56 protein-coding genes (2 of these 56 cut by a window edge) are annotated in these 54612 nt (G+C 73.6%); 26 read left to right on the forward strand and 30 right to left on the reverse strand.

From position 1 onward, the window contains the following. Window positions 1-633, reverse strand: partial view of a gamma-glutamyl-gamma-aminobutyrate hydrolase family protein gene (locus tag ACFV4P_RS27445; protein WP_380475472.1) — the 5' portion only. It extends 90 nt beyond the left edge of the window; 633 of the gene's 723 nt are visible here — the first part of the coding sequence; its start codon is at window positions 631-633; its stop codon lies beyond the left edge, outside the window. Window positions 634-851: 218 nt separating this feature from the next. On the opposite strand from ACFV4P_RS27445, the gene ACFV4P_RS27450 reads away from it, so the two are divergent. Further along, on the forward strand, window positions 852-1985 hold the full coding sequence (locus ACFV4P_RS27450; RefSeq protein WP_380475474.1) for a DUF2510 domain-containing protein: 1134 nt from the start codon (window positions 852-854) through the stop codon (window positions 1983-1985). A gap of 19 nt (window positions 1986-2004) precedes the next feature. Here the strand turns inward: ACFV4P_RS27450 and ACFV4P_RS27455 are convergent, their stop codons facing one another. The 3 genes from ACFV4P_RS27455 to ACFV4P_RS27465 all read right to left on the reverse strand — a co-directional run bounded on the left by ACFV4P_RS27455 (window position 2005) and on the right by ACFV4P_RS27465 (window position 4970). Further along, window positions 2005-3156: an RNA polymerase sigma factor gene (locus ACFV4P_RS27455; RefSeq protein WP_380475676.1), complete on the reverse strand. Its 1152-nt coding sequence runs from the start codon at window positions 3154-3156 to the stop codon at window positions 2005-2007. Window positions 3157-3221: 65 nt separating this feature from the next. Then, on the reverse strand, window positions 3222-3632 hold the full coding sequence (locus tag ACFV4P_RS27460) for a YciI family protein (RefSeq protein ID WP_073808548.1): 411 nt from the start codon (window positions 3630-3632) through the stop codon (window positions 3222-3224). Window positions 3633-3749: 117 nt separating this feature from the next. After that, window positions 3750-4970, reverse strand: a complete 1221-nt coding sequence (locus tag ACFV4P_RS27465; protein WP_380475476.1) for an alanine racemase — start codon at window positions 4968-4970, stop codon at window positions 3750-3752. Between the two features lie 268 nt (window positions 4971-5238). Here ACFV4P_RS27465 and ACFV4P_RS27470 point away from each other — a divergent pair, with 268 nt between their 5' ends. Continuing rightward, a complete protein-coding gene (locus tag ACFV4P_RS27470) occupies window positions 5239-5673 on the forward strand; it encodes a hypothetical protein (protein ID WP_380475478.1) in 435 nt (144 codons plus the stop codon). An 86-nt stretch (window positions 5674-5759) separates the two neighbouring features. Here the strand turns inward: ACFV4P_RS27470 and ACFV4P_RS27475 are convergent, their stop codons facing one another. Further along, the gene (locus ACFV4P_RS27475; RefSeq protein WP_380475480.1) at window positions 5760-6794 is read right to left on the reverse strand and encodes an ABC transporter substrate-binding protein; all 1035 of its coding nucleotides are present in this window, start codon (window positions 6792-6794) and stop codon (window positions 5760-5762) included. Window positions 6795-6843: 49 nt separating this feature from the next. Further along, window positions 6844-7155 carry a hypothetical protein gene (locus tag ACFV4P_RS27480; RefSeq protein WP_143200061.1) on the reverse strand — a complete coding sequence of 104 codons (312 nt, stop codon included), beginning with the start codon at window positions 7153-7155 and terminating at the stop codon, window positions 6844-6846. 202 nt (window positions 7156-7357) lie between these two features. On the opposite strand from ACFV4P_RS27480, the gene ACFV4P_RS27485 reads away from it, so the two are divergent. Together ACFV4P_RS27485 and ACFV4P_RS27490 are read left to right on the forward strand one after the other, a co-directional pair. Further along, entirely contained in the window at window positions 7358-8092 is a 735-nt protein-coding gene (locus ACFV4P_RS27485; RefSeq protein ID WP_380475482.1) for an SseB family protein, read from the forward strand. 172 nt (window positions 8093-8264) lie between these two features. Continuing rightward, complete coding sequence (locus ACFV4P_RS27490; RefSeq protein ID WP_380475484.1) at window positions 8265-8618, forward strand: beta/gamma crystallin domain-containing protein; 354 nt, start codon at window positions 8265-8267, stop codon at window positions 8616-8618. A 174-nt stretch (window positions 8619-8792) separates the two neighbouring features. Here ACFV4P_RS27490 and ACFV4P_RS27495 read toward each other — a convergent pair whose 3' ends face one another. Further along, window positions 8793-11822 (reverse strand): phosphocholine-specific phospholipase C, encoded by a 3030-nt coding sequence (locus tag ACFV4P_RS27495; RefSeq protein WP_380475486.1) that lies wholly within the window; start codon window positions 11820-11822, stop codon window positions 8793-8795. A 233-nt stretch (window positions 11823-12055) separates the two neighbouring features. On the opposite strand from ACFV4P_RS27495, the gene ACFV4P_RS27500 reads away from it, so the two are divergent. Continuing rightward, entirely contained in the window at window positions 12056-12763 is a 708-nt protein-coding gene (locus ACFV4P_RS27500) for a GNAT family N-acetyltransferase (RefSeq protein WP_380475488.1), read from the forward strand. Between the two features lie 142 nt (window positions 12764-12905). Here the strand turns inward: ACFV4P_RS27500 and ACFV4P_RS27505 are convergent, their stop codons facing one another. Beyond that, on the reverse strand, window positions 12906-13097 hold the full coding sequence (locus tag ACFV4P_RS27505; protein WP_380475490.1) for a DUF5999 family protein: 192 nt from the start codon (window positions 13095-13097) through the stop codon (window positions 12906-12908). A 347-nt stretch (window positions 13098-13444) separates the two neighbouring features. Continuing rightward, window positions 13445-14128 carry a hypothetical protein gene (locus tag ACFV4P_RS27510; protein WP_380475492.1) on the reverse strand — a complete coding sequence of 228 codons (684 nt, stop codon included), beginning with the start codon at window positions 14126-14128 and terminating at the stop codon, window positions 13445-13447. Between the two features lie 362 nt (window positions 14129-14490). Here ACFV4P_RS27510 and ACFV4P_RS27515 point away from each other — a divergent pair, with 362 nt between their 5' ends. The 3 genes from ACFV4P_RS27515 to ACFV4P_RS27525 all read left to right on the forward strand — a co-directional run bounded on the left by ACFV4P_RS27515 (window position 14491) and on the right by ACFV4P_RS27525 (window position 17337). Beyond that, on the forward strand, window positions 14491-15990 hold the full coding sequence (locus tag ACFV4P_RS27515; RefSeq protein ID WP_073808534.1) for a glutamate-cysteine ligase family protein: 1500 nt from the start codon (window positions 14491-14493) through the stop codon (window positions 15988-15990). A gap of 105 nt (window positions 15991-16095) precedes the next feature. Then, window positions 16096-16884, forward strand: a complete 789-nt coding sequence (locus ACFV4P_RS27520; RefSeq protein WP_380475494.1) for a CPBP family intramembrane glutamic endopeptidase — start codon at window positions 16096-16098, stop codon at window positions 16882-16884. A 162-nt stretch (window positions 16885-17046) separates the two neighbouring features. Then, window positions 17047-17337, forward strand: a complete 291-nt coding sequence (locus ACFV4P_RS27525; RefSeq protein WP_073808531.1) for a hypothetical protein — start codon at window positions 17047-17049, stop codon at window positions 17335-17337. Here the strand turns inward: ACFV4P_RS27525 and ACFV4P_RS27530 are convergent. From ACFV4P_RS27530 to ACFV4P_RS27555, 6 genes are all read right to left on the reverse strand, one after another. Then, entirely contained in the window at window positions 17318-17836 is a 519-nt protein-coding gene (locus ACFV4P_RS27530) for an HAD domain-containing protein (protein WP_073808529.1), read from the reverse strand. The genes ACFV4P_RS27525 and ACFV4P_RS27530 overlap by 20 nt on opposite strands. 79 nt (window positions 17837-17915) lie before the next feature. After that, a complete protein-coding gene (locus tag ACFV4P_RS27535) occupies window positions 17916-19196 on the reverse strand; it encodes an MFS transporter (RefSeq protein ID WP_380475496.1) in 1281 nt (426 codons plus the stop codon). Window positions 19197-19261: 65 nt separating this feature from the next. Further along, window positions 19262-19957, reverse strand: coding sequence for a dienelactone hydrolase family protein (locus ACFV4P_RS27540; protein WP_380475498.1), 696 nt, complete (start codon window positions 19955-19957; stop codon window positions 19262-19264). Window positions 19958-20068: 111 nt separating this feature from the next. Beyond that, entirely contained in the window at window positions 20069-21430 is a 1362-nt protein-coding gene (locus tag ACFV4P_RS27545) for a sugar porter family MFS transporter (RefSeq protein WP_274536954.1), read from the reverse strand. Window positions 21431-21587: 157 nt separating this feature from the next. Next, entirely contained in the window at window positions 21588-22235 is a 648-nt protein-coding gene (locus tag ACFV4P_RS27550) for an FMN-binding negative transcriptional regulator (RefSeq protein ID WP_380475500.1), read from the reverse strand. Then, window positions 22229-22894 (reverse strand): pyridoxamine 5'-phosphate oxidase family protein, encoded by a 666-nt coding sequence (locus ACFV4P_RS27555; protein ID WP_380475502.1) that lies wholly within the window; start codon window positions 22892-22894, stop codon window positions 22229-22231. Before ACFV4P_RS27555 ends, ACFV4P_RS27550 begins: the two co-directional genes overlap by 7 nt. 35 nt (window positions 22895-22929) lie before the next feature. Here ACFV4P_RS27555 and ACFV4P_RS27560 point away from each other — a divergent pair, with 35 nt between their 5' ends. Then, complete coding sequence (locus tag ACFV4P_RS27560) at window positions 22930-24273, forward strand: aminotransferase class I/II-fold pyridoxal phosphate-dependent enzyme (RefSeq protein WP_380475504.1); 1344 nt, start codon at window positions 22930-22932, stop codon at window positions 24271-24273. A 120-nt stretch (window positions 24274-24393) separates the two neighbouring features. Here ACFV4P_RS27560 and ACFV4P_RS27565 read toward each other — a convergent pair whose 3' ends face one another. After that, entirely contained in the window at window positions 24394-25752 is a 1359-nt protein-coding gene (locus ACFV4P_RS27565) for an NAD(P)/FAD-dependent oxidoreductase (RefSeq protein WP_380475506.1), read from the reverse strand. Between the two features lie 156 nt (window positions 25753-25908). Here ACFV4P_RS27565 and ACFV4P_RS27570 point away from each other — a divergent pair, with 156 nt between their 5' ends. The 4 genes from ACFV4P_RS27570 (at window position 25909) to ACFV4P_RS27585 (ending at window position 28535) form a co-directional block, all read left to right on the forward strand. Continuing rightward, window positions 25909-26664, forward strand: coding sequence for a HipA family kinase (locus ACFV4P_RS27570; RefSeq protein ID WP_380475508.1), 756 nt, complete (start codon window positions 25909-25911; stop codon window positions 26662-26664). After that, a complete protein-coding gene (locus ACFV4P_RS27575) occupies window positions 26664-27050 on the forward strand; it encodes a DUF3037 domain-containing protein (protein WP_380475510.1) in 387 nt (128 codons plus the stop codon). Before ACFV4P_RS27570 ends, ACFV4P_RS27575 begins: the two co-directional genes overlap by 1 nt. 83 nt (window positions 27051-27133) lie before the next feature. Then, complete coding sequence (locus ACFV4P_RS27580) at window positions 27134-27574, forward strand: MarR family winged helix-turn-helix transcriptional regulator (RefSeq protein ID WP_380475512.1); 441 nt, start codon at window positions 27134-27136, stop codon at window positions 27572-27574. A 46-nt stretch (window positions 27575-27620) separates the two neighbouring features. Then, window positions 27621-28535: a DUF2797 domain-containing protein gene (locus ACFV4P_RS27585; protein WP_380475514.1), complete on the forward strand. Its 915-nt coding sequence runs from the start codon at window positions 27621-27623 to the stop codon at window positions 28533-28535. A 16-nt stretch (window positions 28536-28551) separates the two neighbouring features. Here ACFV4P_RS27585 and ACFV4P_RS27590 read toward each other — a convergent pair whose 3' ends face one another. Both ACFV4P_RS27590 and ACFV4P_RS27595 read right to left on the reverse strand, forming a co-directional pair. Then, window positions 28552-28908 carry a DUF6204 family protein gene (locus ACFV4P_RS27590; protein ID WP_380475516.1) on the reverse strand — a complete coding sequence of 119 codons (357 nt, stop codon included), beginning with the start codon at window positions 28906-28908 and terminating at the stop codon, window positions 28552-28554. 32 nt (window positions 28909-28940) lie between these two features. Continuing rightward, window positions 28941-31133 carry a HelD family protein gene (locus ACFV4P_RS27595; RefSeq protein WP_380475518.1) on the reverse strand — a complete coding sequence of 731 codons (2193 nt, stop codon included), beginning with the start codon at window positions 31131-31133 and terminating at the stop codon, window positions 28941-28943. Window positions 31134-31251: 118 nt separating this feature from the next. On the opposite strand from ACFV4P_RS27595, the gene purB reads away from it, so the two are divergent. Both purB and ACFV4P_RS27605 read left to right on the forward strand, forming a co-directional pair. Continuing rightward, a complete protein-coding gene (gene purB, locus ACFV4P_RS27600) occupies window positions 31252-32691 on the forward strand; it encodes an adenylosuccinate lyase (RefSeq protein ID WP_380475520.1) in 1440 nt (479 codons plus the stop codon). A 545-nt stretch (window positions 32692-33236) separates the two neighbouring features. Beyond that, the gene (locus tag ACFV4P_RS27605) at window positions 33237-33494 is read left to right on the forward strand and encodes a hypothetical protein (RefSeq protein WP_380475522.1); all 258 of its coding nucleotides are present in this window, start codon (window positions 33237-33239) and stop codon (window positions 33492-33494) included. A gap of 14 nt (window positions 33495-33508) precedes the next feature. On the opposite strand, the gene ACFV4P_RS27610 is transcribed toward ACFV4P_RS27605, so the two are convergent. From ACFV4P_RS27610 to ACFV4P_RS27620, 3 genes are all read right to left on the reverse strand, one after another. Next, window positions 33509-34153, reverse strand: a complete 645-nt coding sequence (locus ACFV4P_RS27610; protein ID WP_380475524.1) for a hypothetical protein — start codon at window positions 34151-34153, stop codon at window positions 33509-33511. Between the two features lie 591 nt (window positions 34154-34744). Beyond that, on the reverse strand, window positions 34745-36268 hold the full coding sequence (locus tag ACFV4P_RS27615; RefSeq protein WP_380475526.1) for an MFS transporter: 1524 nt from the start codon (window positions 36266-36268) through the stop codon (window positions 34745-34747). 206 nt (window positions 36269-36474) lie between these two features. After that, window positions 36475-37401 carry a diiron oxygenase gene (locus tag ACFV4P_RS27620; protein WP_380475528.1) on the reverse strand — a complete coding sequence of 309 codons (927 nt, stop codon included), beginning with the start codon at window positions 37399-37401 and terminating at the stop codon, window positions 36475-36477. A gap of 153 nt (window positions 37402-37554) precedes the next feature. Between ACFV4P_RS27620 and ACFV4P_RS27625 the strand changes: the two genes are divergently transcribed. After that, complete coding sequence (locus ACFV4P_RS27625) at window positions 37555-38559, forward strand: PHP domain-containing protein (protein WP_380475530.1); 1005 nt, start codon at window positions 37555-37557, stop codon at window positions 38557-38559. Window positions 38560-38593: 34 nt separating this feature from the next. Next, entirely contained in the window at window positions 38594-39274 is a 681-nt protein-coding gene (locus tag ACFV4P_RS27630) for a VOC family protein (RefSeq protein WP_380475532.1), read from the forward strand. A gap of 7 nt (window positions 39275-39281) precedes the next feature. On the opposite strand, the gene ACFV4P_RS27635 is transcribed toward ACFV4P_RS27630, so the two are convergent. Then, the gene (locus ACFV4P_RS27635) at window positions 39282-40082 is read right to left on the reverse strand and encodes a tyrosine-protein phosphatase (protein WP_380475534.1); all 801 of its coding nucleotides are present in this window, start codon (window positions 40080-40082) and stop codon (window positions 39282-39284) included. A 304-nt stretch (window positions 40083-40386) separates the two neighbouring features. Here ACFV4P_RS27635 and ACFV4P_RS27640 point away from each other — a divergent pair, with 304 nt between their 5' ends. Both ACFV4P_RS27640 and ACFV4P_RS27645 read left to right on the forward strand, forming a co-directional pair. Further along, window positions 40387-40953: a DJ-1/PfpI family protein gene (locus tag ACFV4P_RS27640; protein ID WP_380475536.1), complete on the forward strand. Its 567-nt coding sequence runs from the start codon at window positions 40387-40389 to the stop codon at window positions 40951-40953. Between the two features lie 103 nt (window positions 40954-41056). Continuing rightward, the gene (locus ACFV4P_RS27645; RefSeq protein WP_380475538.1) at window positions 41057-41656 is read left to right on the forward strand and encodes a TIGR03086 family metal-binding protein; all 600 of its coding nucleotides are present in this window, start codon (window positions 41057-41059) and stop codon (window positions 41654-41656) included. A 33-nt stretch (window positions 41657-41689) separates the two neighbouring features. Here the strand turns inward: ACFV4P_RS27645 and ACFV4P_RS27650 are convergent, their stop codons facing one another. Further along, window positions 41690-42268, reverse strand: coding sequence for a TetR/AcrR family transcriptional regulator (locus ACFV4P_RS27650; protein WP_380475540.1), 579 nt, complete (start codon window positions 42266-42268; stop codon window positions 41690-41692). 473 nt (window positions 42269-42741) lie between these two features. On the opposite strand from ACFV4P_RS27650, the gene ACFV4P_RS27655 reads away from it, so the two are divergent. Next, window positions 42742-44175 carry an MFS transporter gene (locus ACFV4P_RS27655; protein ID WP_380475542.1) on the forward strand — a complete coding sequence of 478 codons (1434 nt, stop codon included), beginning with the start codon at window positions 42742-42744 and terminating at the stop codon, window positions 44173-44175. A gap of 100 nt (window positions 44176-44275) precedes the next feature. Here the strand turns inward: ACFV4P_RS27655 and ACFV4P_RS27660 are convergent, their stop codons facing one another. Then, a complete protein-coding gene (locus tag ACFV4P_RS27660; RefSeq protein WP_380475544.1) occupies window positions 44276-44665 on the reverse strand; it encodes an SCO5389 family protein in 390 nt (129 codons plus the stop codon). Between the two features lie 202 nt (window positions 44666-44867). Here ACFV4P_RS27660 and ACFV4P_RS27665 point away from each other — a divergent pair, with 202 nt between their 5' ends. Continuing rightward, window positions 44868-45137 carry a DUF2630 family protein gene (locus ACFV4P_RS27665; RefSeq protein WP_380475546.1) on the forward strand — a complete coding sequence of 90 codons (270 nt, stop codon included), beginning with the start codon at window positions 44868-44870 and terminating at the stop codon, window positions 45135-45137. 102 nt (window positions 45138-45239) lie between these two features. On the opposite strand, the gene ACFV4P_RS27670 is transcribed toward ACFV4P_RS27665, so the two are convergent. The 3 genes from ACFV4P_RS27670 to ACFV4P_RS27680 form a co-directional block, all read right to left on the reverse strand. Beyond that, window positions 45240-45482: a hypothetical protein gene (locus ACFV4P_RS27670; RefSeq protein ID WP_380475548.1), complete on the reverse strand. Its 243-nt coding sequence runs from the start codon at window positions 45480-45482 to the stop codon at window positions 45240-45242. A gap of 73 nt (window positions 45483-45555) precedes the next feature. After that, on the reverse strand, window positions 45556-46149 hold the full coding sequence (locus ACFV4P_RS27675; protein ID WP_380475550.1) for a carbohydrate ABC transporter permease: 594 nt from the start codon (window positions 46147-46149) through the stop codon (window positions 45556-45558). Then, the gene (locus tag ACFV4P_RS27680; RefSeq protein ID WP_380475552.1) at window positions 46095-46826 is read right to left on the reverse strand and encodes a Gfo/Idh/MocA family protein; all 732 of its coding nucleotides are present in this window, start codon (window positions 46824-46826) and stop codon (window positions 46095-46097) included. Before ACFV4P_RS27680 ends, ACFV4P_RS27675 begins: the two co-directional genes overlap by 55 nt. Window positions 46827-47274: 448 nt before the next feature. Here ACFV4P_RS27680 and ACFV4P_RS27685 point away from each other — a divergent pair, with 448 nt between their 5' ends. Next, window positions 47275-48435, forward strand: coding sequence for an ROK family protein (locus ACFV4P_RS27685; RefSeq protein ID WP_380475554.1), 1161 nt, complete (start codon window positions 47275-47277; stop codon window positions 48433-48435). Between the two features lie 417 nt (window positions 48436-48852). Here the strand turns inward: ACFV4P_RS27685 and ACFV4P_RS27690 are convergent, their stop codons facing one another. Next, on the reverse strand, window positions 48853-49299 hold the full coding sequence (locus ACFV4P_RS27690; protein ID WP_380475556.1) for a MarR family winged helix-turn-helix transcriptional regulator: 447 nt from the start codon (window positions 49297-49299) through the stop codon (window positions 48853-48855). A 78-nt stretch (window positions 49300-49377) separates the two neighbouring features. Here ACFV4P_RS27690 and ACFV4P_RS27695 point away from each other — a divergent pair, with 78 nt between their 5' ends. From ACFV4P_RS27695 to ACFV4P_RS27705, 3 genes are all read left to right on the forward strand, one after another. After that, on the forward strand, window positions 49378-50454 hold the full coding sequence (locus ACFV4P_RS27695; protein ID WP_380475558.1) for an ABC transporter substrate-binding protein: 1077 nt from the start codon (window positions 49378-49380) through the stop codon (window positions 50452-50454). A gap of 140 nt (window positions 50455-50594) precedes the next feature. Then, a complete protein-coding gene (locus ACFV4P_RS27700; RefSeq protein WP_380475560.1) occupies window positions 50595-52001 on the forward strand; it encodes an APC family permease in 1407 nt (468 codons plus the stop codon). Further along, window positions 51998-53017, forward strand: a complete 1020-nt coding sequence (locus tag ACFV4P_RS27705; RefSeq protein WP_073808480.1) for an acetamidase/formamidase family protein — start codon at window positions 51998-52000, stop codon at window positions 53015-53017. The genes ACFV4P_RS27700 and ACFV4P_RS27705 overlap by 4 nt, the downstream gene beginning before the upstream one ends. Before the next feature lie 112 nt (window positions 53018-53129). Here the strand turns inward: ACFV4P_RS27705 and ACFV4P_RS27710 are convergent, their stop codons facing one another. Then, complete coding sequence (locus ACFV4P_RS27710) at window positions 53130-53588, reverse strand: MarR family winged helix-turn-helix transcriptional regulator (RefSeq protein WP_380475678.1); 459 nt, start codon at window positions 53586-53588, stop codon at window positions 53130-53132. Between the two features lie 234 nt (window positions 53589-53822). On the opposite strand from ACFV4P_RS27710, the gene ACFV4P_RS27715 reads away from it, so the two are divergent. Next, entirely contained in the window at window positions 53823-54233 is a 411-nt protein-coding gene (locus tag ACFV4P_RS27715) for an organic hydroperoxide resistance protein (protein WP_380475562.1), read from the forward strand. 168 nt (window positions 54234-54401) lie between these two features. On the opposite strand, the gene ACFV4P_RS27720 is transcribed toward ACFV4P_RS27715, so the two are convergent. Continuing rightward, window positions 54402-54612, reverse strand: the 3' portion of a protein-coding gene (locus ACFV4P_RS27720) for an SGNH/GDSL hydrolase family protein (RefSeq protein ID WP_380475564.1). The gene runs 572 nt beyond the window's last position; the window shows 211 of its 783 coding nt (coding positions 573-783); the start codon falls outside the window, past its right edge; it ends in the stop codon at window positions 54402-54404.

The raw sequence follows: 54612 nt of genomic DNA on the forward strand, positions 1-54612 counted from the left end.
GCCGAGGGCGAAGCCGGGGCCCTCGACGGCTTCGACGGTGCCGTCGGCGGCGTGGGCGCAGACGGTGAGGCCTTCGCCGAGGCGGGCCACGGCCTGGTGGTGGTTGGTGGGGACGGTGACCGAGGGCTCGGGGAGGAGGCCGGCGAGCAGGGTGCCGGGGACGGGGTGGATCGCGTGGCGGTTGTACCCGGTGCGGGTGCCGCGGTGTTCGAGATCGGGGCCGACGACGTCCGGCAGGTGCTGGATCAGTGAGCCGCCGCAGACCACGTTGAGCAGTTGCATGCCCCGGCAGATGCCCAGCAGTGGGGTGCCGGCGGCGAGGGCGACGCGGATCAGCGCGGCTTCCCACAGGTCGCGTTCGGGGGCGTCGGCCAGCGTCTCCGGGTGGGCGGGTTCGCCGTAGAGGGCGGGGGAGACGTCCTCGCCGCCCGCGATCACCAGGCCGTCCAGGCGGGCCACCGCGGCCGCCGCGTGCTCGGGGGCGTCGGGCGGGAGCATGACGGCGATGCCGCCGACCTGCTGGAAGAGCGCCGGGTAGCGCTCGGGGAGCAGCACCGAGCGCATGGAGTCCCACCGGCCCCAGGCGGCGTCGAGGAGGAAGGTGCTGATCCCGATCACGGGGCGAGAGGTCATGGCGCGGATTCTGTCGCGCGGTCGCGCCCCCGGTGGTGCGACCCACGACCGATGTGCGCCCCGTCAGGCGCGTGGAGCACACAATGCGCCCCGGTTGGCGTACCTGGATCACCCGGACGGCGGTTGTGCGCGATTCTCACCCGAATCTCATCGCCGAACCCCGAATTCCGGCCGCGCGCTGATTTCCCGTTTATCCGCGGCCCCCTAGGGTCGTGGGTGTGAGTGAGCAGCAGATTCCGGCCGGGTGGTACCCGGACCCCGTCGACACCGACAGCGACCCCCGCCCCGAGCGCTGGTGGGACGGCAAGGGCTGGACCGCCAGCACCCGCCCGGCCTCGGCCGCCCCCGCCGACACGCCCGCGCCCGCGCCCGCGCCCACGGTCACGGCCGCCGCAGCCGCGCCCGGCACGCCGACCGACGCCGTGCCGCCACCCGCGCCCGGCGCGTTCGGCATGCCCGGCATCGAGGACACCACCGTCCTGGAGGGCACCGTGCTGGACGCCTCCGGGCAGTCCGTCCACTACCCGCCGCCGCCCCCGTACGGCGAGCTGCCGCCGGCCAAGCCGCGCCGCCGCCCGTCCAGGCCGGTGCTGATCACGGCCGCGGTGGCCGCGCTGCTCGGCCTGGCGGTCGGCTCCGGCGCCACCTACCTGGTGATGGACGGGCGCACCGACAAGTCCGCCTCCGCCCGGCCGTCCCTGGAGGGCCGGTCCGGCCACAAGGGCAGCGGCGACGGCGGCCAGAACGGCCAGAACACCCCGGGCGACGGCCTGCCGAGCTTCCCCGGCCAGGGCGGCGGCAGCGGTGGCAATGGCGGCAACAGCAACGGCAAGGGCGTCGCCGTCGACCTCGTCAACGGCATCTCCCTGCCGGTCCCCAGCGGCTGGAAGGGCGGCACCAGCGCCGACGGCTTCGCCGCCGCCACCGTCGGCGACTACACCTGCGCCGACGGCCAGGGCAGCTGCTCGCTCGGCGGTGTCACCACGGGCCGGATCGCCGGCACCGGCAACGGCGGCGGCACCGACGTCAAGCAGGCCGCGCAGCAGGACATCGAGAACGCCGCCAAGGAGGCGTACCCCGACATCACCGGCCACCAGGAGCTGAAGAGCGAGGCGGTCACGGTGGCCGGCCGCTCCGGTTACCTGGTGCGCTGGCAGGTGACGGTGTCCAAGGGCAACAGCGGGTACGTGCAGACGGTGGTCTTCCCGACCGCCGACGGCAAGGCGCTGACCGCCGTCCACTTCGGCTTCGACATCGCCGACAAGGCCCCCGGCCTCGACCAGATGGACACCATCCTCAAGGGCATCGCCACCTTCCAGGGCGGCGGCCCGGGCGCCGGCACCACCACCTGACGCGGCACTGCGGCGCGGCTCAACTCCCTTCCCGCAGAATGGTGTTGAGCCGCGCAGCCTGCCGCACCAGATGGTCCCGCTCGGCCACCGCCCCGGCCTTCGCCGCGGCCTGCGCGTACAGCCGGGCCGCCGCCCGCAGGTCGCCGGCCCGCTCGTGCAGGTAGGCGGACGCGGCGGTGTGCCGGGGCAGCGTGTCGTCCAGCGCCGCGAGCGCGGCCAGACCCGCCCGCGGGCCGTCCGCCTCGCCGACCGCGACGGCCCGGTTCAGGCGCACCACGGGGCTGTCCGTCAGCGCGGCCAGTTCGTCGTACCACTCGACGATCTGCACCCAGTCGGTCTCCTCGGCGGTCGGCGCGTCCGCGTGCAGCGCCGCGATCGCGGCCTGCGCCTGGAACTCGCCCAGCCGGTCACGGGCCAGCGCCGCCTGCAGGATCGTCACGCCCTCGGCGATCATCGCGGTGTCCCAGCGGCCGCGGTCCTGCTCGGCCAGCGGGACGAGACTGCCGTCCGGCGCGGTCCGACCGGCCCGGCGGGCGTGGTGCAGCAGCATCAGCGCCAGCAGGCCCGACACCTCCGGGTGGTCGATCCGGGCCGCCAGCTGCCGGGTCAGCCGGATCGCCTCGGCCGCCAGATCGACGTCCCCCGAGTAGCCCTCGTTGAACACCAGGTACAGCACCCGCAGCACCGTCGCCGGGTCGCCCGGCCGGTCCAGCCGCGCCCCGCCCACCGTCCGCTTCGCCCGGCTGATCCGCTGCGCCATGGTCGCCTCCGGCACCAGGTACGCCTGCGCGATCTGCCGGGTGGTCAGCCCGCCGACCGCGCGCAGCGTCAGCGCCACCGCCGAGGCAGGCGTCAACGACGGGTGCGCGCACAGGAAGTACAGCTGCAGCGAGTCGTCGGCGTCCGGCACCGGGCCGGGCTCCGGCTGGTCCTCCACCAGGTCCTCGCGGCGGCGGCGCGAGGCGTCCGAGCGGGCCGCGTCCAGGAAACGCCGCCAGCCGACGGTGATCAGCCAGCCCTTCGGGTCGCGCGGCGGATCGGCCGGCCAGGTCCGCACCGCCTCCAGCAGCGCCTCCTGCACGGCGTCCTCGGCGGCCGCGAAATCCGCGCCGCGCCGCACCAGGACGGCCAGCACCTCGGGCGTCAGGACACGCAGCAGCGCCTCGTCCATCGCGCCCGGCCGGCCGTCCCGTTCGCGGCCGTCCCGTTCGCGGCCGTCCCGCTGCCGGTCGTCGTTCACTCGGTGACGGTGTCCGGGTACTCGGTGAGGAACGGGCGCAGCTCCAGCCACTCGTGGATCGGCTCGCCGTTCGCGCCCGGCGCCGCGGACAGCTCGGCGGCCAGCTCCAGCGCCCGCTCGTAGGAGTCCACGTCGATCGCCATCCAGCCGGCGATCAGGTCCTTGGTCTCGGCGAACGGCCCGTCGGTGACCGGCGGCCGGCCCTCGCCGTCGTACCGCACCCACACACCCCGCGGGGCGAGCGCCTGGGCGTCGACGAACTCGCCGGTCTCCCGCAGCCGGTCCGCGAAGTCGTTCATGTACTGGATGTGGGCCGAGACCTCCTCCGGCGTCCACTCGTCCATCGGCACGCAGTTCACGGCCTCCGGGTTGCCCCGGTAGTGCTTCAGCATCAGGTACTTCGCCATGGCTCTCACTCCTCGGTGGTGACGCGACCCCATTGTGGTCGCCTTCAACCCGGGGACGGAGCCGTGACGGGGTTCTCGACACGGCTCCGGAAAATTCTTCGACCGCCGCCCGGCCGACTACAGGAAGGTGTGGCCCTCGCCGCGGTACGTCGGCGCCGTCGCGACCACCGCATCGCCCTCGACCAGGTGCAACTGCGCGAAACGCTCGCACAGCTCGCCCGCCTTCGCGTGCCGGAACCACACCCGGTCACCGATCAGCAGGTCGTCCGCCGCCGAGCCCAGCAGCGGCGTCTGCACCTCGCCCGCGCCCTCCTGCGGGTCGTACCGCAACCCGGCCGGCAGGTACGGGACGGGGGAGCGGTCCGCCCCCGCCGGACCGGACGCCGGATAGCCGCCGCCGAGCACCGTCACCACACCCACCCCGGGACGGCGCACCACCGGCTGCGCGAACAGCGCCGCCGGACGGCCCCGGAACGCACGGTAGTTGTCGAACAGCCGGGGCACGAACAGGCCCGACCCGGCCGCCACCTCCGTCACCGCGCGCTCCGCCACCGTCGACTCCACGCTGCCCGTGCCGCCGCCGTTCACGAACTCCAGATCCGCGACCTGCCGCACCCGGCGCACCACCTCGGCCCGCCGTCGCGCCAACTCCGTCCGCGCCTTCGTCTGCATCAACCGGATCGCCGCCGACCGCACCGGCCGACCCGGCACCGCGTCCCCGACGCCCGCCACATGGCCCTCGTACGCCATCAGCCCGACCACCTCGAAGCCGCGCCGCGCGTTCACCGCCTCGGCCAGCCGGCCCACCTGCTCGGGCGTCCGCAACGGCGAACGCCGCGCGCCCACCCGGACCCGGCCGCCCAGCAGCTGCAACGAGGTGTCCAGCTCCAGGCACACCCGCACCGTCGCCGAGCCCTCCCGGGCCGCGTCGATCAGATCCAGCTGCGCCACGTCGTCCACCAGCACGGTGATCTGCCGGGCCGACTCCTCGTCCGCCGTCAGCTGCCCGAACCCGGCCCGGTCCGCCGACGGGTACGCCAGCAGCACGTCCGTGAAGCCGCTGCGCACCAGCCACAGCGACTCCGCGAGCGTGAAACTCATGACCCCCGCGAAGCCGTCCCGCGCCAACACTCGTTCCAGCAGTGCCCGGCACCGCACCGACTTCGACGCCACCCGGATCGGCTTCCCGCCCGCCCGCCGCACCAGATCCGCCGCGTTCGCGTCGAACGCCGCCAGATCGACGATCGCCAGCGGCGCGTCCAGGTGGGCCGTCGCCCGGTCGTAGCGGGCACGGTCGGAGACGGTGCCACTGGTCACGGTGGTTTCAGCGAGAGCCATGGCCGCAGACTGCCACATCGCCCTACCGGGCGGTAGATCCTTCGCCGCGCCAATCCGCGACGCGTGCGCGGGCCGCCCGAGGGGCGAGGCTCCGCCAGGTACTGAGGGGCGACTCCCACTGGCGCCGCGGCGACGCGGGCACGGGGCGACGCTCCGATCGGTGCGCAATGCCCGGCAGTCGACGCGTGTGCCGAGCTGCCGGGTGCGGCACTCGACGGGTCGGAGGTGACGCTAAGGTCTGGGCCATCTGCGACAGGGGGGACCTGCTGTGCACCTGCCCGATTCCTTCCTCACGGGAGCCGCCAAGGCCCGCATCAGGGAGGCCGAGGAAGAGGCGGCGAGGTGGTTTCCGCACAACGGCCGTGCTCAACACGCCCATGTGTCCCTCGCCCGGCACATCGAGGGCAAACTGCACGCTGCCGAGCTGGTGTCCCGCCTGCGAAGCCGGGCGAGGAAGTCCAACGGCGCGGAGGAGTTCAAGCGCCGTAAGGAGATCGACGCGGCGACGCTGCGGTACCGCAAGGCGGACCGGGAAGTGGAGTACGCGCGCAGCCAGCTTCTGCGCGCGCTGCGCAACCCCGGTCCGGCTCCCCAGGCGCAACCCCAACCGCGGCCGCAGGCCTCGCTCAGGCTGACTGCCGCCTCTCCTGGGCAGGCCGAGCCGATGTGGATCGGATCGCACTGGACGCGGAGCACGAGCTGAACCCGGGCGGCCCCGGCCCTCTCCGGCATGCCGGGTCCACCGCCGTGCGTCTGCCGCCCGTCCCTCGCGGCCCACGGCGTCCGGGCTCAGCCGGTGTGCAGCACCCGCCACCGCCCCGGGTCGGCCGGGTCGCGATCGGCGACCTGGACCGGGGCCCACGCCCACTGCCACACGCCGATGCCCGGCACCCGCTCGAAGCGGATCGGTCCCCGGGTGCCGGCCAGCTGCACCCGTGACCACTCCGCCTCGCCCGAACCGAGCATCGCCGCAAGCACGTTGACGGTGTCCCAGCCCTCGAAGGCGACGAACGACGGCTCCCTGCCGAACTCCTCACGCAGGGTGTCGGCGACCCGCGCGCCCAGCGGGTCGAGCCGCTCCGGCAGGTAGCGCAGGAACGGCACCGCGGCGCCGTCCGGGCCCAGCAGGGACGCCCATTCGGCGAACTCGGGCTGCCCGGCCGGGGCGCCGATCAGGACATCGGTGAGTCGCGGGTCCCGGCGGACGGCCCGGACGATCGGGACCGCCGGGTCCGGGAAGCCCGTCAGCAGCAGGACGGCGCTCGCGCCGGACGCGGCCAGCGCGTCGGGCACGCCGATCGGGTCGAGCTCGACCACGTCGCCGCCGTGCGTCGCGAGGCGCTCCCGCAGGATGCGGGTACCGGACTCCCAGTACGCGCCGCCCTGGGTGACCACGGCGATGCGGCGGTGACCGGCGCCGAGCAGGAAGTCCGCGTACACCCGCCACCCGTGCGACTGGGCGGGGGCGAGGCGCGCCACCAGGTCCGTCGGCTGTTCGGTCAGCGCGTCCAGCACCGCCGAGGAGCAGAGGAACGGCACCCCCGCCTGCTCCGCCCGGGTCGCCGCCGCCCGGGCCGCCATGCTGTGGAACTCGCCTGCCAGGGCGTCCACTTGGAGCCCGGCAAGCTCGCCGACGGCCGCCGCCGCGCGCTCCGGATCCGCCGCCGTGTCCCGCACCAGCAGCTCCACCGGCCGCCCGGCCGCGCCGCCCGCCGCGTTGAGCTCGCGGACGGCCGACTCCATGCCGCCCAGCAGCTGTCGACCGGCCTCGACCCATCCGGGCCGACTCAACGGCACCAGCACGCCGATCCGTATCGCGTCCATACCCACGCCACTCCCGCCCCACGAGTTGTCCGAGCCACCATAATGCCGGTCAGCGCACCGCGCGGGTGGTGGCGGTGGCCTTCCGGATCTGCTCGGCCAGTTGGGCGGCGGCGGTCGCGGCCTCGGCGACCAGCTTGGCGGCCTGCGCCGCCTGTGGGTCCCGGGTGAGCTGCGGGAGCGCCAGGGCCTGGTGCCGCAGCAGGTCGGACAGGGCGGTGACCAGGTGGTCCATCCGCTCCAGCGAGTTGGTGGCGTCCGCCGGCCGGTGCCATCCGGCGCGCCCGCCGGCCACGTCCTTCGCCGCCACGGTCACCGCGTCCGCGGCGCCGCGCACCGCGAACATCGGGTCGTACGTTCCCACGATGATCGTCCTTTCAACCGGCACCACAGGTACCACCGGCGCCACAGGTACCACCGGCACCGGTCCGCCCAGCCTGCCGCACCCCCGCCGCACCCGCAGCGGGGAGACGCCAGGCCCACCCGTACAGTCGACCCCGTCCCGGCCCCGGTCCCGGCCCCGCACCGCCGACCGGCCCGAGGTAAACGTGGCATACGCTCGACGGGTGGAGCGCAAGAACATCCCCAACCCCGGGTTCGCCGAGGACGACGGCACCGCCGACCCCGTCCTCGCCGCGGCCCTCGCCGCCTGGCAGCAGGACCCGTCCGCCGAGGGCGAGTTGCTGGCCGCGTTGACGCCGAGTCGGCTGATGGTGCCGATCGTGGCCGTGCTCGGGGAGGTGGAGTACGACGAGAGCGGGCACAAGCACGAGAAGACCAGCGACATGGCGGTGCCCGTCCTGGAGGCCGCCGACGGACGGCGCGCGCTGCCGGCGTTCACCTCGATGGAGACCATGGCCCGCTGGCGCGCGGACGCCCGGCCCGCGCCGGTGGCCGCCCCGCAGGCCGCGATGGTGGCGTTCTCGGAGCGCGCCTCCATCGTCCTGGTCGACCCGGCCGGCCCGGTCAGCTACCAGCTCGACGGCGCCCGGCTGCGCGCCGTCGCCGAGAACCGGCCCTACCTGCCGCCGCACACCGACCCCGAGGTGCACCGCGCCCTGCGCGAACTGCTGGCCGCCGAACCCGAGGTCGCCGCCGCCCACCTCGCCCCGGCCCCCGACGCGGACGCCACCCTCGCCCTCGTCCTCGCCGACCCCACCGCGGACCCCCGCCCCCTCGCCGCCCGCCTCGGCCAGGCCCTGGCCGCCGACGACACCCTCCGCCTGCGCCTCGACCACGGCCTCCAACTGGCGTTCCTGGCCCAACCCCTCGCCCAGGAACCGTTCTTCACGCGTGCCTGAGCACCGCCCGGGAAGCGGTCCTCACACGAATGGGTGAAGTCGTAGGAGGGCGGTTCGCGTTCGGAGTGTTGCGGCCGAACGGGGTACCGCCCTCGCTACGTTGAGGGCTCCCGGACCGGGTGGCGGCAGCGGGCCGCGTCTTCCGGCCGGCTTCGTGCGAAGGGGAAGAGCCGTGTTCTCGAGGACCAAGAGGGTCGTCTGTTCGCTGGCCACCGCGTTCGCGGCGGCGCTCGCGTTCACCGTCACCGTGCCGAGCGGGCACGCGTTCGCCATCGACCACATCCAGTGCGTCGGCGGCGAGAACTACCTGAAGATCTGGTCGCACCTGGACGGCCGGGACAGCGTCGACTGCTACGCCAACGGCGGCACCACCGACTTCGGCGGCTGGTGGGTGGATCGCATCTCCACCGGCAACAACGACCTGATCTACTACGACGTCAACGGCGACTCGGTCCGCATCGACCGCTGGACGGACATCACCTTCCCCAACCGCCCGCCGCAGGTCCGGGCCATCCAGATCGTCTGAACTGCCGTACCGGGCCCCGCCGTTGACGTGAACGGCGGGGCCCGGCGGTGGGTCGGGCAGTGGTCGGGCAGTGGTCGGGCCGTGGTCAGGCGGTGATCGGGCGGGTGTCGAGGCGGATGTGGTCGACGGCCCAGTACCAGTTGTTGCCGGCGTCGTACATGCGGAACCTGAGGGTCACCGACTTCGCGCCCGCGGGGACGGCGAACTGGCGGGTGATGAAGGCGTTCTCGGCGTCCTTGCCGGCGTTGTCGTTGCCGGTGGCGTCGCTGCTGTAGGTGAGCAGGCGGGTTTCGGCGCCGGTGTCGAAGACGGCGGTGACGGTGGCCTTCTGGGGGGCCTCCTGGCGGTAGTGGGAGTCGAAGGCGAGGTGGAGGGTGGTGGCGCCGGCGGGGACGGCGACGGCGGGGGAGACCAGGGTGGAGTCGAACTTGCCCTTGGCGGAGGGGGATCCGGTGTCGTCCCAGTCGTCGGGGTCGGCGACGGCGAGGATGCCGAGGCCGCGGGTGAAGTTGCCGCGGTCCTGGCCGGCGGGGGTGGACCACTCGCGCTTGGTGTGGAAGGTCCAGCCCTGGAGGCGGACGGTGCCCTGCGGCATGCCGGGCGCGTTGACGACCGTCCAACCGGCGGGGGCCTTCGCGGTCCAGCCGAGCACGCCGGAGACGGCGGTGAGCTGCGGGGCCAGCGACTCGAAGTCCTCGCCGAGCAGGTGGCCGGCCATCGACGGGGCGGTGCGTGCCGCGAGCTCGCCGTCGGCGACGGCGTAGCGGTCGGCGGCGGTGGCGCGGGCGGTGACCAGCAGGCGGCCGGCCGAGGAGGTGGCGAGCGTCGCGGGCGGCAGGATCTCCACTCGGCCTCAACGGTGCGGCCGGCAGCGAGAGTTGAGGGCAGGGCGGTCACCACGGCGGCCGCGGACCAGCCGGCGGGCAGCACCGGCGCGGCCTCCAGGGCGGCGAGGTCGGCGGTGGCGGTGAACCGGGCCTTGAGCCGGGCGGGCCGGCCGGGCAGCAGCAGCGGTTCGTCGATGGTGGCGGACGCGGAGCCCAGCGTGACGTCCACGAGCAGCGGGTCGGCGAGGCCGATCGCCGGGTCGGTGAAGCCCACGGCCTGGTTCGGCAGGCGCCCGGCCCGGCGGAAGCGGTAGCGGGCGTCGTCCCGGGCGGTGACCACGACGTCGTACCAACCCTCCTTGCCCACCGGCAGGTTGACGACCGCGGACTCGCCCGCGCCGAGTCGCACCTCGCGCTGCCCGCCGCCGTAGGCGAGGTCGCCGATGGTCATCACCCGGCTGACGTCGGTGCGGTTGGCGACCTCGACGGCCAGCTGCCAGCCGCCCCCGCCGTCCTCGGAGACGGACGTCTCGTAGGTGCCGGCCGCGTCGCCGCGCAGGTGCCACAGCGCGCCGTTCGGGCCGTGCAGGCGCAGGTCGTAGCCGTCGGGGCCGATCTGCCAGGTGTCGGAGAGCTTGCCCTTGACGTCCACCGTGTAGTGCCGGGGCGCGGCGCCGGGCTCGGGGTAGGCGGCGATCACCGCGCCCTGCCTGCCGGGGTTGGCCAGGTCGAGGGTGAGCACGCCCTTGCGGACCCGGGCCTTGACCTGGAGGTGGTACGGGACGGGCCGGGCGGTGCGGGTGGCGCGCGGCTGCTGCGGGAAGGCCTGCGGCTTGGGGACGGTCGGCGCGGGCAGCTTGCCGGTGTCGGTGACCTTCTGCCGGTTTCCGGAGGTGTCGGGCAGCGCGGGCCACACCGGGTCCTGGCCGGAGAAGTCGAACAGGTTGGTGAGGTCGCCGGTGACGGCCCGCCGCCACGGCGAGATGTTCGGCTCGGCGACGCCGAAGCGCTTCTCCAGCAGTCGGATCACCGAGGTGTGGTCGTACACCGTGGAGTCGACCACGCCGCCGCGGGTCCACGGCGAGACCACCACCATCGGCACCCGCACGCCCAGGCCCATCGGGAACGGCCCGGCCACCAGGGTCTCCCCGGCGGGCAGCGTCGCGGACCAACCCAGGCTGCCGTCCGCGTTCCTGACCCGGTAGCGGCCGTCCTGCCCGACCACCCGGTGGTACGTCGAGCCGCCCTTGGAGACCCGCACCACCACCTCGCCGTCCACCGGCACGGTGGACGCGCCGCGCCCGGCGGCCAGCGGCGGGACGGGCGGCAGCTGGTGGTCGAAGAAGCCGCCGTGCTCGTCGTAGTCGAGGATGAACACGGTCTTCGCCCACACGTCCGGGTTGGCGGTCAGCGCCGCCAGCAGCCGGGCCGTCAGGTGCTCGCCGTTCGGCGGGGCGTAGTTGGCGTGCTCGGACAGCGCGGCGGGCGCGATCAGCCAGGACACCTGCGGCAGCTTGTCGTCCCGCACGTCGGCGGCGAACGCCTCGACCAGCGCGTCGCCCATCGCGAACGGGTCGCCCTGCTTCGCCGGGTCGCCGACCTGCCGCAGGCCGCGCTCGTACAGCGCCGAACCGGGCTTCGCCTTGATGAAGTTGGTGAACCAGGCCAAGGCGTTGTCGTCGAAGTTGTCCAGCGCCTGGTACGTCTGCCAGCTGACGCCGGCGCGCTCCAGCCGCTCCGCGTAGGTGGTCCACTCGAACCCGGCGGCGGGCTCGGAGTTGTCGGTCATCGGGAGGTCGCGGACGGTGCCGCCGCTGGTGCCCGACATCAGGTGCTCGCGGTTGGTGTTGGTGTTGCACTGCACCGAGGCGTAGTACGCGTCGCAGGTGGTGAACACCGAGGCCAGCGCGTGGTAGAAGGGCATGTCGGCGCTCTCGTAGTAGCCCTGGCCGAGCCAGCCGGACGAGCGCCGGGTCACCGAGCCGTCCGCCCGGCCGTCGTTCCAGGCGCTCATCGAGTCGCCGTAGCCGAACGAGGGCGCGCCCTGCTGGTAGGCGCTGGTGTGCGCGGCGTTCATCGCGAACGGCAGCAGGTAGCCCTCGGCCCGGGACGGGTCGGGCTGGTGGAAGATCGAACGGCCGTTGACGCCGCGCACCGCGGCGCGGTCGCCGAAGCCGCGCACACCGGGCAGGGTGCCGAAGTAGTGGTCGAACGCCCGGTTCTCCTGCATGAGGATCACCACGTGCTGGACGTCCTCCAGCTTGCCCGGGCGGGCGGGGGCGGCCAGCGCCTGACGGACGCTCAGCGGCAGTGCGGACAGCACGGCCGCGGCGGCGGCGCCGCCCAGCAGGGTACGGCGCGACAGTTCGGGACTCATCGGGGGCTCCTCGTGCACGGTGCCGGGCGTCGCTCCGCCCGGCCGCGACCATTCCTAAGCCGCCCAAGTGGACTGGACCAGTGCGGCGGATGTCCGGCGGATGACACGCTCCGCAACCTGTACAGACATCTCGCCCCGACGGGGGCGGACAGAGAAACCCGATGACGGCCCCCGCCCCGGACAAGTAAGATCCGCGAGAGACCTTGGACCCTTACCCAGCGCGGAGTGTGCCCATGCCCGACGACCCGACCGTCCCCGACCTCGTCCGGGCCTGGATCAGCGGCTGGACGGTCTCCCGCGGCGCCGCCGACCCCCAACCCGAGCCCTGGGGCTGGACGATCGACGTCGGCCAGTACCGCCACCCCTGGCGGCACGTGCTGCCCGCCCCCGTCGAGGCGGACGTCCGCAAGCTGACCGAGGGCACCACCGTCCCGTGGACCTGGCTCAAGCTCTTCGGCGTCGACGAACGCGCCCTGCCCTGGATCGGACCGGGCTGGCACATCGACGTCCCCGGCCACCTGATGACCTGCCGGCTGCGCCCCGAGACCCCGGCCGTCCCGGCCGGCTACCGGATCACCACCTGGAGCCGCGGCGGCGTGATCCGCGCCCTGGTGCGCACCGCCGACGGCGAGTACGCCGCCCGCGGGCAGATCGGGATCGGCCCGGGGGTCGGCCCGGGGATCGGCCCGGGGGAGGCCCCGGTCGCCGTCGTCGACCAGGTCGAGACCGTCCCCGAGCACCGTCGCCGCGGCCTCGGCTCGCTGCTGATGCGCACCCTGCAGAGCGAGGCGCACGCGGAGGGCGCGCGCACCGGTCTGTTGGTCGGCACCACGCAGGGGCGCGCCCTCTACGCGACCCTCGGCTGGCAGTGGCACGCCCCGATGCTCAGCCTCTGGTACGACCCGTCCACGCCCTCCGACCTGCCGGTCGGCGGCTCCTGACGGCTCCTGACGGCTCTTGAAGGTTCCTGACGACTCCTCGGGGAACGCCGACGCCCGCCGGGAGGGCGCAACTCCGGGCGGGCGGGGTGATCGGTCGACGGGTCGATCCGGTCGATCGGTCGACAGCGGAGAACGGGGGCGTTCAGGCGGCGATCAGCAGGGTGCGGCGCGGGGCGATCACGCGGCCGTCCGGCAGCAGTTCGCCGGTGTCGTCGAACAGCAGCACCCCGTTGCAGAGCAGGCTCCAGCCCTGCTCGGGGTGGCTGGCGACCGCTTCGGCCGCCTCACGGTCCGGAGACTCGGCGGACGGGCAGTCGGTTCGGTGCTGGCACATCGTTGTACCTCGCTTCACTCGTGATTCGCGCCGCCGCACGGCCACCCCCCTGGGCGCCCGCCCTGTCGACGGAAAGTTTCTTCACCGCCACAGGTGTGAAACGGCGTCAGCCGGGTAGGAGGTGTGGTCTTCCTCCCGACCGACACCAGTGTCCGACTCTCCGGGCGTGCGCGCAGGCATTTGGTGACATGCGCCACAGAAGATCCGGCGAGATCACCCTACCGGGCCGCGGACGCTCCGATCCGCGCACGGACGGGCCATCCCGGACCGATCCGATCGGATCAGTACGGCATGGCCCGTCCGGGTGGTACGGAGCCGAGCGGTGACGGAGCGTCACTGGGAGGGCGTCAGCCGATCAGCGCCGTCGCCCGGGCCGCCGGGGCGTTCGCCAGCCGGGCCAGCAGCTCGGCGGCGGACAGCACCTGGTGGGCCGCCACCCCGACCGGCGCGGGCGCCAGCGGGATCAGCAGGTCCTCGCCGGGCAGCGCGCCGTGCAGCCACAGCGCGGACGCGTAGTGCTCGGGCAGCGACAGCAGCCGCGGCTCGTAGCGGGCGGGGGAGAGGTGCACCAGCTGCCAGGCCTGCCGCAGCGCCCGGACCGTGGAGTCCAGGTACGGGCCGGCGGCCAGGTGGGAGAACACCGGCCCGTCCGCGCCGGCGGCGACCTCGGCGGCGGCCACCACCTGCTCCAGCCCGTCCTCGCTGAACTCGCCGGTAACCAGCGGGCGTTCCGTCCGCTCCGCCCTCGCGCCGACCGCCCCGTCGCAGCCGCCGCCGTGCGGGCACTGCGGCCCCGCCGCCTCGGGCAGGCGGGCGCGCAGCAGGAACCGCCAGCCGATGCACTCCGCCCCGGCCAGCCGGGGCTCGGGCCCGCGCAGGGCGTGCACGGGCAGCGCGAGCAGCGGCTCCGGGCGGTCGGCGCTATGGCGGAGCACGGCGGCCGCCGACGGCGGCAGGGCCGCCCCGGGCGCGAGGGCCGAGCGTACGGCGTGCAGGGCGCCGACCGGGGGCTGGGACAGGTGCAACGTCATGGTGAGTCGCCTCTCCGTTCGAGATCGGCGTACTGCGGCATACCGGCATGGCGTCGACGTTGACGGGGTCTGGCCGTGTCCGGTTGGGCAAGAGCGCCGAGGGGGTGGGCGGGTCGTCGACGAGTCCCTCGACAGTGGGGGTTTCTCGGACGGCCCTGACCTGGCCTGAGCGGCGTGCGAATTCTACTCGAACAAGTGCGCAGGGTGACCTTCATATCACTTTCCGTGGTGCGGCGCAAGCCGGTGTGAGCTGACAGGTCGTCAGAAACCCTCCCCCGTTCGGCTGTTCGCACCCGAGGCTAGAAATCTTCGCGCTGGGCATGATGCACAGGCACTGTCGACCGAGGGGAGGGAAGGCACCCGTGGGCGAGAAAGTCGTCGCGACCCGGGCGGAGCTGGCCGACCGGCAGCTGTACCGCCGCAAGCTCCAGTCCTGTCTGGACGTGCTGGGGCGGATGCTCAGGGAGGAGCGGTTCGACCGCCCGAAAGCCATGATGGGCGTGGAGATCGAGATCAACCTGGCCGACGAGCAGGGACTGCCCATGCTCGGCAACGAACAGGTGCTGGACGCGATCGCCTCCACCGACTTCCAGACCGAGCTGGGCCGCTTCAACATCGAGCTGAACGTCGCCGCCCGCCGCCTCGGCGGGCACGTCTTCGAGGACCTGCGCGAGGAACTCGGCGCCGCGCTGCGCTACGCCGACCGGCGGGCCGAGCAGGCCGGCGGACGCCTCGTCATGGTCGGCATCCTGCCCACCCTGGACCTGGCGCACGCCGGACGGGAGGCGATGTCCAGCAACGACCGCTACACCCTGCTCAGCGACCAGATCCTGGCCGCCCGCGGCGAGGACATCGCGCTCGACATCGACGGCGTCGAACGGCTGACCGTCGACTCGGTGTCGATGGTCGCCGAGGCCGCCGCCACCTCCGTGCAACTGCACCTGCAGGTCACCCCCGCCCGGTTCGCCTCGGTGTGGAACGCCGCCCAGGCCATCTGCGGCGTCCAACTCGCCCTCGGCGCGAACTCGCCGTTCCTGTTCGGCCGCGAGCTGTGGCGCGAGACCCGCCCGGTGCTGTTCCAGCAGGCCTGCGACACCCGGACGGCCGAACTCAAGGCGCAGGGGGTGCGGCCGATCACCTGGTTCGGGGAGCGCTGGGTCGACTCCGTCTACGACCTGTTCGAGGAGAACCTGCGGTACTTCCCGGCGCTGCTGCCGATCTGCGACGACGAGGACCCGGTCAAGGTGCTGGCCTCCGGCGGCGCGCCCCGGCTCGGCGAGATGCGGCTGCACAACGGCGTCATCTACCGCTGGAACCGCCCCATCTACGACGTCGCCGACGGCGTCGCCCACCTGCGGGTGGAGAACCGCTGCCTGCCCGCCGGGCCCACCGTCGCCGACGTCCTCGCCAATGCCGCCTTCTACTACGGCCTGGTCCGGGTGCTGGCCGAACAGCCCCGTCCGATCTGGACCAGGCTCCCGTTCGAGAAGGCCGACGAGAACTTCCGGAACGGCGCCCGGCACGGCATCGACGCCGTCCAGTGGTGGCCCCGCTCCGGGCGCGGCGCCCGCGGCCTGGTCGAACTGCCCGCCACCGACCTGGTGCTGAACGAACTGCTGCCGCTCGCGCACCAGGGCCTCGACCGCTGGGGCATCGCCGCCCGCGACCGCGACCACTACCTCGGCATCATCGAACAGCGCTGCCTGCGCCGCACCAACGGCGCCGCCTGGCAGGCCGCCGTCGTGCACCGCCTGCGCGAACGCCACGGCCTCGACCCGAACGCCGCGATCGCCGCCATGACCCGCCGCTACATCGAGGGCATGCGCAGCGGCGAGCCCGTGCACACCTGGCCGGTGGACTGACCAACACCCCACCGGGGGTCGAGGAACGTCTCATCGTGCTGTGAAAGGATGATCGGCCCGGAGCCGGGAGTGAGCTCCGGGCCGCATCCGTCCCCGGGGAGACCAGTGACCACCGCCTCGGCCGAGCCGGCCACCACCAAGCCCCTCTCGCGCCGGCTGCTCGCCGTCGAACTGCTGATCGTCCTCGGGCTCTCGCTCGGCGCGAGCGGCGTCTCCGCGCTGATCAGCTTCGTCGGCTCGCTCACCGAACCCATCGGCCTCGGCCAGCAGGTCGCCACCCTCAACGCCTCCCGCGCCCCCGGCCGCCCCTGGCTCGACCTCGCCTGGCAGCTCTACTACATCGCCCGCGCCCTGATGCCCGTCGCGCTGGTCGGCTACCTGCTGGTCCGCGAGGGCGCCTCGCTGCGCACCATCGGCTTCGACCTGCGCCACAAGCTCTCCGACCTCGGCCGCGGCACGCTGCTCGCCGCGGCCGTCGGCGGCTCCGGGCTGGCGTTCTACCTGGGCATGCAGGCGGCCGGCTTCAACCTGACGGTCGCCGCCTCCGGCCTGCCCGACGTGTGGTGGCGGATCCCCGTGCTGATCGCCGCCGCCTGGCAGAACGCGATCCTGGAAGAGGTCGTGGTGGTCGGCTACCTGGTGCGCCGCCTGCACCAGATGGGCTGGACCTGGCCGGCGATCATCGCGGCCAGCTCCCTGCTGCGCGGCTCCTACCACCTGTACCAGGGCATCGGCGGGCTGGTCGGCAACGTGGTGATGGGCGTGGTGTTCTGCCTGCTGTACCGCCGCTGGCGCCGGGTCGGCCCGCTGGTCGCCGCGCACGGCCTGATCGACACGGTCGGCTTCATCGGCTTCGCGCTGCTGGCCGGGCACGTCGGCTGGCTGCCGTCCTGACCGATCCGTCCTGACCGATCCGCCCTGGCCGATCCGTCCTGACCGATCCGTCCTGACCGATCCGTCCTGACCGATCCGCCCCGGCGGCCGGTCAACTGCCGGTAGGGTGAAGCCCGGTGGGCGCGGCGGCGCGGCGGCGCGCCGTCGGGCGAGGGGAGCGGCATGGGCGGCGAACAGGACTGGCACGGGGGCCACGAGCGCGACGAGGCCCGGATCCGCCGCATCGAGGACGCCCTGCACAAGCTCATGGGACGCAAGCCGCTGAGCGAGACCCGCGGCGGCGTCACCACCGTCAGCCTGAAGATCGACGAGCACCCCGACCGCACCCAGACGCAGGCGGTGCTGCGGGTGCTCGGGTACGGCGACCGCTTCGGGCACAGCCGCACCGCCCGCTGGGAGCGGATCTGGGTGGAGGTGGGCGGCCCGGCGCCGGTCAGCCCGCCCGCCGGTTGAGCCAGGCCCGGGTCGGGGGACGGCGCAGCAGCCGGTCCACGTGCTCGCGGCGCAGGCCCTGCGCCGGGTCGATCGGCATCAGCAGCCGGTCCGCGCGCAGCAGGCTTCGGCGCACCAGCCGCGACGGGATGCAGTCGTCGATCCAGGCGAACGGGCGGCCCTGGGCGTGCCGCAGCAGCGGCGCCCACTTGAACGCCGAGAACAGCTCCATCAGCGGCACCCGCGGGTCGCCCGGCTGCGGCACGTACCCGCTGAACTTCACCACGGGGAGCTGCGGAAGGCCCAGCAGCGGGGCGATGTACCGATTCGCCTCGAACTCCCACGTGGTCGCCCACACCAGCTCGTAGTGCTCGGCCAGTTCGTGCAGCCACTCGCCGTGGCGCGGTGACAGCAGCACCGAGTAGCCGAGCAGGGTGTGGGAGTCGAAGTCGTCCTCGGGGTTCGGGAACACCGGGTTCAGCACCCCGTCGACGTCAAGGTAGAGCAGCGGCTTGCCCATGCGCTTTCCTCACCGGGTCGTGGCCAGTTGTCCGCACGGACGCATTTCGGCCGCCGGGGGTTGCAGACCGGGGCGGCAGTCACCCGGACGTGGCAGGTTCCGGTTGCGGCAGGTTGCCGCGCGCCTCGGGCACCTTGCGCTCCAACTGCCGTACCTCCGGCACCAGCAGCACCGCCGCGGCCAGGCCCAGGCAGGTCAACGCGCAGGCCCACAGCGCACCGGAGCGGCCCAGCAGGTCCGCCGCCGGACCGGCCAGCGCGGTGCCCGCCGGCAGCAGCGCGAAGGAGCCGAAGGCGTCGTACGCGGAGATCCGCGACAGCAGCTCCTCGGGGATCTCTTGACGGAGCGCCACCATCCAGCCCACCACGAACACCGTGACGCCGACGCCGGACAGGAACATCGCCACCACGACGGGGATCAGCGGCAGGCCGAGCGCCAGCGCCAGCGCGGGCAGGCCGAACAGGAACACGCCGCCGTTGCCGACCAGCAGGATCCGGCGCGGCTGCCAGCGGGCCATCAGCACCGCGCTCGCCACCATGCCGACGCTGAGCGCGGCCATCGCGGTGCCCCACGCCCCGGCGCCGCCCATCCGGTCCTCGGCGATCACCGGCCCGTACACCGTCTCGACGGCCAGCACGCAGGCGTTCATCAGGGAGAACTGCACGACGATCGCCCACAGCCAGCGGCGCGAGACGAACTCCCGCCAACCGACCCGCAGTTCGTGCACCAGGCTGGGCCCGGACGCGCGCTGCCCGCCGACCTGCGTCAGGCCGGAGCGCATCAGCGCGGCCACCGCGAAACAGGCCGCGTCGCCCGCCAGCACCCAGCCCGGGTCGGCCGCCGCGGCGAGCAGGCCACCGAGCGCGGCACCGGCGATCTGCGCGCCGTTCATGCCCATCTTGAACACCGAGAGCGCCTTCGACGCGTGCTCGGCCGGCACCGCCCGGAGGATCACGCCCTCGGCGGCCGGGGCGTAGAACGCCTGCCCGGCGCCGCCCGCCGCGGACAGCACCAGCAGCGTCCACAGCGGCGGATGCCCCATCAGCACCAGCGCGGCCAGCACGCCCTGCGACACCGCGTTGAACACGTTGGCGCTCACCATCACCACGTGCCGCGGCCACCGGTCGGCCACCGCCCCGCCGATCAGCATCAGCACCACCAGCGGCACCGTCCGCGCCGCCGTCACGTACCCCACCTCGGCGGTGCCCCAGCCCGCGCCCAGCACCGCGAACGCGGTGGCGATCGGCGCGGCGGCGTTTCCCAGCCCGCTCACCACCGTCGAGGCGGTCTGGATCCGATAGTTCCTGCCGGCCCACGCCGGATAGTTGATGCCCACCGCCAGACGATGGATCGCCAACACCGGCCCTGTCCACCGAATTTCAGGGCCCCCGGCCGTCCGCGAGCAGCCCCGGCCGGCGGCTTTCGTCAGCCGAGGTGCGCCCAGAGGAAGGTGAGGGTGCGGCGCCAGGCGATGGCGGCCTGGAGGGGGTCGTAGCTGCTGGGGGTCTTCTCGTCGTTCATGAAGGCGTGGCCGGCGGGGTAGAAGTGGATCTCGGGGCGGCGGTCGGTGGCCTCGCCGATGCGGATGGCGGCCTCGTCGACGACGGCGGCGGGCAGCGAGGCGTCCTGTTCGCCGAAGTGGCCGAGGACGTGCGCGGTCAGGCCGCGGTAGTCGTAGTCGGGGTCGTCGGGCAGGCCGTAGAACGGGACGACGGCGGCGACCCGGTCGCCCTCGGCGGCGGCGAGGCGCAGGGCGAGGCCGCCGCCCATGCAGAAGCCGACCACGCCGATCGCGTCGCCGACCGAGCCGGGGTGCGCCAGCAGGTGGGAGACGGCCGCGGCGAGTTCCTCCGCGGCGCGTTCGGCGGGCAGTTCGCGTTTCATCCGGGCGGCGGCGTCCCGGTCGTGGGTGACGGTGCCGCCGTACAGGTCGGGCGCGAGGGCGAGGAAGCCCTCGGCGGCGAGCCGGTCGGTGAGTTCCGCGATGTGCCGGGTCAGCCCCCACCACTCCTGGATCACCAGGACTCCGGGGCCGACCCGGGCGGGCGGCGCCGCCAGGTAGCCGTGCACGGTCCGGCCGGAGTGTCCGGCGAAGCTGACGTTCTGGCGGGCAGCGCCCATGGCCTCTCCGTCGGGGTGGCCGCGCGCGGCGGCGGGCAGGAAGGTTCGTCTGGCACTCTAGGCCCGAATTCGCCGCCGCCACCGGCGCGGTGAGGGTGTGTCAGGGAGTGTTCAGCCCATCTCTTCCAACGCTTTGCCCTTGGTCTCCTTGATGCAGAAGACCACGAACGGGATCGACAGCAGCGCGAAGCAGGCGTAGATCACGTACGTCGCGGACAGGTTCCAGTCCGACAGGGTCGGGAAGGAGACGGTGATCGCCCAGTTGGCGATCCACTGCGCGGACGCGGCGACCGACAGGGCCAGCGCCCGGATCGCGTTCGGGAACATCTCGCCGAGCAGCACCCACACCACCACGCCCCAGGAGAACGCGAAGCACAGCACGAAGAGGTGCGCGGCGACCAGTGCCACCACGGCGTGGGTGTTGTCGAGCGTCGCGGTGTTGCCGGTGCCGTGCCGGTAGGAGAACGCCCAGGCGGCCAGCGCCAGTGCGACCGTCATGCCGGCCGAGCCGGCCAGCGCCAGCGGCTTGCGGCCGATCCGGTCGACCAGCGCCATCGCGATGACCGTGCCGATGACGTTGATGATCGAGGTGGACAGCGACAGCAGCAGCGAGTCGGACTCCTTGATGCCGACCGACTGCCACAGGAACGACGAGTAGTAGAAGATCACGTTGATGCCGACGAACTGCTGGAACACCGAGGCGCCGATGCCGACCCAGACGATCGGCAGCAGGCCGAACCGCCCGCCGAGCAGGTCCGACAGCCGCGGCTTGCGGCGGGTCTCCAGCACCCGGCGGATCTCCGCGATCCGGGCGTCCAGGTCGACGTTCGGGCCCTCGACCTCGACCAGCACCTTGCGGGCCTGCTCCTCGCGCCGGTCGGCGATCAGGTAGCGCGGCGACTCGGGGATGGACAGCGCCATCAGGCCGTACACCAGCGCGGGCACGGCCTCCACGCCGAGCATCCACTGCCAGGCCTGGATGCCCCCCAGGTGGTTGGTGGACTCGCCTCCCGCGGCCTGGTTGAGCGCCCAGTTGGCGAGCTGCGAGACGGTGATGCCGAGCACGATCGCCATCTGCTGGAACGAGGCGAGCCGGCCCCGGTAGGCGGTCGGCGCGACCTCGGCGATGTACGTCGGGGCGATCACCGAGGCGATGCCGATCGCGATGCCGCCGACCACGCGCCACACGCCCAGCACCTGGATGCTGGGCGGGAACATCGAGCCGATGCCGCTGATCGCGAACAGCGTCGCCGCCATCAGCATGGTCCGCACCCGGCCCAGGTGGTCGGCCAGCCAGCCGGCCACCACGGCGCCGGCCGCCGAGCCGAGCAGCGCGATCGCCACCACGAACGCGGTCTCGCCGTTGCCGACGCCGAAGTGCTTCTGGATGCCGGTGACCGCGCCGTTGATCACCGCGCTGTCGTAGCCGAACAGGAAACCGCCCATCGCGGCGGCGGCGGAGATGAACACCACATGCCCGAGGTGCTCGTCCCGGACGGCGGAGGAGTGGGTAGCCAGTGCTCTCTCCCTACGTGACGATCCGTCCGGTGACGGGCGGACATATCCGGAGGTCATTCGACCAGCGGCTACCCCGCGACACGGCTCCGACACGCCCGCGACCGACGGGCTGTCAGTCCGACGAAGGGCCGAGCGCCGGGCGGCGGGTGCGGCGGCGCAGCATCTGGACGCGGGCCGCGGCGTCCTGCGGATTGCCGGTCGCGGCGTGCCGTTCGGCGAGGCGCTCGGCGATGTCCAACTGCATCTCGACCGGCTTCTTGTCGTCGTACTTGAACTTCGCCCGCACCCGGCGCACCGTCAGCCGCAGCCCGCGCAGGCCGGTCAGCATCCCGCCGTACGGGGCCGCGCCGACCGTCACCCGGTCCTCGGTGTTCTCGGGCTGGAAGTGCGCCAGCTGCCGGTTGAGGATCTCCGCCTTCTGCGCCGGGTCGTCCACCACCTCGGCCGTGCAGGAGAACTGCACCGAGGCGTAGTAGCTGGTCGGCGTGTACGGCGGGTCGCGCCAGCGGCCCGGGGCGAAGGCGTAGTCGTCGGTGACCGCCAGCGTCACGTGCGGGTCGGCGCGCACCGCCGCCAGCAGCGGGTTGGGGGCGGCCAGGTGCAGCAGGACCTCGCCCGCCCCGACGTCCAGCAGGAAGTGCGTGGGCACCATGACCGGGCCCTCGGGGCCGTTGGCGGCCAGCGTGCCGAAGTCCCGCCCGGCCGCCAGCCACTCCTGCCACTCGCGTTCGGCGCCGCGGTCCCAGCCCCGGATCAGCATGCCGGCCCCGCCAGGTAGCCGGGCAGCGGGAGGGACGAGTGCGGGGAGGGCTCCGGCGCGCCGTACACCGCGGAGACCGGCACCACGCCCGCCCAGTACGGCAGGTCGAGGTCCTCCTCCTCGTCGTTCACGCCGCCGGTGCGGCTCTTCGCCGACACCTGGTCCAGCTCCAGCCGGATCACCGCCGTCGCCGCCAGCTCCTTCGGGCTGCCCGGCCGGCAGTCCGCGGCGCGCCCCGGCACCACCTGCTCGACGATCGCGTCCAGCGCCGTCCGCAGCTCCTCCGGGTCGGTGACCTGGTACGCGGTGCCGTGCGCCACCACCGAGCGGTAGTTGACGGAGTGGTTGAACGCGGACTTCGCCAGCACCAGCCCGTCCAGGTGCGTCACCGTCACGCACACCGGCAGGCCCTGCTCGTCGCGGGCCCCGCGCAGCGGGCGGCTGCCGGTGGAGCCGTGGATGTACAGCCGCTCGCCGACCCGCGCGTACAGCGTGGGCAGCACCACCGGCGCGCCGTCCCGGACGAAGCCCAGGTGGCACAGGTACCCGGCGTCGAGCACCGCGTGCACCGCGTCCCGGTCCCAGGAGGCCCGCTCCCTGTCCCGGGTGGGGGTGGTGAGATCGTTGCGGGCGTAGGCGTCCTTCGGCGTGTCCGACATGACAACCCCCTATGTACTAGTGCATAATTGCGTTTGTGCTAGGAGAGTATCGGATCACAGGTCGGCGGGCCAGCGAGATCGCCGCCGACGTCGAACGCGCCATCGCCGACGGACAACTGGAACCCGGCGCCGCCCTGCCACCACTGCGCGACCTGGCCGGCGCACTCGGCGTCAACCCCAACACGGTGGCCGCCGCCTACCGCCTGCTGCGCGAACGCGGCGTCATCGAGACCGCCGGCCGCCGCGGCAGCCGCATCCGCCCCCGGCCCGCCACCACCCCCCGCGACGAGGCCCGACTGCCCGTCCCGCCCGGCGCCCGCGACCTGTCCGCCGGCAACCCCGACCCCGCCCTGCTGCCCCCGCTCGGTCCCGCCCTCGCCGCCGCCGCGACCGGCCCCGCCGCCCTCTACGGCGACGCCGTCGCCGAACCCGAACTCCTCGACGGCTTCCGCGCCGAATTCCGCGCCGACGGCGCCCCCGACGGCGAACTCGCCGTCTGCTCCGGCGCGTTGGACAGCATCGGCCGCGTCCTCGCCGCCACCCTGCGCACCGGCGACACCGTCGCCGTCGAGGACCCGGGCTGGGGCAGCGTCCTCGACCTGCTCCCCGCCCTCGGCCTGCGCACCGCGCCCGTCCCCGTCGACGACGAAGGCCCGCTCCCCGACGCCGTCGCCGCCGCCCTCGACGCCGGCGCCCGCGCCCTGATCGTCACCAGCCGCGCCCAGAACCCCACCGGCGCCGCCCTCACCCCCGCCCGCGCCGCCGCGCTGCGCACCGTCCTCGCCGCCCGCCCGCACACCGTGCTGATCGAGGACGACCACGGGCACGGCATGGTCGACCAGCCCTTCCAGTCGCTGGCCGCCGACGGCCGCGGCACCGCCACCGTCCACCACTGGGCGCTGATCCGCTCCGCCGCCAAGGCCCTCGGGCCCGACCTGCGGGTCGCCGTCCTCACCGGCGACGCCGACACCGTCGCCCGGGTCCTCGGCCGCCAGCGCCTGGACGTCGGCTGGGTCAGCCACCTGCTGCAACGCGCCGTCGTCGAACTGCGCCGCACCGACGCCGCGCCCGCCGCGACCGTCGCCGCCGCCTACCGGGCCCGGCGCGACGCGCTGCTCGGCGCGCTCGCCGCGCACGGCATCCGCGCCCACGGCGAGAGCGGCCTCAACGTGTGGGTGCCCGTCCCCGACGAGACCGCCGTCGCCGCCGCCCTCCTCCACCACGGCTGGGTGGTCGCCCCCGGCTCCCGCTTCCGGCTCGCCTCCCCACCCGCCGTCCGCATCTCCGTCGCCACCCTCCACCCCGCCGAAGCCCCCGCCCTCGCCGCCGCCGTCGCCGCCGCCCTCCACGGCCCGCCCCACGCCTCCCGCGTCACCTGACCCGCCGCCGCACGAAGCCGACGGACCCGAAGCGCCTTTTCGCCATCGACCGGTCCTGCTGGACCTGCTGAACGAAGCCCCCGTCCGGGGTGGGCGGGGGCTTGTGCGGGGGTGGGGCGGTCAGTCCTTGGCGAGGAGGGCCTGGGCGTGTTCGCGGACCTGGTCGCGGGAGAGGTAGGCATCGGTGTACTCGAAGTCGCGCAGGCGGGCGGGCTGGCGGGCCAGGAAGCCGGTGCGGACGAAGTCGTCGCCGGCGGTGGCGTTCAGCAGCCAATTCGCGCTGGTGCGGTACTTCGCGGAGTTGGTGCGCATCGCCATCACGTGGTAGCCGCGCGCCACCAACTGGGCGGGCAGGCCGTGCAGTTCGACGCCCATCGGCTTGGAGACCGCGTCCTTGCCGCCGAGGTCGACGACCAGGCCCAGGTCCTTGTGGAAGTACGGTTGCAGCGGCTGGTTGCGCACCGCCGCCACCAGGTTCTCGGCGACCCGCTTGCCCTGCCGGGCCGAGTGCTGCGCGGTCGGCGGGCAGACCGCGCCGTCGCCCTTGGCGAGGTCCGGCACCGCGGCGGCGTCGCCGAGCGCGAACACGCCCTCGAACTGCGGCACCCGCATCTCCGCGGTCACCGCGAGGCGTCCGCGCACCGTCTCCGCGTCCAGGGTGCCGATCAGCGGCGACGCGGCCACGCCCGCCGTCCAGATCAGCGTCCGGCAGGGCAGCGTGCGGCCGTCGGTGAACTTCACCGTCTCCGCGCCGACCTCCGCGACCGAGACGCCCAGCGACACGTCCACGCCGCGCTTGCGGAGGATCTCCATCGCGGTCTGGCCGAGCTTGTCGCCCAGCTCGGGCATCAACTTCGGTGCGATGTCGATCAGATGCCACTTGATCAGGTCCGGGTCGAGGCGCGGGTAGCGCTTGATCGCCGCCGTGGTCAGCCGCTGGAGGCAGGCCGCCGTCTCGGTGCCCGCGTAGCCGCCGCCGACCACCACGAACTGGAGCCGCGAGGCCCGCTCCTGCTCGTCCATCGACGCGGACGCCAGGTCGAGTTGGGCGATCACGTGGTCGCGGATGTACGTCGCCTCGGCGAGCGTCTTCATGCCGCGCGCGTAGTCGGGCAGGCCCGGGATGTCGAAGGTCCGGGTGACGCTGCCCGGCGCCAGCACCAGGTAGTCGTACTTCTCCGCGACCACCTCGTCGGTGATCTTGCGGACCACGGCGACCTTGGAGCGCGGATCGATGCCGATCGCCCCGCCGGGGACTATGTGGGTGCGGCGCAGCGTGCGGCGCAGCGAGATCGCCACCGACTGCGGGGTCAGCACCCCGGCCGCGACGTGCGGCAGCAGCGGCAGGTACAGCTGGTAACTGAACGGCGTGACCAGCGAGATCTCCGCCTCGGAGGGGGCGAGCTTGCGCTCCAGACGGCGCGCGCACTCCAGCCCGGCGAAGCCGCCGCCGACGATCAGGATCCGAGGTCGTTCCATCGTTCATCCCCTACGTGTGCGGGTCCGGGAACTGCGTCCGTGCCGACGGGAGCGGCTCAAGGACGACTGCTGGCCACACTCGCACGGGGCCACGGCGGGTGCATCTCCAACCGCTCCCGGGCCGTGGCCGTCCACGGGGGCCGCTAGGCTGTCGGGATGCTCTCCGAGGTGACGGCCGTCCGCTACGCGACGCCGCTGCGCGAAGGCGGTTCGATGCCGGGCCTGATCGAGGCCGACGACCGCCGCCTGTACGTGCTGAAATGGGTCGGCGCGGCCCAGGGCCGCAAGGCGCTGGTCGCCGAGGTACTGGCCGGGGAACTCGGCCGCCGACTCGGCCTGGCGGTGCCCGAACTCGCCCTGGTCGACCTCGACCCGGTGCTCGCCCGCAGCGAGCCCGAGGTGCAGATCCAGGACCAGATGCGGGCCAGCGGCGGCACCAACCTCGGCATGGCCTACGTCTCCGGGGCGCTGAACTTCGACCCGCTCTGCTTCGACGTGGACACCGACACCGCCGCCCGGGTGCTCTGGTTCGACGCCCTGATCAGCAACGTCGACCGGTCCTGGCGCAACCCCAACCTGCTGGTCGCCACCGGCGGCCTGCGGCTCATCGACCACGGCGCCAGCCTGATCTTCCACCACAGCTGGACGCGCGCCGAGGCCTGGCGCCGCAAGCCCTACGACGCCTCCGACCACGCCCTGCGGCACGCCGTCGGCCACCTGCCGAAGGTCGACGCCGAACTCGCCGACCTCGCCGAGGCCGCGCTGCCCGCCGCCGTCGCCGCCGTCCCCGACGTGTGGCTGGTCGACGAGCCGGGCTTCGAGACGCCCGAGGACGTCCGCGCCGCCTACGTCGAGCAGCTCTCCGCCCGCCTCGCCGGGCCCCGCGACTGGCTCCCGGAGGTGGCCAGCTGATGGACCAGCACCCCAAGGACTACGAGTACGCGCTGATCCGTGCCGTCCCCCGGGTCGAACGCGGCGAGTGCGTCAACATCGGCGTCCTGCTGTACTGCCGCGACTCCGGCTACCTCGGCGCCCGCACCCACCTCGACCAGGGCCGGCTGCTCGCCCTCGACCCGGTCGCCGACGCGGCCGGCGTGCGGCGCGCCCTGCGCGGCATCGAGGCGGTCTGCGAGGGCGGCGAGGCCGCCGGGCCGGCCGCCTCCGACAGCCCCGGGCAGCGCTTCCGTTGGCTGACCGCGCCGCGCAGCGCCGTCGTCCAGCCCGGCCCCGTGCACACCGGGCTGACCGTCGACCCGGACGCGGAACTCCACCACCTGTTCGACCGTCTGGTGCTGTAACCCGCGCCGTTTCTCCGACCCCCCGACATACTTGCCTCGCTCAATACTGGAGGTACTGAAACGATGGGCGTACCCTGACCGCCATGGGCAGCACCACAGGCACCGGCACCGCACCGTCCACCACCGAACTGATGGAGCAGGTCGCGGCCGTCGGCGCGGCCTACTTCCAGGACTTCGCCGCCGCAGCGGCCCGCCACGGCCTCAACTCCTCACAGGCCAAAGCACTCAAGGCCGTCCTCGAACCCGTCCCGATGCGCGCCCTCGCCGGCCGCCTCGGCTGCGACGCCTCCAACGTCACCGGCATCGTCGACCGCCTCGAAGCACTCGGCCTCGCCCACCGCGAAGCCGCCGCCGCCGACCGCCGCGTCAAGATCGTCACCATCACCGACGAAGGCCGCGCCGTCCTCGACCGGATCCGCGACGACATGACCCGCGCCCGCCAGGCCTTCGACAGCCTCGACGCCGAGCAACGCACCGCCCTGTCCCGGCTCTGCCAACAGGTCCTGCCGCTGCTGCGCCCCTGACCGTCCGTCCGGGCAACCAGGGCCGGACAGGCCCTACACTCACCGGATGCACCAGGCGAACGGATGGACCTCGACCGGGCTGCGCTGGCTGGACGGCGCACCCCGGCTCACCGCCACCGACGGCACCACCAGGCACGACCGGCCGCTCACCGACGGGCTCCCCGTCGCCTGGCGGATCGCCGGCCCGCGCCGCTGCACCGGCGCCACCACCGCGCGCGGCCACCGCCCCTGCCCGCACCGGGCCGCCATCGAACCCGACGGCACCACCACCCAGTGCCCCACCTGCCAGAACGCCGACCGAGGCCTGCAACTCGCCCGCGACCGCATCCTCGACGACGGCCGCACTTACCGCCTCTACCTCGCCTGGTTCGGCCCCGGTCTGCTCAAGGTCGGCCTCACCGCCGAGGAACGCGGCACCGTCCGCCTGCTCGAACAGGCCGCCCTCACCTGGACGTTCCTCGCGCACGGACCGCTGCCCGCCGTCCGCCGCGCCGAACTCGCCCTCGCCCACGCCAAACTGGCCCGCGAACGGATCCCCGCCGCCGCCAAGTACCCCGCCTGGTGGGCACTCTCCACCCCCGCCGACCGGCACGCCGAACTCACCGCCGGCCGCACCCGCGCCCTGGCGCTGCTCGACCGTCAACCGCCCGCGGGGCACCCGCTCACCCTGCTGCCCGAACACCCCGTCACCGACCAGGTCGAGCTGTACGGCCTCACCGACGGCGCCCCCGAGCAGTACCAGCAGGTCAAGGCAGTCAGCGACGGCGCCCGCCTGACCGGCCGACTGCGCCGACCGATCGGCGGCCACCTCTTCCTCGACCCGCCCGCCGGGCCCCCGCTGCTCCTCGACACCCGCCTGCTCACCGGCTGGACCCTGCACGCCGAGGCCGCCGACAGCTGCGACGGCCTCACCCTGCTGCCCCGGGCCCGCCCCGCCGCCGAGCAGGACACGCTGTTCTGAATCGCCTGTCGGCCGGTCAGTGCTTCTTCCGGGCCTCCTGCTTGCCGCGCGCGCCCACCGCCGCCAGCGTCATGTCCTGCGCCTGCGACTTCAGGTTCTTGTAGCCGTACCCGCGGTCCGTCAGCCACAGCTCCGCCGCCGTCTCGGCCCGCACCGACGCCGCCACGACGTCCTCCTCCGCCTCCCCGTACTCCAGGAACCGGAAGGTGAAGAACGGACGCGCCGACAGGTCGTACGTCAGGTGCCCCTCGTCGGTGAACTTCGCCTTCAGCACATCGTGCTCGGCCGCCTCGGCGGTCAGCTCGGCGTGCTGCTCGGCGGTGAGGGCGTCGAAGGAGCCGCGCACCATGATTCGGAACGTACGAGTCGTCATGGCGGGACCCTAACCCGACCGGCCCGCCCGCTTCACCCCATTTTCGCCCGCCCCGCCGCTTCGAACGCCGCCCCCAGCGGCTCCGGCAGCGGACCGTGATGGGCGACGGTCAGCCGGCGGGTGGCCCGGGTCAGCGCGACGTACAGGTCGTGGCCGCCGCGCGGGGACTGCGCCCGGATCGCCGCCGGATCGGCCACCACCACCGCGTCGAACTCCAGGCCCTTGCACTGCGCCGCACTCAGCGCCCCCAGGTGCGCCAACTCCGCCAGCCGCCCGTCCGGCACCACCAGACCCGTGGTCCCCGGCCGGTCCTGGGCCAGCAGGGCCGGCAGCTGCGCCGCGTAGTCCGTGACGGCGACCGCCCGCGGCCGCTCCCCGTCCGCCCGCACCGACTCGGGGGCCACCGCCGCCGGATCGACGGCCGCGAGCCACGCCGCCGCCACCGCCATGATCGGCGCCGGGGTGCGGTAGTTGACGGTCAGCCGCTCCTCCCGCCAGCGGGTGCCCAGGTAGCGGCCCAGCATCTCCTGCCAGTCCCGCGCGCCCGCCGCCGAGGAGGTCTGCGCCAGATCGCCCACCACCGTCAGCGAACGGGTCGGGATCCGCCGCATCACCATCCGCCAGGCCAGCGCCGACAACTCCTGCGCCTCGTCCACCACCACGTGCCCGAACGTCCACTCCCGGTCCGCCGCCGCCCGCTCCGCGGTCGACCGGTACGGCCCGTCGTCGGCGTGCCGACCGGCCAGCGCCGCGGCGTCCAAGTCTCCCTCCTGGCCGGTCACTTGGAGCACCCCTCGGGCGTACGCCTCGGCGTCGGCCCGCTGCCGGCCCTGCGCGGCGGCGGCCCGGCGCCGCTCCGCGCCGTCGCTGCCGAGCAGTTCGGCGGCCTCGTCCAGCAGCGGGACGTCCTCCACCGTCCACGGCGCGCCCGGCGGGCGGTGCAGGGCGGCGCGTTCGGCGGGGGTCAGGGACGGGGCGAGGCGCTCGGGGTCGGCGAGCAGCGACCCGACGAGCTGCTGCGGCGTCAGCAGCGGCCACAGCGCGTCCAGGGCGGCGCGGACCTCCGGCTCGGCCCACAGCTCGCCCGGTGCGTAGCGGGCCTCCTCCTCGTCCCAGGGACGGCCGAGCGCGTCCGCGCGGGTGCGGGCCAGCCCGCGCAGCGCGGCGCGCAGGAACTCGGTGCGGGCCGCGTTGTGCGGCAGCCGCAGGCCCCGGGCGCGCTCCCGGGCGGCGGCCAGCAGCCGGCGGGGGAGCGGCAGGTCGAGGGCGGCGAGCAGGCCGTCCCCGGCGGGCAGCCGCTGGTGCAGGCGCACCGCCTCGGCGAGGACGTCCGCCATCCGCTCCGAACCCTTCAGGAAAGCGCTTTCCGGTTGGTCCGTGTCAACCGCGCGCACCCCCGGGAACAGCTCGCCGGGGGTGCGCAGCAGCACCTCGGTCTCGCCGAGCGAGGGCAGCACCTGCTCGATGTAGCGCAGGAACGCCGGGTTCGGGCCGATCACCAGCACGCCGCGCCGCTCCAGCACCTCGCGGTGGGTGTACAGCAGGTAGGCGGCCCGGTGCAGCGCGGCCACCGTCTTGCCGGTGCCCGGCCCGCCGTGCACCACCACCGCGCCGTGCAGCCCCGAGCGGATCACCCGGTCCTGCTCGGCCTGGATGGTCGCCACCACCTCGCGCATCCGTCCCGTCCGGGCCCGGCGCAGCTCGGCCAGCAGCGCGGCCTCGCCGACCAGGGTGCGGCGGCCCTCGGCGTCCAGCGCGTTCAGGTCGAACGCCTCGTCGTCCAGGCCGACCACCCGCCGGCCCTCGGTGCGCAGGTGGCGGCGGCGCAGCAGGCCGGCCGGGTCGGCGGCGCTCGCGGTGTAGAACGGGCGGGCGGCCGGGGCCCGCCAGTCCAGCAGCAGCGGTTCGAACTCCTCGTCCAGCAGCCCGATCCGGCCGATCCGGTGGACGGCGCCGTCGAGGCCGTCGATCCGGCCGAAGCACAGGCCGCGTTCGACGGCGGTCAGCCGGGCCAGCCGGCGGGTGCGTTCGGCGAGCACCACCTCCTGCTCGATCCGGGCCTGCCGGGTGCCGCCCGGCCCGAGGTGCGCGTCGGCGGCCTGCTCCAGCGCGCTGCGGGCCTGCTCGCGGGCGGCGTCCAGGTGGGCGTACAGCTCCGTCAACCGGCGCTGCTCGGTGCGGAGTTCGGCGGCGAGGACGGCGTCGCTTGCCAGATCTTGGGTCAACGTGATATCCTTGCGATGGAGGAGTTATTTGCGTGGAGTAGCATTGGCGCTCAACCGGCCATGCTACCCGCCCACACGGCGGAGGCGCTGCATTCCCGCCTGACCTCGACTGTTAGGCTTGCGAAGCGTGAGCGCGAAGCCCAAGATCCCCAATGTCCTGGCCTCCCGGTACGCCTCGGCGACCCTGGCCCAGCTGTGGTCCCCCGAGCACAAGGTGGTGCTTGAGCGCCACCTGTGGCTGGCCGTCCTGAAGGCCCAGCAGGACCTCGGCATCGAGGTGCCGGCCACCGCGATCGCCGACTACGAGCGCGTCGTCGACCAGGTCGACCTGGCGTCCATCGCCGCCCGCGAGAAGGTCACCCGGCACGACGTGAAGGCCCGCATCGAGGAGTTCTCCGAACTCGCCGGGCACGAGCAGATCCACAAGGGCATGACCTCGCGCGACCTCACCGAGAACGTCGAGCAGCTGCAGATCCGCCAGTCCCTGGAGCACGTCCGCGACCGCACGGTCGCCGTCCTGGTCCGCCTCGGCCGCCTCTCCGCCCAGTACGGCGAGCTCGTGATGGCCGGCCGTTCGCACAACGTCGCCGCGCAGGCCACCACCCTCGGCAAGCGCTTCGCGACCGCCGCCGACGAGATCCTGGTCGCCTTCGCCCGCCTGGAAGAGCTGATCGCCCGCTACCCGCTGCGCGGCGTCAAGGGCCCGGTCGGCACCTCGCAGGACATGCTCGACCTGCTGGGCGGCGACGCCGACAAGCTCGCCGAGCTGGAGCGCCGGGTCGCCGGCCACCTCGGCTTCGACAACGTCTTCACCTCGGTCGGCCAGGTCTACCCGCGCTCGCTCGACTACGACGTCGTCTCCACCCTGGTCCAGCTCTCCGCCGGCCCGTCCAGCATCGCCAAGACGATCCGCCTGATGGCCGGCCACGAGCTGGTCACCGAGGGCTTCAAGGCCGGCCAGGTCGGCTCCTCGGCGATGCCGCACAAGATGAACACCCGCTCCTGCGAGCGCGTCAACGGCCTCGCCGTCATCCTGCGCGGCTACGCCTCGATGACCGCCGAGCTCGGCGGCGACCAGTGGAACGAGGGCGACGTCTCCTGCTCCGTGGTGCGCCGCGTCGCGCTGCCGGACGCGTTCTTCGCCTTCGACGGCCTGCTGGAGACCTTCCTGACCGTCCTCGACGAGTTCGGCGCCTTCCCCGCCGTCATCGAGGCCGAGCTCGACCGCTACCTGCCGTTCCTGGCCACCACCAAGGTCCTGATGGCGGCCGTCCGGGCCGGCGTCGGCCGGGAGACTGCGCACGAGGTCATCAAGGAGCACGCCGTCGCCGCCGCCCTGGCGATGCGCGAGGGCGCCCGCGAGAACACCCTCGTCCCGGCGCTCGCCGCCGACGCCCGCATCCCGCTCGACCACGAGGCGATCGACGCGCTGCTGGCCGACCGGCTCTCCTTCACCGGCGCCGCCGCCGCCCAGGTCGGCGAACTCGTCCGCCGCATCGAGGCCGTCGCCGCCAGCCACCCGGAGGCCGCCAAGTACGCCCCGGGCGACATTCTCTGACGCCCTGGGCGCCCTGCATGCTCAACTGCCCGTCCCCGACGCCGAGTCGGGGACGGGCAGTGCGCTACCGGGGGCCCTTGGCAACGGTCGTCAAGGCGTCGTAGGGTCGGGACGCGGCCACGCTGTGCGAGCGATCGGCCAGATTCGGAGCGGGGGACGGGGCGTTCCGGTCCGATTGTGCGACCTGGCCGTCAACCGGCCGGGGCGGTTGCCCGATCCCCTCTACGGGCAGGTAAGTTACGCCTTGCACGTGCATCTGATGCCTTGTCAGACGAAACGGGGGAATGTCTGGTGAGCCGAACTCAGTGTCCGACGCTGCGCCTTGGTGTCGAATCGCCCCGCCACCAGGGCCTCAACCCATGACTGCCGGGCAGATCCGGAAGCGGGGAGACGGCACGTTACACGCACCCGCCGCCCAATGGGGGCAAACGGCCGGAATCGGCAACCGGGCACGCGGCTTGAGGGGTAGACAGGACATGTCCGTCATGACGTCGTCGACAGCGGAGACGCCGGCGGAGGTCTCGAACCTGCGCGGGGAGTCAGCGATGCGACCGACGAATCCGAGGAGCGGGGCACTCGCCCCCGGGACACAGGTCCCTGCGGGCGCGGTGGTGGGCTACCTCGGGGCGCTCGGCGTACTCGACCTGCTGCTGTCGGCGGTGCTCGCCCGAGCGCTCACCGGCACCGCGGCCGGAACGGCGACCGTGGCCGTGTTCCTCGCCGTCTTCGTCCCACTCGGGGTCGCGTCGGTGCTCAGCGCGGACCGGGTGCTGGTCGCGATGGTGCAGCGCCACGAGCGGTGAGCTCGCCGGGTCGCTCAACGACCCTTTCGGGAACGGGCGTTGGACCTTCGCTGCTGCCGCTGCTGCGGGGCTGCTCCGGCCTGCTCGCGGCGCCGGCGGTTCGCCCGGGCGCTGCGGGCGACGCCCCAGCCGGTGAGCAGCAGGGTGCCGGCGCCGGCGGCGGAGGCGAGCGGCATGTTGTGGAGCAGGTAGCCGACGCCGAACGCCGCGCCTGCGACGGCCAGCACCAGGACGACGACGATCAGGACGAACCGGAACGTGTCGCCGGTGTCGCGGGCGATGTCCCGCAGCAGGGTGTGCTGGCGATCGAGGAACGGGTAGAGGCCGCTGCCCAACTGCTCGGGCGGGACCGGCGCCAGAGGTTCGGACTCGCGACGGGCCGGCCGCGACGGCGCGGGGTCCTTCGCGGCCTCGGCCTTGGTGTCGACCTCGGCCTTGGCCCCGGTGTTGGCGTCGACCTCGACCTCGACCTTGCCCTTGGCCGCGGCCCGACGGCGCGTTCGGGGCGCGGGCAGGCGGGAGTCCTGCGGTGCCAGGTCGGGCTGTGCGTTCCGACCGGCCCGGTCGCGGGGCTGGCGCGGGACGTGGGCCTTCGGCGTGTCCGGCCGGCCGGCGGCGGACGGCTCCGGCGACGGAGGCTCGGTGGCGCTGGTGGTCACGGGCAGGGGTCTCGCTTCGCGCTATGCGAGCCGACCGGCGGGCCGGCTCGGGTCAGGAGCTGAATGACGGGGCGCCGGGACCGGTGGTGCTCGATCCGGGCCGGACCCCGAAGGAGAGCCGCCGTTCGGTGGCGTCCCCCGGGTGGGAGTGGCCCGGCCGACCGGCCGAACCCCTTCCAGCAACGGCCGGAGACGGCCAACCATCCCGCCGCCGGCCGCATCTCGGTGCCGTCTCACTAGCGCCACTGGGTCGAACCGGCACGCCTCGGCGCCCGCCCGCCCCTTCGTCCCCGCCTTCGTCGTCGCGCCCGGAGAAACTCCTCCGGTGTCCAGCCTCATCAGTGCCGCTCGGCGGACTCGGGACGAGCCGCAGCGGGCGGATGCTCACCTTACCGTCAACACGCCGCGACTGCCCGTAACCCTCCCGGGTGGGCTGCGCGTGACCCGGAGTCTAGCCCCCCGACCCCGCTCCGGCACCCTTCGACTAGCCGCAGAACTGATGCTGCGTCAAGCACGGCACGGTCAAGATCCTTGAAAGGGTGGCGAGTTGGTGGCCTCTGGTCGACTCTCGGCTGTTGTCGGCGAGGTGTTTCAGACCGGTCGGCCGGAGCTCGCCGCCCCTTCGTCCGGGTGGTCCGGGTGGATCGGCGGGGAGGTCGGGGCGCAGTACCAGTCGCAGTCGGGTTCGGCGATCGGGTGTGGCGGGGCGAGGGCGTTCGAGCGGATGGTGGCGAAGGCGAGCAGCGCACCCGTGACGAGCAGGCCGGCGCAGATCAGCATGGAGGTGCGGAAAGCGCTGTCCACCTCGGACGGGATCCGGTACGCGTCGCCGCTCAGGCCCGCCAGCGGGGGGATCGCCGCGACCGCGAACAGCCCGGCGGCGCGGGCGGCCGCGTTGTTGACTCCGGACGCGATGCCCGCGCGGCGGACGTCGACGGCGGCGAGGACGGTCGCCGTCAGCGGGGCCACCAGCAGCGTCATGCCCGCGCCCTGCACGGTCACGGCGGGCAGCACGTCCGCCCAGTAGTTCGCGTTCGGGCCGATCCGCAGCATCAGCAGCACCCCGCACGCCACCAGCAGCGGCCCCGCGGTGAGCGGGATCCGCGGGCCGACCGCGCGGCCGAACTGCCCGGCCCGGCCCGAGAACAGCAGCATCAGCACGGTGATCGGAATCAGCGCCACCCCCGAGAGCAGCGGGGTGAACCCGGCGACGATCTGGAGCTGCACCGTCAACAGCAGGAACACGCCGCTGAACGCCGCGTACACGCACAGGGTGACCAGGTTGACCGACGTGAACAGCCGGGAGCGGAACAGCGACAGCGGCAGCATCGGGTTCGCCGAACGGTGCTCGACGAAGATGAACGCGGCCGTCAGCGCGATGCCCGCCAGCCCCGCGACGATCGCGATCGGGGACAGGCCGGAACCCGCCTCCGTCAGCGCGTACGTGATGCCCGCGAGGGCGAGCGCGGCGAGCAGCGCGCCCAGCACGTCGAAATTGCCCTGCTCGTCCGGGTCTCGCGACTCGGGGACGTGACGGGCGGTCACCGCGACCACGACCGCCGCCAGCGGAAGATTCAGCAGGAAGATCCACCGCCAGCCGGGACCGTCCACCAGCCAGCCGCCCAGGAACGGGCCGACCGCCGCCGCGACGCCGCCCAGACCCGACCACGCGCCCACCGCGCCCGCCCGGTCGTCCTCGTGGAACACCGCCTGCAGCATCGCCAGCGAACCCGGCGTCAGCAACGCACCGCCGATGCCCTGCAACGCCCTTGCCAGGATCAGCACGTCGACGTTGGGCGCGGCCGCGCAGCCCGCCGAGGCCAGGGCGAACCAGCACACGCCGATCAGGAACACCCGGCGGCGGCCGTAGCGGTCGCCGAGAGAGCCGCCCAGCAGGATCAGCGCGGCGAGCGTCAGCATGTAGGCGTTGATCGTCCACTGGAGGGAGGCGAGGCTCGCGCCCAGGTCCTCACCGATCCTCGGCAGCGCGACGTTCACCACCGTGCCGTCCAGCATCGCCATCCCGGACCCGAGCGCGGTCGCCGCGACGACCCACCGCCCACGCCCCGTCCCCAACCGAATCCCGCCGGCCACACCCGCCGCATCGTCGCTCACGCAACGCATCCTCCGCCAGGACCCGCCCGACGACCAGTCCACCACGCCCTCCGGGCGGGCGGGCGAGGGCGGGCGGAGTGGGAGGTGCATTCCGGACGGCTGGTTGATGGTTCAGCTTTGCCCGCCGCCCGCAGGGCGTTCCCTGGGTGGGCGGGGTGGGTGAGCCTGCTCCGCTTCGCGTTCGCTGCCCGCAGGGCTTGGTGGGGTCAGGGGAGGAGGGAGGCGCGGCGCCAGGCGCGGGTGGTGGCGGGGGTGATGATGCCGAGGTCGGTGAAGAAGTCGACGGCCTTGCGGGACCAGTCGATGCGGGCCTGGCGCCAGTGGGGGTTGGCGGCGGCGGTGCGGGCGGCCTCGGCGGGGTCGAGGCCGGCGAGGGCGTAGACGCGCGGGTGGACGACCTCGGCGACGGACTGGCGGGCCAGCAGCGCGAGGGCGCGGCGGAAGACGGCGCGGCGGGCGGGCGTCATCCGGGCCCAGCGGCGTTCGAGTTCGGGCTTGGCGTAGCCGATGTGCCGGGCCTCCTCGACGACGTGGATCCGGGCGACCGAGCGTGCCAGCGGCTGCAGGCTCTCGTCGCGGATCATCTCCCGCTGCATGGCGTCCGTGAACTCCTCGACGAATATCGCCCCGGCGAAGGTCATCGTGGTGTCGTTGAGCAGGAAGTGCAGCCGCCCGAGCAGGTCCGCGCGCCGGGTGGGCCGGGCGGACGGGTAGCCGGTGGCGGTGATGTAGCGGGCGAACATGGTGGAGTGCCGGCACTCGTCCGCGACCTCGGTCAGCGCGTACTGGGCGTGCCCGGTGGTGAGGTCGTTCGTGTAGACGTGCCGGATCAGGCCTTCCATCAGGACGAGTTCGAACCAGATGCCGGCCGCCGTGGTGGAGGCGAGCTGATGGACGCTCAGCTGCGCCCGCCGGCGTTCGTCGAGGCGTTCCCACAGCGGGGTGCCGTAGAGGGTGACGCGGTGGGCGGGCAGCGCGTAGTGGTCGGGGTCGACGGGGGCGGTCCAGTCGACCTCGGTGAGAGGGTCGTAGGAGTGCTTGGCGGAGGCGCGCAGCAGGCGGGCGGCGTTGAGTTCGCGGTCGGCGTTGCGCTGCTGGGCGACGGTCGCGGTGGGGGCGGCGGTGTCGGGCATGGGCGGGCTCCGGAGGTGGCGGGGGCAGGGGCTCCAGGAGGAGTAAACCAATGAGACAGAGTGTCAACAAGGGTTTGGGGCAGATCAGGAGCCCCACGGCCGTCCGGCGGCAACCCGCATGCGGCCCCGCCGGGCCCCGCGCAGACTGACCGCATGGATCCGGTCACCGCCCTGGAACGCATCGCCTTCCTGCTGGAGCGCGAACTCGCCTCCCCGTACCGGGTCAAGGCGTTCCGCACCGCCGCCGAGGCCGCCACCGGGCTGCCCGCGGGGCCGGTCGACGTCGCGGACGCCGAACGCCTGCCCGGCGTCGGCCCGGTCACCGCCCGGGTGATCGCCGACGCCACGGCGGGCCGGACCCCGCAGTACCTGCTGGAGGCCGAGGCGCGGGCCGCCGCCGGCCCCGCGCCGTCCACCGACGCGCTCCGGCTGCGCGAGAAGATCCGCGGCGACTGCCACCTGCACTCGGACTGGTCCGACGGCGCCGCCCCGATCGAGCTGATGGCCCGCACCGCCCGCGACCTCGGCCACCACTGGGCGGTGCTCACCGACCACTCGCCGCGGCTGACCGTCGCCAACGGCCTGAGCGCCGAGCGGCTGCGCGAACAGCTCGACGTGATCGAGGACTTGAACGGCCGGCTCACCCCGTTCCGACTGCTGTCCGGCATCGAGTGCGACATCCTCGACGACGGTTCGCTGGACCAGGACGAGGACCTGCTCGGCCGGCTGGACGTGGTGGTCGCCTCGGTCCACTCCAAGCTGCGGATGGACCGCGCCGCGATGACCCGCCGGATGCTGGCCGCCGTCCGCAACCCGCTGGTCGACGTGCTCGGCCACTGCACCGGGCGGCGGCTCGGCGACAAGCCGCGCCCGCAGTCGGCGTTCGACGCGGAGGCCGTCTTCGCCGCCTGCCGGGAGCACGACACCGCCGTCGAGATCAACTGCCGCCCCGACCGCCAGGACCCGCCGGACGACCTGCTCGCCCTGGCCGCCGACCTCGGCTGCCTGTTCGCGATCGACACCGACGCGCACGCCCCCGGTCAGCTCGACTGGCAGATCGCCGGCTGCGAACGGGCCGCCGCGCTCGACCTGGACGCCGAACGGATCATCACCGCCTGGTCGGTGGACCACCTGCTGGCCTGGTCCGGAGCTCGATGATCACGCTGTCGGACCGGGCCGCTACGCTGCCCCGATGACAGAGCCTCAGCCGCAGACGCACAGCACGATCCGGCCACTGGCGTTCCACGCCGCGCCCGGCACCGAGGACTGGCGGGTCCTGGGCGAGGGGGCGTGCACGTTCTTCCCCGCCGCCTCCTTCGCCGACGCGGCCCGGCTGGTGGCCGCGATCGCCAGCGCCGTGGACGGCCTCGGCGCGCCGGACGTGGACCTGCGGCCCGAGGGCGTCACCGTCCGCCTGATCACCGTCGCCGAGGACTACTACGGCCTGACGGAGCGGCACATCGAGCTGGCCCGCCGGATCTCCGCCGCCGCCCGCGCCCTCGGCGCCACCGCCGAGCCGCACGCCGCGCAGACCGTCCAGGTCACGGTGGACGCCCTGGAGCGGCCCGCCGTGGTCGCCTTCTGGCGGGCCCTGCTCGGCTACCGCGACCGGGCCGGCAGCCCCGAGGACCTGATCGACCCGGCCCGGCGCGGCGCGCCGTTCTACTTCCAGCAGATGGACGAGCCCCGGCCGCAGCGCAACCGGGTGCACGTGGACGTGTGGGTGCCGTACGACGTCGCCGAACAGCGGGTCGCCGCCGCGCTCGCCGCCGGCGGCCGCCTGGTGAACGACGACGACGCCCCCGTGCTGTGGGTGCTGGCCGACCCCGAGGGCAACGAGGCCTGCGTCGGCGCGGCCGGCGCGGCGGGCTGACGCACCGTCAGGACGACTGGACCAGCCGGGCGCGCAGGCTGTCCAGCGTCTCGTCCTTGAGGCCGAGGGCGACCCGGGCGTAGGTCTCCGGGTCGCCCCAGCGGTCGGCCAGGGTGTCCAGGGCGGTGGCCAGGTACTCGGCGCGCACCGACAGCACCGCGTCGGCGATCTCCGGGTCGCCGCCCCCGGCGAGGAAACGTTCCCGCACCGGGGCGTCGTGCGCATGCACCGCCGGACCGACCGACAGGTACTCGGTGCGCACCGTCTCCGCGTCCGCGCCGAGCAGCAGCAGGATCAGCGCCGCGCCCCAGCCGGTGCGGTCCCGGCCGGCCGTGCAGTGGAACAGCACCGGGCCGCCGCCCCGGTGTGCGAGCGCGGTCAGCAACTGCTTGTAGGCGTGCCGGGCGGCGGTGGAGGTGACGAACGCCCGGTAGTCCTCGCACCGGGCGAGGGCGGCGCGGCCGCGGCCCAGGGTGCGGTTGGCGGCCGCCGGGTCGGCGAGCGCCGCCGTCAGCGCGGTCGTGACGCCGTTGCCGGCCCGGTCGGCGAGCACGTCGGCGACCAGCAGGTGCGCCCCGCCGGGCACCCGGTCCGGGAACGCCGCCCGGTCCGGGCCGCTGCGCAGGTCGACCACGGTGCGCACGCCGAGCGCGTCGAACATCGGGTCCGCCGCCGGGTCGAGCCGGTCCAACTGGCCGGAACGGAACGCCAGTCCGGGCCGGACCCGGGCGCCGCCGGGCAGGTCGATGCCGCCGAGATCGCGCAGGTTGGCGACGGTGGCGGAGTCAACGATGTGCGAGTGCTGCATGACGACCTCCCTGCCGGCGGACGGGTGTGGCGGCGGCCCCGCGGGCGGCGGCCGGGCCGGGCGGCACCGCGGGCGTCACCCGAAGCAGGCCCCGTCAGCACGCTAGGCGTGCCCCGGGCGGGTCGCCCCCGGAGTTCCCCCGGCCGGGCGGCCGCTGCATCGAGCGGCGGAGCGCACGCCCCGGCCGCGCGCCGTGCTGCGCGCGCCCCATTGCTTGACGGCGTGTCAGCAGGCAGGGTGGCAGCGTCGGCCCCGGAGGGGGGTGGGCGGCGCGCGAGGCGCGACGAAGGGACGGGAGCCCCGAATGGCAGCGAAGATCCTGATCATCACCGGCGACGCGGCCGAGTCGCTGGAGGTGTTCTACCCCTACCAGCGCCTGTTGGAGGAGGGCTACGAGGTGCACATCGCCGCGCCCGCCAAGAAGACGCTGCAGTTCGTGGTGCACGACTTCGTCCCCGGCTTCGACACCTACACCGAGAAGGCCGGCTACACCTGGCCCGCCGACCTGGCGTTCGCCGACGTGGACCCGGCGCAGTACGCGGCACTGGTGCTGCCCGGCGGCCGGGCGCCCGAGTACCTGCGCAACGACCCGGAGGTGCAGCGGATCGTCGCGCACTTCGTCGCCGACGACAAGCCGCTCGCGCAGATCTGCCACGGCCCGCTGATCACCCTGCGGACGGGCTCGATGGCCGGGCGCCGCACCGCCGCCTACCCGGCGCTGGAGCCGGACGTGGAGGCCGGCGGCGCGAGCTTCGTGGACGGGGACGCGGTGGTGGACGGCGTCGTGGTCTCCGCCCGCGCCTGGCCGGACCACCCGGGGTGGATGCGGGCGTTCGTGGAGCTGCTGCGGGAGAAGGCGCCCGTCGAGTAGCCCGCCGCTGCGGCGCTGCCGCGCCGGCGCCGGGGCACGGTCGACGGCGTCGTCGCGGGGTGTCGCCTTGCCCGGGAGGCGTGGGCGGGCAAGCGTGGGGCCCATGGCGACACACCTCGACGACCAGGACCTGCTCGCGCTGCACGCCCGGGCCCTGGAGCACTTCGGCCGGCTGGTCCGGGCCGTTCCCGACGACCGCTGGCAGGCCCCGACGCCGTGCACGGACTGGACGGTCCGGCAGCTGGTCGGGCACCTGACGTACGAACAGCTCTGGGTGCCGGACCTGCTGGCCGGCGCGACCGTCGCCGAGGTCGGCGACCGCTACGACGGGGAGCAGCTCGGCGACGACCCGGCGGCGGTCTGGACGGCCGCCGCCGACGCCGCCCGGGCCGCGTTCGGCGAGCCGGGCGCGCTCCGGCGCACCGTCCACCTCTCCTACGGGCGGCGGCGGGCGGCCGGATACGCGCGGGAGATGACGGTGGACGCGATCGTGCACGGCTGGGACCTGGCGATCGGGATCGGCGCGGACGCCCGGATCGACCAGGCGGCCGTGGCCTTCGCGCTCGACGAACTCGGCCCGCAGACGGGCGCGTTGGCGGCCTCGGGCCTGTTCGCGGACGCGGTGCCGGTGCCCGCCGACGCCGATCCGCAGACCCGGCTGCTGGGTCTGGTGGGGCGCGACGCGGCGCACCCGCTCGGCTGAGGGAGCGTCAAGAAGCTTGCGGGAGAGGGGGTTTCAGGGGCGGGAGCGGATGCCGTCCAGGGCGATGGCGAGGACCCGGGTGCGCTGCGCGTCGTCGAGAAAGGCGACGGAGGCGATGCCGGAGACCATCCGGAGCAGGTCGTCCATGTCCATGTCGGTGCGGACGGCGCCGTCCTGCTGGGCGCGTTGCAGCAGGGGGGTGGCGGAGTCGTACATGGACCGGCGGCAGGCGAGGAAGACGGGGGACTCCTCGCCCTGCAGGGCCTCGCGGATGGCGCGCTTGGTCATGGCGTAGTCGACGAAGCGGTGCAGCCAGGTGACCAGGGCGTCCCAGGAGGGCCGGTCGGCGAGGGAGCCGGCCATCCGGCCGAGGTCCTCCACCTCGTTGACGTAGACGGCCTCGAAGAGGTGCCGGCGGGTGGGGAAGTTCCGGTAGAGGGTGCCGATGCCGACGCCGGCGCGGCGGGCGATGTCCTCCAGGGAGGCTTCGGCGCCGTGTTCGGCGAAGGCCTCGCGGGCGGCGATGAGCAGCGCGTCGAAGTTGCGCGCGGCGTCGGCGCGGCGCGGGCGCTGGGCGGCGAGGAACTCGCGGACGGAGATCGGTTCGGACACGGGACCTCGTTTCGACACATCCGGATTGAACCGGAGGCTCACCTCCGCTAATCTGGAGGCGTGCCTCCAGATTAGCACCGGGGCCTCTGCTTCGGCCTGCTGCCCCGGTGGCGACAGGCCACCCGTGTCTTCCTCCGCGCCACCCGCACCGGCACCGCTGCCGGCAATCCGGGTTGACCGTGCCTGCACCACATCCGTCCATCAGGGCTGACGGAGCCTGCCTCACCGTCGTCAATTCGGACTGACGGAACCTGCCTCACTGTCGTCAATTCGGACTGACGGAACCTGCACCACCGTCGTCAATTCGGCTTGACGGAACTTGCACCACCGTCGTCAATTCGGCTTGACCGTACCGGCATTGCTCCTGCGCCGTCCGGATCGCCCGTCTCTCACTGCACCACCGCAGACAGCCAGTTGTGCGCCGCGGCGCGCCCTTGTTCCGTGCGCCGCGACCCGAGTCCCGAGAGGGTTCGATGAAACGCCAGTCCCACCGCCTCACCTTCGGTGTGCTCGCCGCCGGAGCGGGCGTGTTCGCGCTGCTCCAGTCGCTGATCACGCCGGCCCTGCCGATCGTTCAGGAGGCGATGCACACCTCGCAGTCCACCGTCACCTGGGTGATGACCGCCTACCTGCTGTCCGCGTCCGTGTTCACGCCCATCCTCGGCCGGGTCGGCGACCTGATCGGCAAGAAGCGCACCCTGGTGGCCGCCCTGGTCGCGCTGCTGACCGGCTGTCTGGTCGCCGCGCTGGCCCCCAACATCGCGGTGCTGCTGCTCGCCCGGGTGCTGCAGGGCATCGCGGGCGCGCTGTTCCCGCTGTCGTTCGGCATCATCCGCGACGAGTTCCCGCCCGGGCGGGTGGCCACCGGCATCAGCAACATGTCCGCCGTGATCGCCGTCGGCAGCGGCCTCGGCATGGTGCTGGCCGGGCCGATCGTCGGCGCGCTCGACTACCGCTGGCTGTTCTGGCTGCCCGTGATCGTGGTGGCCGCCACCGTGCTGCTCGCCTGGCGTTTCGTCCCCGAGTCGCCGACCCGCAGCGAGGGCGGCGTGGACTGGGTCTCCTCCCTCCTGCTGTCCGGCTGGTTGGTCGCTCTGCTGCTGCCGGTCAGTCAGGCCGCCCAGTGGGGCTGGGGATCGGCCCGGGTGCTCGGCCTGCTCGCCGTCGCCGCGGTGCTGTTCGCGCTCTGGTTGCTCAACGAGGCGCGCTCCCGCAACCCGCTGATCGACCTGCGGGTGATGCGGCTGCCCGCCGTGTGGACCACCAACACCGCGGCCCTGCTGTTCGGTGGCGGCATGTACGCCGTGTGGGCGTTCCTGCCCGGCTTCGTCCAGACCCCGGCGAGCGCGGGCTACGGCTTCGGCTCCACCGTCACCGAGGCCGGCCTGCTGATGCTGCCGATGGTCGGCGCGATGTTCGTCTCCGGCATCCTCGGCGGGCGCCTGGCCGGCCGCTTCGCCGCCAAGGCGCAGCTGGTCACCGGCTCGCTGTTCGCCGCCCTCGCCTGCGCACTGTTCGCCCTCCGGCACGCCACGCCGGCGGACGTCGCCGTCGCGGCCGGCGTGTTCGGGCTCGGCGTCGGCCTGGCGTTCGCCTCGATGAGCAACCTGATCGTGCAGAGCGTCTCGGCCGCGCAGACCGGCGCCGCCACCGGCATGAACGCCAACATCCGCACCATCGGCGGCTCGATGGGCGCGGCGCTGATGACCGGCCTGGTCACCGGGCACCTCCAGCCCTCCGGTCGGCCGCTGGAGTCCGGCTACACCCACGGCTTCGCGCTGCTCGCGGTGTTCTGCCTGGCCGCGGCGCTCGCCGCGCTGCTGGTGCCGACCCGGCGCGGCCGGCCGGTGCCCGCTCCGGTGGAGCCGGCGGCCGACCGGCTGGACAGCGAAGTCACGCTGGGCTGAGGCGAGTCGGACGGCCGTTCAGCCCGGCGTCCGGAGCCCGGCGTCCCGGTGGCTGTGCCGGGGCGGCGGGTGCCGGGCACCGGGCGTTGCCCGGGTGCGGTCAGCAGTCGCGCAACTCCGGCGACTGGTTGAGCAGTTGCGCCCGCGGGGAGGTGAACCTGCGGTAGGCGTCGGTCTGTTCGGCGCCCGGGTGGAAGACCGCCACGCGGTGGCAGTTCTGGAAGGCCAGCTTCACCGAGAAGTGCCGCTCCAGCGCCCCGCGGATCGAGTCGCTGGCCAGCGCGCGCAGCAGCTGGGCCCGTTCGGCGTCCGACGGGGCGACCGTGTTGTCCGCGAACTCGGCGTCGGTGACGGCGAGTTCGGCCGTCAGGTCGTTGACCGTCCGGTACGCGTAGGGCAGCGAGGTGCGGACGGTTTCGAGGAAGTCGGCGTCGGCGACCTCGTCGCGCTCGGCCAGGGCCAAAAGGGAGGGGGAGACGTCCAGCGACATGGGGGTAGGGCCTTTCAGGGAAATGGAAGTCGTTTTCAATAGAGGATCCTGACAACCCCTCGGACGCCCTGTCAATTACGCTCCCTCGTTCGGGGCAACGTGCCGCGCCACGCCGGGCCGCCGCCCCGATCCGCCCGGCCGGCGGCCCGCCTCCCGGCATCCTGGAACGAGGGGGCCGACGGACCGCGAGGAGAGGGACCCGATGGGCGAGCAGGGCAAGGGCGGCGGCACCGACCGCCGCATCCTGGAGCGGATCAGCGACATGGTCGACACGGAACGCAAGCTGCGCGCCGCGCTCGTGGAGGGCCGCATCGACCAGTCCACCGAACGGCGCGAACTCAAGGACCTGGAGGAACAGCTCGACCAGTGCTGGGACCTGCTGCGCCAGCGCCGGGCCCGCACCGACGCCGGCGAGGACCCGGACCAGGCCTCGGTGCGCAGCGTCGAGGAGGTCGAGCGGTACGAGTCCTAGGAGGCCGCGGCCCCGGGCCGGGTGGACGGCAGGGGGCCGTGGGCGGTGGTGAGGCGGTCGAGGCGGCGCAGGTGGGCGGCCAGGCGGGGCGAGCTGCCCGGTTTAGGTGTCGCCGGAGCGGAAGGCGATCGTGTCGCCGGGCTGGAAGGCCTGCTTGCCGACCTGCGCCAGCGACTTCCACGGCGCGTCGGGGGAGGTGCCGCTGTTGGCGTCGCTGCCCGCCGAGGCGGACACGTAGTAGGTGGTGCCCGCGGCGTGCGCGGCCGGGGCCGCGAAGGCGGTGAGCGCCGCGGCGGCCAGGGTCAGCGCGCCCAGGGCGCTCAGGCTTCTCGTGGGTGTGGTCACGTCCTGCCCTCCCCTGAAGTGGGGTTCACGGGGGCCTTGCCCGAGGCCGAGACGAACTCGGCCCAGGGGGCGGCTACTTGGTGGCGCCGAGGGTCATCCCGTCCATGATTCGCCGGCCGCACCAGAAGAACAGCGCGACCATCGGCGCGACCAGGACGGTGACGCCCGCGAACAGGCCGCCCCAGTCGGAGGTGTACTGCAGGGTGCTGCTGAGCTGGTTCAGGGCGGCGGGCAGGGTGAACTTCGCCGGGTCGTGCACCATCACCGACACCAGCAGGAACTCGTTCCACAGGCCGATGGCGTTCAGCACCGTCACGGTCGTCATGCCGGGCCGGGCGACCGGCACCATCACCGTCCAGAAGGTGCGCACCGGGCCGGCCCCGTCCAGGGCCGCCGCCTCCTCCAACTCGGCGGGCAGCGACCGCAAGTAGCCGGTCAGCACGAACACCGTGAACGGCAGCGACATCGCCAGGTCCACCACCACCAACGAGATCCGGTCGTCCCACCAGCCGGTCACCCAGTCCACCATGAACTGGCTGACCGAGGACGCCAGCGTCTGGTACGGGATCAGCACCGCCTGCACCGGCAGCGCCAGACCCGCCGCGAAGTACGTCAGCGTCGGGGCCGCCGAACGGCGGGAGGAACGGGCCAGCAGGCATACACGCAACGCCCGTACGGCCCGGTGCGCAGCGCCGCGCGGACGCCGTCCTCGGTGCGGTCGGCGGTGACCGCGCCCAGCGGCCAGTACTCCTTGTCCGGGTCGCCCAGGCAGCCGAGGTACAGACGGGGCGCCGAGTACGGGCAGGTCGGCTCGACCGGGCAGTCCAGGCAGTTGTCGGTGGCGGCGGCCGGCCGGTTGCGCTCGTTGAAGTGCGCCAGGCCGCCGAACGAGGACACCCGCTCCGGCGGGCGGCCCATCAGGTACAGCAGCCGGTCCACGTCGTGCGAGGACTTGGCCGGCAGCATCGGCGAGGACTCGTCCTCGCGCCGCCAGTTGCCGCGGACGAACGAGTGCGCCTGGTGCCACCAGCCGACCGGCTCCAGGTGTTGGATCGACTCCACCTCGCCGAGCCGACCGGAGTCGATCAGCTCCTTGAGGGTGCGGGTGCAGGTCGTGTAGCGCAGTACGTGGCAGACCGTGAGCAGCACCCCCGCGTCCTCGGCGGCCCGCACGATGCGCAGGCAGTCCTCCTCGGTGGTGGCCATCGGCTTCTCCAGCAGCAGGTGGTAGCCGGCCGCGGCCAGCGCCTCCACCGGCTCGGTGTGCTGGTTGTCCTGGGTGGCCACCACCGCCGCGTCCGCCAGCCGGGGTCGGGCCGCGAGATCGCGACAGTCGGCGAACACCGCGTCCGGCGGGACGTCGTACGCGGCGGCGAACGCCGCCCGGCGCTGCGGGTCCGGCTCGGCGCTGCGGGTCCGGCTCGGCGACCGCGACGATCCTGGCCCGGCCGCCGCGGAGCGCGCTCTGGGCGTAGACCCCGCCGCGCAGCCCCGCCCCGACGAACGCCAGCGTCACCGGCGTCACCGGCACCACCGGCGTCACCTGGTTGTCTGGCACAACACACCACGATTTCCCGGCAGTTGGCGACTCCCGGCCGGACGGTGCACCGGACGTCCAGGCCATGCGAGAAGTGACTTTCCAAGGGTACTTATGTAAGTGACTTGTGGAATCATGGGGATCAAAACCGGCCACCGTCAAGGCTTTGGCGCGGAACGATGTCTGACGGACCGAACGGTCACCGGGCCCCCACGGCCCGGATTCCACCGGCGACTTACGAAAGGCAGGCGATCGATGACCGCAGGACGTGCGACGACTTCGGCAGGCGAGGAGGAACCGGCTCCGGCCATGGTCCGGGTGCCGGTACTGCCGGCCAGCGCGGCGCAGGTGCTCGCCGCCGTGCGGGCGGCGGCCGCGCCCGCCGTCAAGGTCGCCGAGGCCGCGACCGCGACCGGACTGTCCCGGCCCACCGTTGAGGTCGCCCTCGACCGGCTCGCCGCGCTCGGCCTGGTCGGCGAACTCGCCCCCGACCCCGGCGAACGCCGGATGGGACGGCCCGCCCGCAGCTACCGCTTCCGGCCGGGCGCGGGTCACGTCCTCGGGCTCGACATCGGCAAGTACAAGGTGCTCGCCGTCCTCGCCGACCTCGACGGCGACGTGGTGGCCACCCACCGCATCGAGGTCGACCCGGCACTCCCGCGCAAGGGCCGGCTGGCGGCGACCCGCGCCGCGGCGAAGGCGGCGCTCGCGGCCGGGGGCGTCGCCGCCGACCGGCTGTGGGCGGTCACCGCAGGCACCACCGGCATCGTCGACCGCGACGGCCGCATCAAGCTCAGCTCCGCACTCCCCGAATGGACCGGGCTGCACCTCGCCCGCTCCCTCGGGCGGACGTTCGCGTGCTCCGTCCTGGTCGAGAACGACTGCCGGCTCGCCGCCGTCGCCGAACGCTGGCTCGGCGTCGCCCAGGACGTGGACGACGTCGTCTACCTGCTGGCCGGCATGCGGATGGGCGTCGGCGTCCTCAACGGCGGCGTCCTGCAACGCGGCCACAACGGCTCGCTCGGCGAGATCGGCGCGCTGCCCGAGATCGGCTGGAACGCCGCGCCCGGGCACCTCGTCGACAACCCCGACGCGGAATCCTCCGAACAGGCCGTCACCGCGCTCATCGCTGCCGCGAGGGCCGGGGACGGATCGGCCACCGCGCGGATCGGACGCTTCCTCGACGCGATCACGCTCGGCGCGGCGACCGTCGCTCTCGCCTTCGACCCCGAACTCGTCGTCGTCGGCGGCGGATTCTCCCGCGCGGACGACCTCGTCCAGGCCCCCGTGCAGCACGCCCTCGACACCCTCTGCCCGATGCCGCCCCGGGTCGCCTCCTCGGCGCTGGGCGAGGACGCGGTGGCGCTCGGCGCGGTGCGGGTGGCGCTCGACCACGTGGAGGCGCAACTGGCCTGACAGGCAGGCCTTCCGGCGAGGCGGCGGAACTCGCCGGAGGCGGTGGTCGGTCGGCGGGGACCGAGATGGCGCGAGGGCGGTCGGGTGCAACTGGTTGATGGTGGTTGCGGGTTGGCCGGTGTGGGGTGGCTGGGCGTGCGGGCGCGTGGGTGGCGTTGGCGCGCTTGGGGTCAACTGGCCTGAGGTGGCGGCGGGTTGGCCGGATTCGAGCCGGCGCGAGGGCGTTCGGGCGCAGCTGGCGGACGGCGGTGGCGGGTTGGCCGGGGGGTGGATGCCTGGGCGTGCGGGCGGGTGGGTGGCGTTGGCGCGCTTGGGGTCAACTGGCCTGAGGCGGCGGCGGGTTGGTCGGAGTCGAGGCGGTGGGAGCCGGTCGGGTGCAACTGGCGGACGGCGGTGGCGGGTTGGGCGGTGAGGGTCTCAGAGGGTGGCGAGGCGGGTGAGGGGCCCGGTCGGGTCGGGGAGGCCGCAGGCGGTGCGGACGGCGGCGTCGTGGGCGGCGGCGAGGGCGTCGAGGCGCGCCAGGCGGGTGCGGCCCTGACGGGAGAGGTGCGCGGTGATCCGGCGGCGGTCGTGGTCGTCCTGGCGGCGGTACACGAGCCCGGCGTCCGCGAGGGCGTCGACCAGGCGGCTCAGGCTGGCCTGCGGAATCAGCAGCGCCTGCGCCAACTCGCCCATCGCCCGGCCCTCGCCGTCCGCGAGCGCACGCATCACCCGCCACTGGTCGACCGTGCAGTCCTCCTCGGCGAGCGCCGCCGCCAGGCCGGAGGTGAGCCGCCGATGGGCGAGCGCCACGAGCTCCACCAGCAGCGGCGGCGTCCCCGCGGGAACAGCCTCGTGCGCGGCGACCGCACCCTTCGTGGTCATCCGACCCTCCGTTCCGAGGTCTCCCCGAGCCTCGCGGGCTTTCCCGGGGCCGACATCCCGACCATACTCGCACTGGTGATGCTGGATGCCAGGCTGGTCGACCCGCTCGACGCGCTGCACCTCCCCAGGGAGGGCGGCGCGTTCCGCGTGGGCCTCGTCGTGCCGCAGTCCGGCCCGCTCGGCCTGACCGGCCCGTCCGCACTCGACGGCGCGCTGCTCGCCGCGCACGAGATCAACGCCCGCGGCGGCATCCACGACCGCCCCCTCGAACTCGTCCTGGTGGACGGCGGCGGTGCCCCCCACCCGGTGGCCGCCGAAGTCCGCCGCCTGCTCGACGCCGGCGCCCTGGACGCCCTCGCCGGCTGCCACACCAGCGACGTGCACCGCGCCGTCGAAACCGTCGCCGCCGGACGCATCGCCTACATCTACACGCCGCCGCACGAAGGCGGCACCCGCCGCCCCGGCGTGCTCTGCACCGGCGTCGACCCTTCCACCCAACTCGCCCACGCCGTCGCAGATCTGACGGAGGGTCACCACCTGCGACGGTGGGCGTTGATCGGCAACGACTACATCTGGCCGCGCTCCGTCCACCGCGCCGCCGCCACCCTCGCCGACCGTGCCGGAGCCCGGATCGTGCTGGAGCGCCGCATCCCGTTCGGCACCGTCGAACCGGGCGTCGAAGCGCTCCTCGACGCGCTGCGCGCCGCCCGTGCCGACGCCGTGCTCCTCAGCCTGATCGGCCGCGACCTGGTGCACTTCAACCGGGCCCTGCGGCGCAGCGGACTCGACCGCCGACTGGTGCGCCTGTCGGGGGCGTTGGAGGAGAACGGCCTGCTCGCGCTCGGCGGCGACGACACCGGGGCGCTGTACGCGGCGATGCCGTCCTTCGCCACCCTGGCCGAGGAGCCCCGGCAGTCGCTCGGCGAACGGCACCGCGCGCTGTGCGGCCCCTGGGCGCCCGTCCTGGACGCGTACGCCGTCGGCCTGTACGAGGGACTCCAACTGCTCGCGGCGCTCGCCGAGCGTCACGCCCTGGAGCCGCACGGCCTGACCCGAGCCGCCGGTCGGCTGCTGCGCGGTGGGCGGCGCACCGTGCACCTGGCCCGGGCGGAGGGCCTCGGGTTCGCCGTCCTGCCGCCGCTCGGTCCTCGCTGACCTGCGGGTACCGCCGAGCGCGTGCTTTCTCAGTCGGTGGAATGCCGCCACTGAACCCTTCCATATGGAAATACTTGGCTCTACAGTCTCCCCCACGCATCCCCCACACATCAGCAGGGTCGTCACGGAGAGAGAGCACCATGACCGACACACCCGCGCCCCAGAACATCGAGAACTTCGGCTACCAACAGGAGCTCCGCCGGTCCCTGACCTTCACCGACCTGCTCGTCTACGGGCTGGTCTTCATGGTGCCGATCGCCCCCTTCGGCATCTTCGGCGGCGTCTTCCAGGGCTCCGGCGGCATGGTCGCCCTCGCCTACGTGCTCGGCATGGTGGCGATGATGTTCACCGCCCTCTCCTACGCCCAGATGAGCCGCGCCTTCCCGATGGCCGGGTCGGTGTACACGTACGCGGGACGCGGCATCGGCGCGCCGGTCGGCTTCCTGTCCGGCTGGATGATCCTGCTGGACTACGTCCTGGTGCCCGGTCTGCTCTACCTGATCGCCGGCGTCGCGATGAACTCGCTGGTGCCGTCCGTCCCCGTCTGGCTGTGGCTGATCGGCTTCGTGCTGCTCAACACCGTCGTCAACTACCTGGGCATCGAGACCACCGCCAAGGTCAACAAGGCCGTGCTGATCGGCGAACTCGTCGTCCTGGCGCTGTTCCTGGTGGTCGGCGTGATCGCGCTCGCGAACGGCAAGGGCCGCGGCTTCGACTTCACCCCGCTGTACGACTCGCACACCTTCTCGTGGAGCCTGGCCTTCGGCGCCGTCTCCATCGCGGTGCTCAGCTTCCTCGGCTTCGACGGCATCTCCACCCTCTCGGAGGAGAACCGCGACTCCACCAAGGCGATCGGCCGGTCGATGGTGGCCGCGCTGCTGCTCGCCGGCACCCTGTTCATCGTGCAGACCTGGGTGGCGTCGCTGCTGGTCGCCGACCCGGCCGCGCTGATCCGCGACGGCGACCCCGACGGCACCGCCTTCTACGACACCGCCCGCACCGCCGGCGGCGCCTGGCTGGCCACCCTGACCGCCGCGTCCACTGCCGTCGCCTGGGGCTTCGCCAACTCGCTGGTCGCCCAGGCCGCCACCTCGCGCCTGCTGTTCGCGATGGCCCGCGACCGCCAGCTGCCCCGCTTCCTCGCCAAGATCCACCCCACCCGCCGGGTGCCCGTCAACGCCACCCTGCTGACCGCCGGCATCTCGCTGGTCCTCGGCCTGTACATGGCCTCGCGCACCGACGGGATCACCCTGCTCAGCACCCTGGTCAACTTCGGCGCGCTGACCACCTTCCTGGTGCTGCACGTCGCCGTCGTCGTCCACTACCTGATCCGCAACCGCAGCAAGGACTACTGGCGCCACCTGATCGCGCCGCTGCTCGGCTTCGCGATCCTCGGCTACGTGGTCGTGAACGCCAACATCGCGGCCCAACGGCTGGGCTTCGTCTGGCTGTTGATCGGCGGGATCGTGCTCGCCGGCCTGATGCTGACCGGCCGCAAGCCGCGACTGGCCGTCACCGACACCACCCCCGAGGAGACCGACAAGTGACCCTGCCCGAGATCGTCCAGCTGTCCCCCGCGCCGGAGGACTGGGCCTACACCTTCGGCGGACGCGCCCCGCTGACGACCGTCCAGCCCGGCAGCATCGTCGAGTTGACCACCGAGGACTGCTTCGGCGGCAAGGTGCGCGGCACCGGCGACCTGCCCAGCCAGGTCTGCGTCTTCCCGTACCTCAACCCCGTCACCGGCCCGATCGCCGTCGCCGGCGCCGAGCCCGGGGACGTCCTCGCGGTGCACTTCGTCGAGATCACCCCCGCCCGCGACCACGGCATCTCCAGCACCTTCCCGCACTTCGGCGCGTTGACCGCCACCCACCAGACCGCGATGCTGCACCCCGCGCTGGAGGAACGCGTCTGGATCTACGACCTGGACGTCGCCGCGGGCCTGTGCCACTTCCGGGCCCGCACCGGCGACTTCACCGTCGCGCTGCCGCTGGACCCGATGCACGGCACCGTCGGCGTCGCCCCCGCCGCCGGCGAGGTGCTCGCCTCGATCACACCCGGCGCGCACGGCGGCAACCTGGACACCCCCGAGATGCGGGCCGGCACCACCGCCTACTTCGGAGTCAACGTCGACGGCGGCCTGCTGGCCATCGGCGACGGCCACGCCCGCCAGGGCGAGGGCGAGGTCTGCGGCACCGCCGTCGAGGCGGCCATGCGCACCACCGTGATCGTCGACCTGATCAAGGGCGGCGGACCGGCCTGGCCCCGGCTGGAGAACGACGACTACCTGATCAGCACCGGCTCCGCCCGCCCGCTGGAGGACGCGTTCCGGATCAGTCAGCACGACCTGGTCGGCTGGACCGGCGAACTCCTCGGCCTGGACCAGCTCGACGCGTACCAGCTGGTCAGCCAGGCCGGGCTGGCACCCGCCGCGAACGTCTGCGACACCAACTACACGATGGTCGCCAAGCTGCCGAAGTCCGTCCTCGGGCGGGCGCGCGCGTACGACGGCCTGCACGAGCGGCTGCGCGCGACGGCGGCGGCGTACCTGCGGCACCGGTGATCCGGTGATCCGCTGATCCTCGCGGCGGCCGGGGCCTGGCGTCTTCTGCGTCGTCCAGGCCCGGCCGCCGCGTCGCTCAGGCCCCGGCTGTTGTGCTGTTCGGTCCCCGTGTTCAGGCCCCGGCCGCGTCGAGGTTGGCGGTGAGCCGGGTGAGGAGTTCGCGCAGGGTGCGCAGGTCGGAGAGCGGGAGTCCGGCCGCGGCGCCGATGTGTCGGGGGACGGCGCGGGCGGGCTCGCGCAGGTCGCGGCCGGCCTCGGTGAGCGAGACGATCACCGAGCGCTCGTCCTGCACGCTGCGCTCGCGCGTCACCAGCCCCGTCGCCTCCAGCCGCTTGAGCAGCGGGGAGAGGGTGCCGGAGTCCAGGCGCAGGCGCTCGCCGAGCTGCTTGACGGGGAGCTCGCCGTGCTCCCAGAGCAGCAGCATCACCAGGTACTGGGGATACGTCAGGCCGAGGTCCTTCAACGCCGTCCGGTAGATGCTGCCGAACGCGCGCGAGGCGGCGTTCAGCGAGAAGCAGAGCTGCTGGTCGAGCAGGAGCATGTCGGAGCCCGCAGCCGCCAGGTCGTCCATCGTCGCGTCAACCCCGGCGGGCTCCGCCGGGGTTCGGTTCTGCTCGTGCCTGGTCATGGTCCAAGGGTAGCAAGCAGGCCGATCGCGGCCGATTTAGTTGTGTGCAATTGAATTGGGTGCTTTACTTCTGGAGCAGGGCAGGCCGGAGACGGCGCCGGCGGACCACACCGCCGGCGCGCCGGTCCGCCGGTCCGCCAACAGGACTTCTGGAATCAGGACGACAGGGAGCTCGCCATGGAACCGCTCTACACCGCAGTTGCCACCTCGAACGGCCGCGACGGACGCTCCGTCAGCTCGGACGGCAAGCTCGACCTCAAGCTGTCCCTGCCGCCGGCGCTGGGCGGCGACGGCGTGGGCACCAACCCCGAGCAGCTGTTCGCGGCCGGCTACGCGGCCTGCTTCTCCGGCGCGCTCGGCCTGGTCGCCCGCCAGGCGAAGATCGACGTGTCGGACGTCTCGGTGACCGCCGAGGTCACCATCGGCAAGGACGAGACCAGCTTCGCCCTCGCGGTCGTCATCCGGGTGGAGCTGCCGGACGCGCTGGCCGGCGAGACCGGTGAGCAGCTGGTCGAGCAGGCCCACCAGGTCTGCCCGTACTCGAAGGCGATCAGCGGGAACGTTCCGGTGGAGCTGATCGTCGAGTAGGGCGAGGCAGGGGTCTCACCTGGGGTCTGCGGGCCGCATCCGCGTGGGGGCGGAGCGGCCCGCAGTGGTGTCCGGACACGTTCCGGGCGCGCTTGCGTCTCGGGCGCGTGTGCGTTTCGGGCGCGTTTGCGTCTCGGACGGGGATGCCGATCGGCGCGGGGCTGTCGGTCAGAGCGGGAGCAGCTCCGGGCGCTTCGCCTCGACGTGGTCGCCCGACGATTCGCCGCGCAGCCGGCGGCCGACCCACGGCAGCAGGAAGGTGCGCGCCCACTGGAGGTTCTCCCGGCGCTGCTCGGCCGGGGTGGTGACCGGCGCGGGCGGCCAGGCGGCCTCGGGGTCGTCGAGCTCGGCCAGGCCGAGGGCCCGCCCCGCGAGCAGC

The organism is Kitasatospora sp. NPDC059795, assembly GCF_042732175.1.
GTDB lineage: Bacteria > Actinomycetota > Actinomycetes > Streptomycetales > Streptomycetaceae > Kitasatospora.

Coding starts and splice junctions, on each gene's coding strand:
- ACFV4P_RS27455 (WP_380475676.1), bottom strand. CDS start 3,156: ATGGACGAGGCGCTGCTGCGTGTCCTGACGCCCGAGGTGCTGGCCGTC.
- ACFV4P_RS27460 (WP_073808548.1), bottom strand. CDS start 3,632: ATGGCGAAGTACCTGATGCTGAAGCACTACCGGGGCAACCCGGAGGCC.
- ACFV4P_RS27465 (WP_380475476.1), bottom strand. CDS start 4,970: ATGGCTCTCGCTGAAACCACCGTGACCAGTGGCACCGTCTCCGACCGT.
- ACFV4P_RS27475 (WP_380475480.1), bottom strand. CDS start 6,794: ATGGACGCGATACGGATCGGCGTGCTGGTGCCGTTGAGTCGGCCCGGA.
- ACFV4P_RS27495 (WP_380475486.1), bottom strand. CDS start 11,822: ATGAGTCCCGAACTGTCGCGCCGTACCCTGCTGGGCGGCGCCGCCGCC.
- ACFV4P_RS27500 (WP_380475488.1), top strand. CDS start 12,056: ATGCCCGACGACCCGACCGTCCCCGACCTCGTCCGGGCCTGGATCAGC.
- ACFV4P_RS27505 (WP_380475490.1), bottom strand. CDS start 13,097: ATGTGCCAGCACCGAACCGACTGCCCGTCCGCCGAGTCTCCGGACCGT.
- ACFV4P_RS27510 (WP_380475492.1), bottom strand. CDS start 14,128: ATGACGTTGCACCTGTCCCAGCCCCCGGTCGGCGCCCTGCACGCCGTA.
- ACFV4P_RS27525 (WP_073808531.1), top strand. CDS start 17,047: ATGGGCGGCGAACAGGACTGGCACGGGGGCCACGAGCGCGACGAGGCC.
- ACFV4P_RS27530 (WP_073808529.1), bottom strand. CDS start 17,836: ATGGGCAAGCCGCTGCTCTACCTTGACGTCGACGGGGTGCTGAACCCG.
- ACFV4P_RS27540 (WP_380475498.1), bottom strand. CDS start 19,957: ATGGGCGCTGCCCGCCAGAACGTCAGCTTCGCCGGACACTCCGGCCGG.
- ACFV4P_RS27550 (WP_380475500.1), bottom strand. CDS start 22,235: ATGCTGATCCGGGGCTGGGACCGCGGCGCCGAACGCGAGTGGCAGGAG.
- ACFV4P_RS27555 (WP_380475502.1), bottom strand. CDS start 22,894: ATGTCGGACACGCCGAAGGACGCCTACGCCCGCAACGATCTCACCACC.
- ACFV4P_RS27565 (WP_380475506.1), bottom strand. CDS start 25,752: ATGGAACGACCTCGGATCCTGATCGTCGGCGGCGGCTTCGCCGGGCTG.
- ACFV4P_RS27570 (WP_380475508.1), top strand. CDS start 25,909: ATGCTCTCCGAGGTGACGGCCGTCCGCTACGCGACGCCGCTGCGCGAA.
- ACFV4P_RS27575 (WP_380475510.1), top strand. CDS start 26,664: ATGGACCAGCACCCCAAGGACTACGAGTACGCGCTGATCCGTGCCGTC.
- ACFV4P_RS27580 (WP_380475512.1), top strand. CDS start 27,134: ATGGGCAGCACCACAGGCACCGGCACCGCACCGTCCACCACCGAACTG.
- ACFV4P_RS27585 (WP_380475514.1), top strand. CDS start 27,621: ATGCACCAGGCGAACGGATGGACCTCGACCGGGCTGCGCTGGCTGGAC.
- ACFV4P_RS27590 (WP_380475516.1), bottom strand. CDS start 28,908: ATGACGACTCGTACGTTCCGAATCATGGTGCGCGGCTCCTTCGACGCC.
- ACFV4P_RS27605 (WP_380475522.1), top strand. CDS start 33,237: ATGCGACCGACGAATCCGAGGAGCGGGGCACTCGCCCCCGGGACACAG.
- ACFV4P_RS27620 (WP_380475528.1), bottom strand. CDS start 37,401: ATGCCCGACACCGCCGCCCCCACCGCGACCGTCGCCCAGCAGCGCAAC.
- ACFV4P_RS27625 (WP_380475530.1), top strand. CDS start 37,555: ATGGATCCGGTCACCGCCCTGGAACGCATCGCCTTCCTGCTGGAGCGC.
- ACFV4P_RS27630 (WP_380475532.1), top strand. CDS start 38,594: ATGACAGAGCCTCAGCCGCAGACGCACAGCACGATCCGGCCACTGGCG.
- ACFV4P_RS27635 (WP_380475534.1), bottom strand. CDS start 40,082: ATGCAGCACTCGCACATCGTTGACTCCGCCACCGTCGCCAACCTGCGC.
- ACFV4P_RS27640 (WP_380475536.1), top strand. CDS start 40,387: ATGGCAGCGAAGATCCTGATCATCACCGGCGACGCGGCCGAGTCGCTG.
- ACFV4P_RS27645 (WP_380475538.1), top strand. CDS start 41,057: ATGGCGACACACCTCGACGACCAGGACCTGCTCGCGCTGCACGCCCGG.
- ACFV4P_RS27655 (WP_380475542.1), top strand. CDS start 42,742: ATGAAACGCCAGTCCCACCGCCTCACCTTCGGTGTGCTCGCCGCCGGA.
- ACFV4P_RS27660 (WP_380475544.1), bottom strand. CDS start 44,665: ATGTCGCTGGACGTCTCCCCCTCCCTTTTGGCCCTGGCCGAGCGCGAC.
- ACFV4P_RS27665 (WP_380475546.1), top strand. CDS start 44,868: ATGGGCGAGCAGGGCAAGGGCGGCGGCACCGACCGCCGCATCCTGGAG.
- ACFV4P_RS27685 (WP_380475554.1), top strand. CDS start 47,275: ATGACCGCAGGACGTGCGACGACTTCGGCAGGCGAGGAGGAACCGGCT.
- ACFV4P_RS27690 (WP_380475556.1), bottom strand. CDS start 49,299: ATGACCACGAAGGGTGCGGTCGCCGCGCACGAGGCTGTTCCCGCGGGG.
- ACFV4P_RS27695 (WP_380475558.1), top strand. CDS start 49,378: ATGCTGGATGCCAGGCTGGTCGACCCGCTCGACGCGCTGCACCTCCCC.
- ACFV4P_RS27700 (WP_380475560.1), top strand. CDS start 50,595: ATGACCGACACACCCGCGCCCCAGAACATCGAGAACTTCGGCTACCAA.
- ACFV4P_RS27710 (WP_380475678.1), bottom strand. CDS start 53,588: ATGGACGACCTGGCGGCTGCGGGCTCCGACATGCTCCTGCTCGACCAG.
- ACFV4P_RS27715 (WP_380475562.1), top strand. CDS start 53,823: ATGGAACCGCTCTACACCGCAGTTGCCACCTCGAACGGCCGCGACGGA.